This is a genomic window from Sulfuricurvum sp., from assembly GCF_028710345.1.
Classification (GTDB): Bacteria; Campylobacterota; Campylobacteria; order Campylobacterales; family Sulfurimonadaceae; genus Sulfuricurvum.
Genome location: NZ_JAQTUH010000004.1, coordinates 206,197 through 263,867, shown reverse-complemented (window position 1 = coordinate 263,867; position 57,671 = coordinate 206,197). Strand labels below are relative to the sequence as shown.

General features: G+C 40.5%; 51 protein-coding genes (2 of these 51 only partly in view). 27 read left to right on the top strand and 24 right to left on the bottom strand.

Annotated features, from left to right (window positions below):
- Together PHC76_RS07550 and PHC76_RS07545 are read right to left on the bottom strand one after the other, a co-directional pair.
- Positions 1–273: the start of a DUF1796 family putative cysteine peptidase gene (locus tag PHC76_RS07550; RefSeq protein ID WP_299970271.1), read on the bottom strand. Its footprint begins 510 nt before the window's first position; the window shows 273 of its 783 coding nt (coding positions 1–273); its start codon is at positions 271–273; the stop codon falls past the left edge of the window.
- A gap of 185 nt (positions 274–458) precedes the next feature.
- Complete coding sequence (locus tag PHC76_RS07545) at positions 459–1,964, bottom strand: right-handed parallel beta-helix repeat-containing protein (protein WP_299970269.1); 1,506 nt, start codon at positions 1,962–1,964, stop codon at positions 459–461.
- A gap of 154 nt (positions 1,965–2,118) precedes the next feature.
- On the opposite strand from PHC76_RS07545, the gene PHC76_RS07540 reads away from it, so the two are divergent.
- From PHC76_RS07540 to PHC76_RS07530, 3 genes are all read left to right on the top strand, one after another.
- Positions 2,119–2,916, top strand: a complete 798-nt coding sequence (locus PHC76_RS07540) for a DUF1796 family putative cysteine peptidase (RefSeq protein WP_299970266.1) — start codon at positions 2,119–2,121, stop codon at positions 2,914–2,916.
- A gap of 613 nt (positions 2,917–3,529) precedes the next feature.
- Positions 3,530–4,240 (top strand): sugar nucleotide-binding protein, encoded by a 711-nt coding sequence (locus tag PHC76_RS07535; protein WP_299970263.1) that lies wholly within the window; start codon positions 3,530–3,532, stop codon positions 4,238–4,240.
- Positions 4,241–4,250: 10 nt separating this feature from the next.
- Positions 4,251–5,156 carry a hypothetical protein gene (locus PHC76_RS07530; protein WP_299970260.1) on the top strand — a complete coding sequence of 302 codons (906 nt, stop codon included), beginning with the start codon at positions 4,251–4,253 and terminating at the stop codon, positions 5,154–5,156.
- 1 nt (position 5,157) lies between these two features.
- Here the strand turns inward: PHC76_RS07530 and PHC76_RS07525 are convergent, their stop codons facing one another.
- Together PHC76_RS07525 and PHC76_RS07520 are read right to left on the bottom strand one after the other, a co-directional pair.
- Positions 5,158–5,553, bottom strand: a complete 396-nt coding sequence (locus tag PHC76_RS07525; protein WP_299970257.1) for a hypothetical protein — start codon at positions 5,551–5,553, stop codon at positions 5,158–5,160.
- 132 nt (positions 5,554–5,685) lie between these two features.
- A complete protein-coding gene (locus PHC76_RS07520) occupies positions 5,686–7,113 on the bottom strand; it encodes a hypothetical protein (protein WP_299970254.1) in 1,428 nt (475 codons plus the stop codon).
- A gap of 54 nt (positions 7,114–7,167) precedes the next feature.
- On the opposite strand from PHC76_RS07520, the gene PHC76_RS07515 reads away from it, so the two are divergent.
- Positions 7,168–7,368, top strand: a complete 201-nt coding sequence (locus PHC76_RS07515) for a hypothetical protein (RefSeq protein ID WP_299970251.1) — start codon at positions 7,168–7,170, stop codon at positions 7,366–7,368.
- 92 nt (positions 7,369–7,460) lie between these two features.
- On the opposite strand, the gene pstS is transcribed toward PHC76_RS07515, so the two are convergent.
- Positions 7,461–8,453 (bottom strand): phosphate ABC transporter substrate-binding protein PstS, encoded by a 993-nt coding sequence (gene pstS / locus PHC76_RS07510; protein WP_299970249.1) that lies wholly within the window; start codon positions 8,451–8,453, stop codon positions 7,461–7,463.
- A gap of 145 nt (positions 8,454–8,598) precedes the next feature.
- Here pstS and PHC76_RS07505 point away from each other — a divergent pair, with 145 nt between their 5' ends.
- From PHC76_RS07505 to PHC76_RS07445, 13 genes are all read left to right on the top strand, one after another.
- Positions 8,599–9,267, top strand: coding sequence for a PhoU domain-containing protein (locus PHC76_RS07505; protein WP_299970246.1), 669 nt, complete (start codon positions 8,599–8,601; stop codon positions 9,265–9,267).
- 176 nt (positions 9,268–9,443) lie between these two features.
- Positions 9,444–10,118 carry a response regulator transcription factor gene (locus PHC76_RS07500; protein ID WP_299970243.1) on the top strand — a complete coding sequence of 225 codons (675 nt, stop codon included), beginning with the start codon at positions 9,444–9,446 and terminating at the stop codon, positions 10,116–10,118.
- Positions 10,112–11,524: a HAMP domain-containing sensor histidine kinase gene (locus PHC76_RS07495; protein ID WP_299970240.1), complete on the top strand. Its 1,413-nt coding sequence runs from the start codon at positions 10,112–10,114 to the stop codon at positions 11,522–11,524. The genes PHC76_RS07500 and PHC76_RS07495 overlap by 7 nt, the downstream gene beginning before the upstream one ends.
- 136 nt (positions 11,525–11,660) lie before the next feature.
- Positions 11,661–12,512: a phosphate ABC transporter permease subunit PstC gene (gene pstC, locus PHC76_RS07490; RefSeq protein ID WP_299970237.1), complete on the top strand. Its 852-nt coding sequence runs from the start codon at positions 11,661–11,663 to the stop codon at positions 12,510–12,512.
- On the top strand, positions 12,509–13,351 hold the full coding sequence (gene pstA / locus PHC76_RS07485; protein ID WP_299970234.1) for a phosphate ABC transporter permease PstA: 843 nt from the start codon (positions 12,509–12,511) through the stop codon (positions 13,349–13,351). The genes pstC and pstA overlap by 4 nt, the downstream gene beginning before the upstream one ends.
- A 2-nt stretch (positions 13,352–13,353) precedes the next feature.
- Positions 13,354–14,139, top strand: coding sequence for a phosphate ABC transporter ATP-binding protein PstB (gene pstB, locus PHC76_RS07480; protein WP_299970232.1), 786 nt, complete (start codon positions 13,354–13,356; stop codon positions 14,137–14,139).
- 118 nt (positions 14,140–14,257) lie between these two features.
- Positions 14,258–15,958: an EAL domain-containing protein gene (locus PHC76_RS07475; RefSeq protein ID WP_299970229.1), complete on the top strand. Its 1,701-nt coding sequence runs from the start codon at positions 14,258–14,260 to the stop codon at positions 15,956–15,958.
- Positions 15,959–16,047: 89 nt separating this feature from the next.
- Complete coding sequence (locus tag PHC76_RS07470; protein WP_299970226.1) at positions 16,048–16,503, top strand: YfiR family protein; 456 nt, start codon at positions 16,048–16,050, stop codon at positions 16,501–16,503.
- Positions 16,490–18,037: an ATP-binding protein gene (locus tag PHC76_RS07465; RefSeq protein ID WP_299970223.1), complete on the top strand. Its 1,548-nt coding sequence runs from the start codon at positions 16,490–16,492 to the stop codon at positions 18,035–18,037. The genes PHC76_RS07470 and PHC76_RS07465 overlap by 14 nt, the downstream gene beginning before the upstream one ends.
- A gap of 26 nt (positions 18,038–18,063) precedes the next feature.
- Complete coding sequence (locus tag PHC76_RS07460; protein WP_299970220.1) at positions 18,064–20,181, top strand: TonB-dependent receptor; 2,118 nt, start codon at positions 18,064–18,066, stop codon at positions 20,179–20,181.
- Positions 20,182–20,196: 15 nt separating this feature from the next.
- Positions 20,197–20,964 carry an RMD1 family protein gene (locus PHC76_RS07455; RefSeq protein WP_299970218.1) on the top strand — a complete coding sequence of 256 codons (768 nt, stop codon included), beginning with the start codon at positions 20,197–20,199 and terminating at the stop codon, positions 20,962–20,964.
- 79 nt (positions 20,965–21,043) lie between these two features.
- Complete coding sequence (locus tag PHC76_RS07450; protein WP_299970215.1) at positions 21,044–21,523, top strand: PAS domain-containing protein; 480 nt, start codon at positions 21,044–21,046, stop codon at positions 21,521–21,523.
- A gap of 77 nt (positions 21,524–21,600) precedes the next feature.
- Positions 21,601–23,076, top strand: coding sequence for an inorganic phosphate transporter (locus tag PHC76_RS07445; RefSeq protein ID WP_299970212.1), 1,476 nt, complete (start codon positions 21,601–21,603; stop codon positions 23,074–23,076).
- 4 nt (positions 23,077–23,080) lie between these two features.
- Here the strand turns inward: PHC76_RS07445 and PHC76_RS07440 are convergent, their stop codons facing one another.
- Entirely contained in the window at positions 23,081–23,797 is a 717-nt protein-coding gene (locus PHC76_RS07440; RefSeq protein ID WP_299970209.1) for a hypothetical protein, read from the bottom strand.
- Between the two features lie 120 nt (positions 23,798–23,917).
- On the opposite strand from PHC76_RS07440, the gene PHC76_RS07435 reads away from it, so the two are divergent.
- Entirely contained in the window at positions 23,918–25,675 is a 1,758-nt protein-coding gene (locus PHC76_RS07435) for a bifunctional diguanylate cyclase/phosphodiesterase (protein ID WP_299970206.1), read from the top strand.
- Between the two features lie 11 nt (positions 25,676–25,686).
- On the opposite strand, the gene queF is transcribed toward PHC76_RS07435, so the two are convergent.
- The 5 genes from queF to dnaA form a co-directional block, all read right to left on the bottom strand.
- A complete protein-coding gene (gene queF / locus PHC76_RS07430; RefSeq protein WP_299970203.1) occupies positions 25,687–26,070 on the bottom strand; it encodes a preQ(1) synthase in 384 nt (127 codons plus the stop codon).
- Complete coding sequence (locus PHC76_RS07425) at positions 26,067–27,464, bottom strand: EAL domain-containing protein (protein ID WP_299970200.1); 1,398 nt, start codon at positions 27,462–27,464, stop codon at positions 26,067–26,069. Before PHC76_RS07425 ends, queF begins: the two co-directional genes overlap by 4 nt.
- Positions 27,465–29,780 (bottom strand): DNA topoisomerase (ATP-hydrolyzing) subunit B, encoded by a 2,316-nt coding sequence (gene gyrB, locus PHC76_RS07420; RefSeq protein WP_299970196.1) that lies wholly within the window; start codon positions 29,778–29,780, stop codon positions 27,465–27,467.
- A gap of 178 nt (positions 29,781–29,958) precedes the next feature.
- Complete coding sequence (dnaN, locus tag PHC76_RS07415; protein WP_299970193.1) at positions 29,959–31,026, bottom strand: DNA polymerase III subunit beta; 1,068 nt, start codon at positions 31,024–31,026, stop codon at positions 29,959–29,961.
- Between the two features lie 190 nt (positions 31,027–31,216).
- On the bottom strand, positions 31,217–32,551 hold the full coding sequence (gene dnaA / locus PHC76_RS07410) for a chromosomal replication initiator protein DnaA (protein ID WP_299970190.1): 1,335 nt from the start codon (positions 32,549–32,551) through the stop codon (positions 31,217–31,219).
- A 121-nt stretch (positions 32,552–32,672) separates the two neighbouring features.
- On the opposite strand from dnaA, the gene ruvC reads away from it, so the two are divergent.
- Together ruvC and PHC76_RS07400 are read left to right on the top strand one after the other, a co-directional pair.
- The gene (ruvC, locus tag PHC76_RS07405) at positions 32,673–33,170 is read left to right on the top strand and encodes a crossover junction endodeoxyribonuclease RuvC (RefSeq protein ID WP_299970187.1); all 498 of its coding nucleotides are present in this window, start codon (positions 32,673–32,675) and stop codon (positions 33,168–33,170) included.
- A gap of 503 nt (positions 33,171–33,673) precedes the next feature.
- Positions 33,674–35,398 carry a lysophospholipid acyltransferase family protein gene (locus PHC76_RS07400; RefSeq protein WP_299970184.1) on the top strand — a complete coding sequence of 575 codons (1,725 nt, stop codon included), beginning with the start codon at positions 33,674–33,676 and terminating at the stop codon, positions 35,396–35,398.
- A gap of 131 nt (positions 35,399–35,529) precedes the next feature.
- Here the strand turns inward: PHC76_RS07400 and PHC76_RS07395 are convergent, their stop codons facing one another.
- Together PHC76_RS07395 and PHC76_RS07390 are read right to left on the bottom strand one after the other, a co-directional pair.
- Positions 35,530–36,444, bottom strand: coding sequence for an RluA family pseudouridine synthase (locus PHC76_RS07395; RefSeq protein ID WP_299970181.1), 915 nt, complete (start codon positions 36,442–36,444; stop codon positions 35,530–35,532).
- Between the two features lie 2 nt (positions 36,445–36,446).
- Positions 36,447–37,361, bottom strand: coding sequence for an RluA family pseudouridine synthase (locus tag PHC76_RS07390; protein WP_299970178.1), 915 nt, complete (start codon positions 37,359–37,361; stop codon positions 36,447–36,449).
- Between the two features lie 83 nt (positions 37,362–37,444).
- On the opposite strand from PHC76_RS07390, the gene purB reads away from it, so the two are divergent.
- The 3 genes from purB to PHC76_RS07375 all read left to right on the top strand — a co-directional run bounded on the left by purB (position 37,445) and on the right by PHC76_RS07375 (position 41,615).
- On the top strand, positions 37,445–38,773 hold the full coding sequence (purB, locus tag PHC76_RS07385) for an adenylosuccinate lyase (protein WP_299970175.1): 1,329 nt from the start codon (positions 37,445–37,447) through the stop codon (positions 38,771–38,773).
- 113 nt (positions 38,774–38,886) lie between these two features.
- On the top strand, positions 38,887–41,253 hold the full coding sequence (locus PHC76_RS07380) for a ribonucleoside-diphosphate reductase subunit alpha (protein ID WP_299970171.1): 2,367 nt from the start codon (positions 38,887–38,889) through the stop codon (positions 41,251–41,253).
- Positions 41,244–41,615 (top strand): hypothetical protein, encoded by a 372-nt coding sequence (locus PHC76_RS07375; RefSeq protein WP_299970168.1) that lies wholly within the window; start codon positions 41,244–41,246, stop codon positions 41,613–41,615. Before PHC76_RS07380 ends, PHC76_RS07375 begins: the two co-directional genes overlap by 10 nt.
- 47 nt (positions 41,616–41,662) lie before the next feature.
- Here PHC76_RS07375 and PHC76_RS07370 read toward each other — a convergent pair whose 3' ends face one another.
- From PHC76_RS07370 to PHC76_RS07350, 5 genes are read right to left on the bottom strand one after another with little or no spacing between them, the layout of a single operon-like run.
- Positions 41,663–42,124, bottom strand: a complete 462-nt coding sequence (locus PHC76_RS07370) for a low molecular weight protein-tyrosine-phosphatase (RefSeq protein ID WP_299970165.1) — start codon at positions 42,122–42,124, stop codon at positions 41,663–41,665.
- Positions 42,121–43,065 carry an RsmB/NOP family class I SAM-dependent RNA methyltransferase gene (locus PHC76_RS07365; protein WP_299970162.1) on the bottom strand — a complete coding sequence of 315 codons (945 nt, stop codon included), beginning with the start codon at positions 43,063–43,065 and terminating at the stop codon, positions 42,121–42,123. Before PHC76_RS07365 ends, PHC76_RS07370 begins: the two co-directional genes overlap by 4 nt.
- Positions 43,062–43,703, bottom strand: coding sequence for a protein-L-isoaspartate(D-aspartate) O-methyltransferase (locus PHC76_RS07360; protein ID WP_299970159.1), 642 nt, complete (start codon positions 43,701–43,703; stop codon positions 43,062–43,064). Before PHC76_RS07360 ends, PHC76_RS07365 begins: the two co-directional genes overlap by 4 nt.
- Entirely contained in the window at positions 43,700–44,428 is a 729-nt protein-coding gene (locus tag PHC76_RS07355; protein WP_299970157.1) for a carbon-nitrogen hydrolase family protein, read from the bottom strand. Before PHC76_RS07355 ends, PHC76_RS07360 begins: the two co-directional genes overlap by 4 nt.
- Positions 44,418–45,437, bottom strand: coding sequence for a ribonucleotide-diphosphate reductase subunit beta (locus PHC76_RS07350; protein ID WP_299970154.1), 1,020 nt, complete (start codon positions 45,435–45,437; stop codon positions 44,418–44,420). The genes PHC76_RS07355 and PHC76_RS07350 overlap by 11 nt, the downstream gene beginning before the upstream one ends.
- Positions 45,438–45,586: 149 nt before the next feature.
- On the opposite strand from PHC76_RS07350, the gene PHC76_RS07345 reads away from it, so the two are divergent.
- Both PHC76_RS07345 and PHC76_RS07340 read left to right on the top strand, forming a co-directional pair.
- Positions 45,587–48,433 (top strand): DUF748 domain-containing protein, encoded by a 2,847-nt coding sequence (locus PHC76_RS07345; RefSeq protein WP_299970151.1) that lies wholly within the window; start codon positions 45,587–45,589, stop codon positions 48,431–48,433.
- A gap of 56 nt (positions 48,434–48,489) precedes the next feature.
- Entirely contained in the window at positions 48,490–49,590 is a 1,101-nt protein-coding gene (locus PHC76_RS07340; RefSeq protein ID WP_299970148.1) for a YeiH family protein, read from the top strand.
- A gap of 34 nt (positions 49,591–49,624) precedes the next feature.
- Here PHC76_RS07340 and PHC76_RS07335 read toward each other — a convergent pair whose 3' ends face one another.
- From PHC76_RS07335 to tig, 5 genes are all read right to left on the bottom strand, one after another.
- Positions 49,625–51,130 carry a YifB family Mg chelatase-like AAA ATPase gene (locus PHC76_RS07335; RefSeq protein ID WP_299970145.1) on the bottom strand — a complete coding sequence of 502 codons (1,506 nt, stop codon included), beginning with the start codon at positions 51,128–51,130 and terminating at the stop codon, positions 49,625–49,627.
- Between the two features lie 83 nt (positions 51,131–51,213).
- Positions 51,214–51,729, bottom strand: coding sequence for a peptide deformylase (gene def, locus PHC76_RS07330; RefSeq protein ID WP_299970142.1), 516 nt, complete (start codon positions 51,727–51,729; stop codon positions 51,214–51,216).
- A gap of 5 nt (positions 51,730–51,734) precedes the next feature.
- Positions 51,735–52,775 carry a diguanylate cyclase gene (locus PHC76_RS07325; protein WP_299970139.1) on the bottom strand — a complete coding sequence of 347 codons (1,041 nt, stop codon included), beginning with the start codon at positions 52,773–52,775 and terminating at the stop codon, positions 51,735–51,737.
- A gap of 3 nt (positions 52,776–52,778) precedes the next feature.
- Entirely contained in the window at positions 52,779–53,381 is a 603-nt protein-coding gene (gene clpP / locus PHC76_RS07320; RefSeq protein ID WP_299970136.1) for an ATP-dependent Clp endopeptidase proteolytic subunit ClpP, read from the bottom strand.
- 5 nt (positions 53,382–53,386) lie between these two features.
- Positions 53,387–54,682, bottom strand: coding sequence for a trigger factor (tig, locus tag PHC76_RS07315; RefSeq protein ID WP_299970132.1), 1,296 nt, complete (start codon positions 54,680–54,682; stop codon positions 53,387–53,389).
- 138 nt (positions 54,683–54,820) lie between these two features.
- Here tig and folE point away from each other — a divergent pair, with 138 nt between their 5' ends.
- Together folE and fliI are read left to right on the top strand one after the other, a co-directional pair.
- Positions 54,821–55,396, top strand: a complete 576-nt coding sequence (gene folE, locus PHC76_RS07310; RefSeq protein ID WP_299970129.1) for a GTP cyclohydrolase I FolE — start codon at positions 54,821–54,823, stop codon at positions 55,394–55,396.
- Positions 55,397–55,500: 104 nt separating this feature from the next.
- Positions 55,501–56,805 carry a flagellar protein export ATPase FliI gene (gene fliI / locus PHC76_RS07305; protein WP_299970127.1) on the top strand — a complete coding sequence of 435 codons (1,305 nt, stop codon included), beginning with the start codon at positions 55,501–55,503 and terminating at the stop codon, positions 56,803–56,805.
- 7 nt (positions 56,806–56,812) lie between these two features.
- Here fliI and PHC76_RS07300 read toward each other — a convergent pair whose 3' ends face one another.
- Positions 56,813–57,671, bottom strand: the 3' portion of a protein-coding gene (locus tag PHC76_RS07300; protein WP_299970124.1) for a hypothetical protein. The gene runs 23 nt beyond the window's last position; the window shows 859 of its 882 coding nt (coding positions 24–882); its start codon lies off the right edge, out of view; its stop codon occupies positions 56,813–56,815.

The following is a 57,671-nucleotide window of genomic DNA, read 5'->3' as shown; positions in this document are numbered from 1 at the left end:
ACGTCCTTCGTCTCTCATTTTGATTATTCCATATCTTGCCGGAATAGTTCTGCCTTCACAATTTTCACCTAAAGAAACTATATTTATTTTGTCAAAAAGCGGGTTTGTTTTGTTCTCAAGTCGCTCTTTTATAATATCTCTAAGATTATATTTTATGGCAAGATTTTTCTCAGAAGATTCAATGCTTGCTTGCAAAGCTTCCAAATCCATACCTAGCATCATGAGTAAATTCGCTTCTTTCTTAACTGCGTGTGCAGCTGTGTTGCATTCCATTTTCCCATACCTTAGTTTGATAAATAAACAATAATAATACAATTTAAGCTTTTTATAAAACTTCTCTTAAAATGTATATCTAACAATTTTATTTTATTCTATAATTCTCAAGCTGAAGATCTGGTAAATCAACAACAATTCAAGAATGAGAAGTGTATTAAGCAGGAACAAATATAGATTAAATTTTATTGTTCAAGATAAAAATTTGCTACATTTTGTATTGAAAAAAGTTTTTCATTTTCCATCTTGTTATGAATGATTCGGATAGATTTTTGTGTATCGCTGCCTGAAACCCCAGATTTTTTAGAAAATCTAATTTCAATCAATGGAAATGATTTTACAAATCCATACCCACAGTTAGACATATTATTTTCAGCTATCGTGATATTTTCTGAATTTAAACCTTCTTGTGCTTTAAATATATTTTTGATGGATATTGCCGCACCCCCAAGATTAGTGAATAGGTTATTTTTAATCAATCCACCTGAGCTTCTTAGTAAAAAACATCCATAGCGAACCGAATTTTTAAAGATTGAATTTTCGATACTAAAACCTTCACTGTTACAATTTCTATCATAGAGCTTTAAGGCCTTTAAATCTATATCTGGTGGTAAATTAGATGAAAATTGCACATAGAATTGTTGATTTTTTTTCACAATATTACTGACTGTATTGGAATGAAAAATTTCACCACTCACTTCATTAAAAAAATCAATACGATCTCCATTTTGCATAATAAAGTTTTTAGGTTCTACCGCCAAAGTATTGACCGATAAAATACTCTCACTCTTCATTGGGGAACTATACAAGGCTATAATATCATCCCCTACACCCTCAACAGTGGCATGACTGATTTTTATTCCTGCGCGAGAACTTTGAAAATGAAATACATCACCATTGCTAGAAATATTTCGCCCTTTCTTTAATAAAACATTGCATCCGTCAAACATTGGCTCGGTCACTTCTTTACCTACAAATACACCGGAGGGCGAGGCGTATGCTGTAATATTTTTAAAATACAATTTTTTAGAATATTGCATATTAACAAGCGGCTGTTTATAGCGAAATACAATCGTTATGTTATCGGTTACTTCCAATGATGTATTACCCTCTTCATAAGAAAGCACAGCATTACCATTTGGCATAAAATCTATATCTCTGATAAAAGTAACGGGCGTGCCTCCTCTTTTAACAATACCCGGAGATATAAATGCGAAAGCATAAATTTTCTTTTCAATAGTATTATGAAAATTTTTTTCCAAATAGTGCGTATTGTCTATATCCATTTTTAAGATTATATGGTGCTGTTTTCGGTCTATTGCGATTATTTTACCACTAGCATTCGGTAGTGTTGAATAGTCAATACTAAAGTTTGAAAAGTGGATATTTTCACTATCTGTTATGCGAATAAATCCTTTATGCTCTGAGTTAATAATTAACTCGGAGCCGTTCCCGTCAAGTTCAAAATTTTTAACATTGTTAAACTCTAATAAATGATGCATCGCGTTTATATTTGATAGCTGGTATTCTCCTCGTTCTAGTGAAATTTTTATATTACTATTGTTGTTTTCACTTAAAATAGTTTGAATTTTTTCGATAATATCATCATTCTTCTTAAGATGATAATTTGTATAATCTGCTGAAGCTAACGAATAAAATAGAGAGATAAAAATTAATAGATTGTATACCACGCTACTCTATCCTCTGTCTCTATTGGGCTTTAATTATACTAACACATAATCTTAAAAAATAAACCAAAAGAAATAGCAATCAATGTAGATTTCAGTATTTTTAAGTACAATTTTGATGCATCTTGCATAAAGTATCTCTAAGGACCCCCCAATAATGAACATAGGTCATAACAATAAAAAAATCATACAAGAAATTGGAAACGGGAAAAAAGATCATTTTGATGAATTAAATAACTCTGATGAACTTAGTGATCAACAACAAATGCAAATCAATATATTGCAAAAAATCGTAAAAACTCGATTAATTAATAAGAATAATATTTTTTTTACTAACATTAATATTATTTCTTTGGGCGAAAATTGTATAGGTCGTGTAATTCCAACAAGATGGGGAATAATTAAAACGAAAGAATTTGGTCGTCTGTCTATGCCTTTTGATTTAGCGGTTCATTTCGGAGAATCTTTATGCCGAATTCTTGATGACGAATTTGAAGAATACTCAAAATGTGAAAATCTTTTTTATGAAAAGGATTGGCGTTGTTGGAAAAATTTAAAATATCGCGTAACTTATAATCATGATACCGATTTAGGTGTAGATGATATTGATAAATTATCAAAAAGGTATCGCGATAGGGTTGAAAATTTTATAAATGTATTAAAAAACGGAAAAAAAACATTCTTTATATATAGTATGTTTAAATCAGATTTTTCTGACTTTAACCTTTTAATAAAAATGTTGCATAAATACAATAATAACTTTCATATTATTATTTTGAATCACAGAGCTTTAGAAATTACAAATTCAAATCCAATGATTACTGTTATTGATTGCCCATTTCCATCGAATGACTACATCTGGCATGACGCAACTCACTATGCAACACAAGCAGGGTTTGAATTTGAAAATAATATAATCGATAATATGATAAACATAATACAAAATAAAACTTAAATTATAAAAAAATATTGCAAGTATAAAATACAAATGGTATAAAAGGTCAATTATGAAAGAACTAAATTATTTGATATTGAGTTTAATAGAAATTGAAATAAGTAAATATTTCCCAGATTTTAAAATAATTTCATATATAGTTCACCGCAGTTAGCAATAAAACAAAATCTTCTGGTATAAATGATGATAGATCTTGTTATGTCGAAGATTCAGGACGAGTTATTACAATTATATCTGGTAAGATTGATACAATTTTTTATGCTAGTCAGCAAGTTATAAATATATTGTCTAAATTCAAAGAACAGAGATTAGCAAGTATGGCATAACCCACCATTTTGTGTTCTTAAAATTTTTATTCTATTATAAACAGTCATCCCTGAAAAATTTGTACTTTAGGAACTTTGAAAATCATTTTAAGCTATGACTTCACCCATTTTGAACTTCTGTTTCACCAATTTAACTATCAAATTATGTTATAATATGTCATATATGATCTCTAAAATGGATGATTTTTTTGATAATAAAACTTTATTTATTTATTTTTAATGACACTCCGATGATACATAGCGTGTATAATATCAAATTAGTATAACAATAAAATTTAATAGGTTTGATGGATATGATTATAGGCAATGGACAGCTTGCGCAAGCATTTATCAATACACCACATGATGATATTGTTTTTTTTGCAAGTGGAGTCCCAAACTCAAATTGTACGGATGAATCTCAATTTGATCGTGAGCGACAACTGTTGCTTTCAACACTGCAATCTCATAATGATAAAAAATTCATCTATTTCAGCAGTTGTGCACTCTCCAGCAAAGAATATCCAAAAAATCGCTATTATCAGCATAAGGCTGAGATGGAGCAACTAATCAAAAATTATTCCAAAAGCTATTATATTTTTAGAATTCCGCAACTTTTTGGACATCTCAAACATCACAAAACACTTATCAATTTTTTGTATGAGTCAATCATAAACGATCAAGAGTTTCACTTGTACAACGAAGCGTATCGCTATGTTATTGAGATAGAAGATGTAAAAAATTTAGTCGAAGCCTATCTAAAATATTCACATTCATCTATTACAATAGATCTTGCCAATGATTATAGGTATAAGGTTTTAGATATTGTCAAAATTTTTGAAAATTTGCTAAATAAAAAAGCAACATATGATATTATAGATAGAAGCGACGGCTACATGCTAGATCTCACCGATATGAGCCAGTTTATCAAAACAAATGATTTAAATATCATATTCTCGCCCTATTACTTATATGATAAACTCTATGAAAAATTAAAAAATACACCTCATTTATTATAGTAAAAAATATATGAATACTAATCAAAAAATATTCTACAGTTGCGTTATCGATAATACTCCCCTTTTTTATTGGCAAGGATACATTTTTATTACTTCGCTAATTAATATTGCAAAAGTCAATGGTGAACGTATTTTTGCACATTTAACTCATAAAAATGATCTTTATGAATCTTTTTTACTAAAATATAGAGTTAATATCCGATACATACAACCATGGGGAGATAATAAATATTGCAATAAATTACAGCAATTAGAAACTGAAGAATTTTACGATGCAGAGTATGTATTTTTTTGTGATGCAGACATGGCAATCTTAGAAGATTTGGCTGCTTATATCGACACATTAAACATTTCGGGTAAAATTGTCGGCAAAATTGTCGATATGAATAATCCTAAGATTGAGTATTTAGATATAATATTTGATTACTTTTCTCTTAAAAAACCTCCTATCACAACCGATACACTCAATAAAGAACCAACGTACGAGGGTAATTTCAATGGTGGGCTATACGGTATCCCCTCAAATGCAATAAAACAATTTGGGCTAACATGGAAAGAGTATGCTCAGAAAATGCTCGAAGATAGTTTTTTTACAGAGCTTTTGGGTAATAAAATAATTCATATTGATCAAATTTCGTTTGCACTTGCGTTAACCAATACGCAACAAGATTATGCATTACTATCGCTTGACTACAACTGCCCAACGCATCTAAAGCAAACAGAGCCTTTATCAACGAAACTTCTAGCTAACCCAAAAATTTTACATTATCATCGAAAGATTAATCCAAATGGATTACTTCAAACAACAAATATTCAAATAATTGACGAAGCAATTAATAAAGTAAATTTTATGCTTGAAAAAAACCTTGATAGTCAGATTTTTCAGAACTATAAAGATTCTGTAAATCATGAATAATCTATTTCTTATCCCTCTTCCCTAATCCCTCTTTGAGGGCTTTACGAATATCTTCTTTGTATTTCGGATTGGCATCACGAAGACGTTTTTCAAAATTAGATATCAGATTGGAATCAGTGTTAGCATGTGTCGATATCGCCTCAATCAGTTTTTGATAATGAGAAATATCGGTGATAGAGATAAAACGGCTCAAAATTTCATTGGCGGCACTGTTTAAAGCTTTGTTTGAGGAGGTAGAAGAATGGATAATCGCTTCGAGCTGTTTGAAGCTCAGAGGCTCATTTGACTCACTCTCAATACCTTTCTTTGGACGTCCCAACACAATGTAAAGAAACACCAACACCATAGAGGAAAAAAGCAAACCTATCAATGTCAATACGAGGGTCACTTTATCCATAAAATCACTTATTTTATTATTTTAAAAGGAGATTGTAGCAGAAAAGAGAAGGGTTTATCATTCTATGGTTGTTTTTGTCATCCCAGCCTAAGCGGGGATGACGGGAGAAGAAAAGAAATATTAAAGGTCAGATTACCATTTAATTTCTGTAGTAAGCATGTAAACATCTTTAGATTCGCCATCATCGTTTGCTTTTGCTGCCACTTTTGTATCTTTTTCATCAGCAAATTTAGCTGAAGCAATAAAACTCACATTTTTATTCATATTATAAACCACACCGGCTGTAAGCTTATCGCCTTCAATATTTGAATAGAGGGCACCATTCACATCGGCTTCAACTTTATACTTGTCATAACGTCCAATGATTGTCCAATCTGTCATAGGGCGAACTTCAGCATTGATTGAGAACCCGGTATAATCTTTCTTATCAAAACCTGCTGAACCATCAGCCACTGTTACAAGATCTGGTGTACGTGACTCATCTTTTGCTTTAAAATATTGTGCTGCTAACAAGAATGCTGGTTGGTTATATACAGCATGAACACCATAAAATGCACGATTGTATTCTTTTATATCCGCAAGCGCAGCATTGTTATCTTTATGGTTATGAGATATCAAACCGTAAGTAGAAATATTTGCAAAAGTATCTTTTGTGCGGTCGTTTTTACCTACTTTTGTACCATCACCAAGAATGTGACCTGTCAAACGCCATTCAGCAGAAAGGTGTGAATCATTTTGTTGATTTCCAGCAATTTTATCTCCATGATAACCTTCACCGTTGAAGATACCGATTTCAGAACTGAAGATACTTGTTTTCGTTTGGAAATTTACCCCGAAATCTGCTGAGTTAACCAAGTCTACACCCGTTTCTGTTGGTGTATTTTTTTCTTCAAGGATAACTTTTTGAATAGAGCGGTAATTCCATGCATTGTGCTCCTCGTAATCGATCCACGGACGGTGAACGATACCTGCTTCAACCCCTGTATATGGGAGAACATTATCTAAATAGAGATAAGCATATTTGACATACATATCTGCAAATCCACCATTTTGTGAAGTTTTCAAGTTATCTGTACCTGAATCTTCAGTTGTACCAACAAATGATGCTAACTCTTTTGTCGTATCCAAAGTAACACGTGCATAATCTTTATCATTGAAATACGCTTTAACTTGAAGATAGTTACGGCGCATTTCAAAACCAGATGATCGTGCTGGATATTTTGACGTTACACCAGCAGCTGCATCCGTTACTTTGGTACTAGGGTTTGCACTAGTAAATCCAAGATAATGCGTACCGCTAAATTCGATTTTTTTCGCCTTAGAGGTAACGCCCGTATATTTTTTCATCGCGTCTTGGTATTCGCTAAGGGCTGATGATTGTTCACGATTACCCATATCAACGGTTTTCGCGTCCACGAAATCACCCATCTCAACACGCCCTTCACCTGATGTTGTAAACACTTGACCTGTTTTAGCATCTGTATAAAGTGTCAACGTGTCAGCGTATGCCACACCGGATATTGTCGCCGCAGCAAGGGCTGATAATACTACTTTTTTCATTCGTGTTACTCCTGTAAATTAATATTGATATTGTAGAAAAAGAAAATTACGCTGATGTTACATTACGAAACGATTACAATAAAGAAAACCAATGGTAATTATAAATTTTTTGATGTTGTAAAAGGGAGAAATGTAGCCCAAGCGCATACGCAAGAGAGGGCTAGCAAGCTTTATCTAAAAAGGAAGAAAGAAGGAGAGAGAAATGAAACGTGGGTCTGGTTAGAGACACCTTTAAAACCATCAAAATGGGCTTAGAGGTGACTTGGAGCTTTTGTCATCCCCGCGAAGGCGGGGATCCAGCTAGATTCCCGCCTTCGCGGGAATGACAGAAATCAACAATGGAAGATTTATTTCCCTGCCCAGTACTCACGTACCATGTTTGTTGTTTCAACCGGAAGTGCAATGTATCCAAGTTTTTCAGCTGCTCTGTCACCATTACGGAATGAGTGGTCAAAGAATTTAATAACTTCTGCATTTACATCCGCTTTTTCACGTGGCATCAAAATAAAGGTTGCTGCTACAATCGGGTATGAACCGTCTTGCATTACAAGTGAGCTGTAAAAGTGATCTTTCTTAGACCATTTTGCTTGTTTAACGGCTGTTTGGAAGTTTGGCAATGTTGCCGGAACCCATTTGCCCTCGGCTGTTTGCAATGTTGCTGCTGAGAGGTGATTTTTCTCTTTGTAGGCGTTTTCGATGTATCCGATAGAGTATGGAGTTTGTTTGATGATATTGGTTACACCCTCATTCCCTTTTCCGCCGACACCGGTTGCCCAACCGATTGCTTTACCGGTTCCGAATTTGCTTTTCCACATTTTAGATGCTTCACTCAAATAATCGGTAAATACATAGGTTGTACCCGATCCGTCTGAACGGTGAGCAACAACAATTTTTTCTGCCGGAAGATTTACCCCTGCGTTGTCCGCAGCAATTTTAGGATCATTCCACATAGTAATGGTTCCTGCAAAAATTTCTGCAACAACAGAGTTTTTCAATTTCAATTTTTCATCCGCAATACCCGGGATATTGTGTGCAACGACGATAGAACCGATAACCGCAGGAAATTGGTTCAATTTTGCCGCATCCAACTCTTTTGGAGTCATTGGAGCATCGGTTGCACCGAAATCAACGATACGCTCAGAAACTTGCTTAATACCGCCGCCTGAACCGATTGATTGGTAGTTTACACGTGTGTGAGTTGCTTTTTGATAGTTGTACGCCCAGTCATAATAACATGGAGCCGGAAAAGTTGCTCCTGCACCGTTGATTTTTTCCGCAGCGATCATAGAGGTAGCAGCGATAGCAGCGATTACGAGCCCTTGAGTTACTTTTTTAAACATGAGTGGAATCCTTTTGGAATGTTTGATGGCGAAAGTGTAGGACAATCTGGTAACGAAAAGATTACAATTGTTTGGCATCTTTGTAACCGCATTGTTATCAAAGCAACCTATAATCCCACAACCATATTTAGACTAAGGCAGACACATGCTCCCACGCTATCAAAACAAAATGAATGGCATTAGAACTCAACTCAGCGCATTGGTCGGTGAAATTATTTCCGCCTCTCAAGAGACCCTTAACGCGTTCGAGACCAATAATGATGAAGGGTATGAAAAATCCAAAAATCATCTTAAAAATGCCCAAAACGATGCTAATGCTATCGATAATGAAATTATTAAGACGTTTGCTCTGTTCGGTCCTGAAGCCGAAGAGTTGCGGATGCTCGTCGCCTTTTTAAAAATGACCAATGAGCTCGATCGTATCGGTGATGCGGTCAAAAAATACAATCGTAGGTTGCAAGAGCATTGTAACGGCGGATGCGATTTAAGTGCCCTAACCTCCACAATCGTTCAACTCCACAAAACGACACTGAATGCGCTACAATACATCTTTGCGTGTTTAAATGCTATCGATGAGTGCGACACCGATGAACTCTACCGCAAAGTGATGGTCGAAGAGTCGAAAAACGATGATATCTTTTCGATTATGGAGAAAGAGCTTCTGAATGTCATTATCGATTCGGGTGAACTCTCCATAGAGTACGTCAAAGTTTTAGGGACGCTTCGCAAGCTGGAGCGCACCGGTGATCGCACCGTCAACATCGCCGCACTTTTGGTTTATGCCCAAAAAGGCGGCGAAATACATTTATTTTAATACGCCATCGGAATACATCCCGATTGGCTACGTTAACACTTGGTTCACTTCGGCAGAGAGCCCAAACACGCTTGCGTGTTTTTATTGAAACAAATGTTATAAACTCCCCCTAAAGCTACCCGTATCTTTCGGATACGGGAGATTAGCTGACCTTAGCAATACAAAGAGGCAAAATTGTGAATGGATTGATATTAATCGTTGAAGATGAAGAGGATATCTTAGAGCTTATCGAGTTTAATCTCGCGCGTGAGGGATATGAGACTATCGGGTTTCTCAATACCAAACGGGTGAGTGAAGTGCTCGAAGAGGAAAATGTCGATCTTATCCTTATGGATCGTAACCTCCCCGGAGCAGAAGGGTCTGAATTTGTCGCATCACTCCGTCATCGAGGTATTCAAACTCCCGTTATTTTTATCAGTGCTAAAGATAAAGAGAGCGATATCGAACAAGGGTTTGAGCGGGGGGGAGACGATTATCTCACCAAACCGTTCAGTATGAAAGAGCTTACCTTGCGTGTCAAAGCGATGCTTCGACGCACCAAAAAAACCGCTAATGAAGGTTCGCTCACCTATCGTGATATCACCATGAATATCGCCGCAAGGACGGTTTTGATAGAATCTCAACCGATTGAGCTGACCAAACTCGAATTTGATCTCCTCTATACCCTCATCAATAATCAAAATATTGTCTTAAATCGTGATACACTTTTAGAAAATGTTTGGGGAGAGGGTGAGGTGTATCAAGACCGCACCGTCAATGTCGCGATCAACCGTCTCAAAGAGAAAATCGATCCCGACAAAACCAAAGAGTACATTAAAACCGTCCGAGGAGTTGGCTACACACTGTGCTAAGGATCCATCAGCTCTTTTTTCTCAACGTCTTAGGTCTCTTTACAGCTGCACTTATCACCGCTTCGCTGATTAGTTTTTTTACCCTTAAATCGATGATTATTAAACAAAGCGAAGAACAACTCATCCAAGCAATCTATCTTTTAGAGCCCCTCCTCACCACCGCCGATGATCTCACCCGTTTTGCCTCCACCGCTGCGGGAAAAACATTTTTTAGGGTCACCGTTATCAATGAGCAAGGGGAGGTAATCGCCGAAAGCGACGCCGATAAAAACACGATGGAGAATCATCTAGGGCGCATCGAGATAATGGAGGCGATGAGGGCTCCTTATGGTATCTCTATCCGTTATTCCAACACACTTAAAACCGATTTTATCTACGTCGCCCACAAAGTAGTTACCTCTGAGAGAACTTTTTATATCCGTTTGGCGATGGGCTTAGACGGAGTTATGGAACACTTTTATACCCTTTGGCTCAAACTCTTTGCCTCGTTTACTATTTTGATGATTATTGCCCTCGCCATTTCGTACAACATCTCTAAAAAAGCCCGTTACGATATTCTCCAAATCACCCAATTTTTAGATCAAGTATCGGCAAAAAACTACCGAGCACCCCTCAAGCCCCAATATTTTAGAGAGTTTTTACAAATCTCCATTTTGCTCAAAAATTTGGTCAAAAAACTCAATAACCGCGATAAACAAAAGCGCAAACATACCGCCAAACTTCGCCTTATCAACAAACAGCAAAACGATATCCTCTCCGCCATCAGCCATGAGTTTAAAAATCCGATAGCAGCGGTAATGGGGTATGCTGAGACACTCCGCGATGATCCCAATATCGATTTCAAGATTCGGGATAAATTTTTAGACAAAATTCTCTCCAATACCCGAAAAATAACCCTCATGCTCGACCGTCTTGCCCTCTCGGTCAAACTCGAAAATAACGACCTCTCCATCAAACCAACCCATTTTGATTTGGGTGAAGTGTGCAGTGATACCATTTCGGTACTTCAAGGGAAATATTCTAACCGTCGCATCCTCTTTAACGAGTTCCATCGAGATGTTTACGCCGACAAAACCATGATTGATATGGTCATCACCAACCTCATCGACAATGCCCTCAAATACTCTGAGGAAGCAGTAACCCTTACCCTCACCGATGAAGTGCTCACCGTAAGCGACAAAGGGATAGGTATAGCACCTAATGAGCTCGAAAACATCACCAACAAATTTTACCGCGTCCAAAAGAACCGTTGGGACAACTCTATGGGGCTTGGTCTCTCTATCGTCAGCTACATACTCAAACTGCACGAAACCACCCTCACTATCACCTCCACTTTAGGCGAGGGATCAACGTTTGGATTTTCTCTCCAACATCTCTGCGAACCGCCAAAAAAGTCCAAAACTTAAATTCACTTCCAAACTCCTCTTTTTCAATCATGACGAAGTAATATAGGTGTTTAGACGTCATTCAGCATCCCCTTTGGTAACAATGTTGTAATCAAAAATTTGTAGAATACCATCAAAATTTTGCTCAAGGCAAACCATGATTGATACACTCTTTCACAATCTGACCCGATTCAGTGCATTCTTAATCCTCATCATCGTTGCCTGGATTTTTGTCGTATTGTTCAACCAATCAACCGAAGCGATGCACGCTTTTGGTTTTGATTTTATAACCAATGACGAATGGGCACCGAATGTTGATAAATTTGGGGCATACGCTGCGATTTTCGGCTCGGTCGCTTCAACCTTTTTGGCAATGCTATTAGCCATCCCCGTAGCTATCGGGGTTGCGATTTTCCTCAGCGAAATCGCTCACGACAAGATTAAAGGATTCTTCGGGGTGAGTGTCGAACTTCTCGCCGCGATTCCCTCAGTTATTTACGGTATGTGGGGATTATTCTTCTTTGTTCCCATCTTACGTGAACTTTTCGGAGGGATGGGGATTGGTCTTTTAGCGGCAGGGATTGTTTTGGCAATCATGATTTTGCCGTTTATGGCAGCCGTCACCCGTGATGCGATGAACACCACCCCCGATATCCTAAAAGAGTCAGCGTATGCACTCGGTGGGACCCAATGGGACGTTATTAAAGACGTTATCATCCCTTATGCCAAAGCAGGAATCATCGGTTCGGTAATCCTCGCACTTGGACGTGCTATCGGTGAGACGATGGCGGTTACGTTTGTTATGGGGAATGTCCACAAAGTCCCCGGAAGCATCCTCGATCCGACCACCTCGATTCCGGTTACTCTCGCTAACGAATTTACCGAAGCTGACAGTTCGCTCTATTTTTCCAGCCTCTTTGGATTGGCATTAACCTTGTTGGTTATGAGTTTTGTCGTCATCGCGGTTGCGAAGTTTTACTTTTTACGCAAAGTGAGGAAAGCATCATGACAGCCGTACAAAAACGGATTCTCATTAACAAAGTCGCACTAGGGTTCTCAACCCTCAGCGCTGTTATCGCCCTCGCCTTTTTGTTTTGGATTCTCGGAGTCTTGATGATGAAAGGGGTGGATGCCCTCAACTGGAATATCTTTATTTATGAGGGTTCTCCTCCTGGATATCCTGAGAGCGGTCTCAAACATGCTCTTGTTGGTCAACTCATTCTCGTAGGTCTTGCGACCCTCATCGGTGTACCGCTGGGGATTATGGCGGGAACGTATTTGAGTGAATACGGTAAAAATTCCGCTCTCGCCCATACGATTCGTGATATCAGTGATATCATGATGTCGGCACCCTCTATCGTTATCGGAGCATTCGTCTACGCCGTTGTCGTTATGCCGATGGGTCATTTCAGTGCATGGGCAGGGGCAATTGCTCTAGCAATTATTATGATTCCTGTTATTTTGCGTACCACCGACGATATGCTTCAACTCGTACCGGGAACATTGCGCGAAGCGGCATTTGCCCTCGGAGCACCGAAATACAAAGTGATCATGGACGTCGTCTATCGCGGTGCCAAAGCGGGGATTTTAACAGGAGTGTTGCTCGGTATCGCCCGTGTAGGGGGAGAGACGGCACCGTTGCTCTTTACCTCGTTTAACGATAACTTTTTTACCACCGATCTAAACGAAGCGATGCCTTCATTGACGGTGACAATGTTTAACTACGCCATCAGTCCCTACGATGATTGGCAACAACTGGGATGGGCAGCCGCCTTTATCCTCTCGATGTTTATTTTGGGTCTAAATATCATCGGACGACTTATTTTATTAATGGGAAAAAGGAAATAACTATGGCAAGTATTATCGATATCAAAGAAGAGTGCGCTCTTCATGTCCGTAATTTTGAATTTACCTACAAAGGTGCTGCGGCTCCAAGTTTAAAAAAGATTACGATGCCCATCGCCAAACATGCGGTAACGGCTCTTATCGGACCATCAGGATGCGGTAAAACCACCCTGCTCCGTTCATTCAACCGTATGCACGACCTCTATCCAGGGAACACCTACAGCGGTGAAATCGAGTTCGAAGGGCACAATATCCTCTCTCCCAAAGAAGATTTGATTCACCTTCGCACCCGTATCGGGATGATTTTCCAAAAACCGACAGCGTTTCCGATGTCGATTTACGATAACGTCGCCTACGGTTTACGCCTTCAAGGGATAAAAAATAAATCCGAACTCGATGGACGGGTTGAAAAAGCACTCCAAGATGCCGCTATCTGGAAAGAGGTCAGTGATCGTTTAAAACACGATGCAAACGGTCTCTCAGGGGGACAGCAACAACGTCTTTGTATCGCACGTGCCATCGCCGTTGAGCCCGAAGTTCTCTTGTTTGATGAACCTACCTCAGCACTCGACCCCATCTCTACCCAAGGGATTGAGAGACTCGTCATCGAACTTAAAGAAAAAGTGAGCATCATCATCGTTACCCATAATATGCAACAAGCGGCGCGTGTAAGCGATTACACCGGATTTATGTATTTGGGCGATTTGATCGAATTGGGCCATACTGAAGAGATATTCGTCACCCCAAAAGAGAAACTCACCCAAGAGTACATCACCGGAAAATTCGGGTGATATGCTCCCAAAAATCTCCCCCGTCACCATTTCTTCTATCCTCCTCAAAAACTTTATAAGATTTTTATAATTATCATAATATCATTAAGCTATCAAGCGAAATTGAGAAGGATACATAATGGATGCCGATGAACTTTTATTCGCCCCCGAAAAGGAGGAAACACTACCTGAAGCGAGGTGGAAAGTACTCATTGTCGATGATGACAGCGAGGTTCACTCTTTTACCAAACTTGCACTTCATGATTTTATCTATGAGCGTAAGCCTCTTCAGTTTTTATCCGCCTACAGCGCCTCAGAAGCGATAGAAATTTTAAAAAATTACGATGATATAGCCATAATTTTGCTTGATGTGGTTATGGAAACGGATACCGCTGGGCTCGATTTGGTCGAAACCATCCGGTTCCGTTTTAATAACATGATGGTGAGAATCATCATCCGAACGGGACAACCCGGTGTAGCACCGGAGCGATACGTTATCGATCATTACGATATCAACGACTACAAAGAAAAAACAGAATTAACGACCGATCGGCTTTATACTACCATCCGCAGCGCCCTTTCGCAGTACAAACAAATCATCGAGCTCCTCAACAAAAAAAATGAGATTTATAACACCCTTATAACCGACAGCTTGACCGGTTTGGGAAATCGGGTTAAACTCAACTATGATTTAGACAACGATGAACCGATGTCACTGATTTTGCTCAATATCGACTCTTTTAGCATGATTAACGACGTATACGGATTTGAAGTGGGTGATCAAATGCTGTTGCAATTTGCTGATATTTTGCTCCACACCTCCAGTTCTGATTGCGGTGTTTACCGTCTTGAAGCCGATATTTACGCTCTTTTAACCTGTCATAAAACAGCTCAGGATATTCAAAAAGAGGTTGTAGCTATCCGAAACAGCATCACCAAGAACTCTTTCCTCATCAATGGGCTGGAACATCGCATCAACGTCACCATGGGGGTAGTTGAACACGATATCGGCAACATGATTCAAAAAGCCGAAATCGCTCTACGCGAAGCGCGGAAAATGAGTCGAAATCGAATACAAGTCTACTCCGATGATCTAGCGGTTATCACCCAGATCAAAGAAAATACCAAATGGACAAAATGGCTCAAAGATGCCCTCGATAACGATAAATTAATCGCCTATTATCAACCCATCGTCGAGTGCAAAAGCGGCTTAATCGTCAAATATGAGACCCTTGTCCGTCTTGAGCGCGATGGGGTGATATACACTCCCCCTCTTTTTCTCCCGACAGCTCGCTATGCGGGGTTGCTCTATCAGATAACACAAAAAATGTTTGATCAAGCATGTGCCAAATTTGCAAACAACACTCTTGGCTTTACCATCAACATCACCGATCAAGATCTTTTGGAAGAGAAATTTGTAGAATTTATCGAACAAACACGTCTCCAGTACAAAATAGAGAGTGACCGAATATATTTCGAGATTCTCGAAGATAATAGCATCTTGACCAACCCTATCGCCGAAAAACATCTAAACGAACTGACATCACTGGGATATCATCTATGTTTGGATGATTTTGGGGTTCAATGCTCAAACTTCGCACAACTCGGTAATCTGGATCTCGATATTGTCAAAATCGACGGAACCTATATCAAAGATATAGATTGCAACGATAAATCGCGTACAGTGACCGAAACCATCCTCTTTTTTACCCACAAAATAGAAGTAAAAACCGTTGCGGAATTTGTCCACAGTTCCCAAGTATACGACATCATCAAATCAATGGGAATCGATTACGCCCAAGGATATTTTTTGGGTGAGCCATCGCCCGAACTTCTCTGATGTATACCTCCATAAAAACAGTTATTCTTGTTTTTTTACTATCTACTACATCTTTGTACGCATTATCCGAAACCGATATCAAAGGAATCATGCTACAGCGTATCGGCTCTTTTATCAGTTGGCCGCAATTACCCGAAAAAACGATAAAAATCTGCGTTGTCGGTGATAATGATTTTGCTCAAAATCTCCAAAAACTTTACAAAGACAAAGAGTTGCATGACCGCTCTTTGGATGTTATATCGGTAGATAGCACTACCGATAAACGGATACTCTTATCATGTCAAATCATCTATATCGTTAATGCCAATAAAAATACCCTCAATCAAATTGCCCAAATTCTCAAAAACCAAACAACATTAATTGTCGGAAACAATTATGATAATATCTACGATGGTGCCGGTGTTGTCTTTTATCTGGATAACAACAAATACAAAATAGTCATCAATGAAAAAAGGCTCTCCGACACTCACCTAAAGGCAGATTACCGATTACTCAAACTCGCCAAGATTGTAGAACCAAACGGAGAGAATAATGAAGTTAAGTAATTACCCTATTACCCGTCAGTTCATCGTTATTTTTACGTCGCTCAGTGCGTTGATATTAATGATAGCGACCATCTTCGCTTTGGTATTGACGCTACTGAATGAAAAACACCGTTTTATCCATGAAAGTACATTGGAGGCACAATTTATCGCCGATACTGTACTCTCCCCATTAGCTTTTTTTGATTCCAAAGGGGCAGAAGAGATTCTAAAAGCCGTTAAAAATCAGCATTCCGTCATTCAGGTATCCGTCTATGATAGCAATCATCAACTGTTTAGCGAAATCAATCCCCTTAAACGCTCCGAACCTGCTAGCTTTAATGCCGAAAACGGATTTATTAACAATACTTGGTTAACCCGTGATGCTGAATATCGAATCATCCTCCCCATCAAACACGGCAAAGAGGTGCTGGGATATCTTTATTTGATTAAAAGCGCATCGGGAATTATCGAGAGTTTAAATAACCTCATAATACCTCTTGGCATCTTCTCTATCACCTTAATTATTTTTGTTATTCTCGTTTCTCATAAGCTAGGGGACTACATGCTTCACCCCATATTGTCACTGGCGCAAAGTGCCAATCTGGTTGCAGATAAACGTGATTTCTCCCTTCGCGTCACCTATGAGGGTAAAAATGAAATCGCCCGACTCTACGATGCTTTTAACCTGATGCTAAGTGAAACGCAAACACTAACCGAAGATCTTGAAAAACGGGTAGAGGTACGGACACATCAGCTTCAAAATAGTCTGGATTCCCTTAAACAAGCACAAAATCAGCTCATTGAATCCGAAAAAATGGCGGCACTAGGTAATCTCGTCGGGGGTGTTGCCCATGAGGTAAATACACCGCTGGGAAATGCCGTAACGGGAAGCTCTATCATCACCAGAGAGAGTGCTGCGATACAAAAAGGGTTAAACGAGGGGACACTCACCCGCTCAGAGATGGAGAAAAAATTAGACGTTATTCTCCAAAGCTCCCAACTCCTTTTTAAAAGTGTCACCCAAGCCGCCGAACTGATTAAAAGTTTTAAACAAATCTCGATTGATCAAAGCACGAACGATTTGCGCGATTTTGATCTTAAAGAGTATCTCTATGAAATCGTACAGACATTTCACAATAAGCTCAAACATATCCCTATTGACGTAGAGATTATTTCACCTGAACACATCTCTATCTACTCATACCCCGGTGTTTTTGCCCAACTCTTCAATAATCTAATCGCTAATGCAATTTTGCACGCTTTTGAAAAAGATATGGAAAATGCCAAAATAACGATTACCTTAGAGTTACTGGAAAATACTATCCATCTACTATTTCACGATAACGGTAAAGGTGTAAATCCATCCATAAAAGATAAAATATTTGAACCGTTTGTCACGACAAAGCGAAATGCAGGAGGAACAGGGCTAGGTTTGAGTATCGTATACAATCTCGTAACTCAAAAACTGGGCGGAACGATTAGTGTCCATTCAGAGATACCTAACGGTACGACATTTGAGATACATTTACCCTATTTAGAGAGAAAAATCGTGTAAAACCACATCAACACAAAGGATTGTCCATGAAATACAAAATTTCGGTTGTTTTAACAACATTACTCTTATCATCGCTTGCCAATGCTTCAAGTGACCTTGATATTATGGAATCCCTCTCGATGGAAGAGATGCTAAATATTCCCATCTCAACCGCCACCGGTACCCAAAAACCTCTCTCCCTCGCACCCGCCATTGCGACAATTATCACCGATAAACAGATTTCCGAATCGAGTGCCAGAACCTTGGATGAGATTTTGGCGGAAGTTCCGGGACTTAACGTATACAATGGGATAGGGAGTCTATCAGGCAACTATGACATCCGAGGTATTCGGAGCAAATACAATTCGCAAATCATGATTTTAATGAATGGTACAACACTACAAGGAGTAAAAACGGGTGCTCCCATAATGAGACTAAATATCCCCTTGAGTGCGGTAAAACGGATTGAAATAATCAGGGGACCGGGGTCTGTTATTTACGGGGCAAACGCTTTTGCAGGGGTTATTAACATCATTACCAAAGATGCCGAATACCTCACCGATAACAGTGAAGCAGGGATACGATACGGCTCATTTGATACCAAAGAGTTATGGGCAAACTATGGAGCCAAAAATGACAACCTCTCTTATGCGATAAATTTCTCCGCAGCTTCCAGCGACGGGGATAGCAACCGCATTATGAGCGTAGACGCCCAAACACTCAATGACCGTACCTTCAGTTCCAACGCATCCAATGCTCCGGGTCCATTAAACACCCATTATGAGCGGTACAATCTGAATGCCAATTTTGTTAAAGATGACCTAGAACTCAATATTTGGGGGAGTTTACTCACCAATGCCGGCACAGGTGAAGGAATTGCCAATGCCCTTGATCCAAATGGTTATGGTAAAAACAAACGGATACAGAGTGACCTCTATTATCGCCAAAAACTAAGTGATACCATAAGCTTGGAACATAAAGTTTCCCTCTCCTATCAAAAACTGGAAACCTATTTGCATGTCTTTCCCGCAGGAGCGCGTCTCCCTATCGGAACGGACGGAAATTTTGGTGGCAAACCCTTTAGTGGCTTTGTCACCTTTAGTGATGGATATATTGGAGCACCGGGAGATGAGGAAAAAACAGCAGGATATGAAGCCACCCTATTATCTGAAACTTTTGAAAACCATCTAATTCGTCTAAGCGGTGGATATACATTTGCTAGCTATGAACCCTTTACTTCAGGAAATTTTGGTCCGGGAGTCATCGATGGAACCGTTACTCCCATAGACGGCACATTGACAAATTTAACCGGCACTTCATCTAATTATATGCCCAATTACGTAAATCGTAAAAATCTCTTTTTCAGTATTCAGGATGAATGGTTATTTACACCGAATTGGAATCTAACTGCTGGAATACGGTATGACCATTTTTCCGATTTTGGCTCAGCCATCAACCCGCGATTAGCTCTGGTATGGCAGACCTCCGATACCCTTACGACAAAGCTACTCTACGGCCGTGCTTTTAGAGCGCCCTCATTCGCCGAACTTTATGCCCAAAACAATCCGATAGGGAACGGTAATCCAAATCTTCAGCCCGAAACTATCGATACCTACGAACTGGCATGTGATTACTACCCAACCGATAAAGTGCGCACGACGGTAAATATCTATTACTACGATGCCAAAAATCTGATTAACGCCTTAGGGAGTAGCTTTGCTAATATCGGTGAACAAACAGGAAATGGTTTGGAATACGAAATCAACTACAAACCCATCGATACAATAACCCTAAAAGCTGCTTATGCATACCGTAATACCAAACTCAAAAGTACCCTCAAAGAGGCACCCGATACCCCAAAACAGTTGGGACAAATTAACGCAAATTGGAATTTTATCTCCACATGGATAGCCAATACAGAACTATTCTGGGTAGCGGATCGTAAACGAGCCGCAGGCGATACACGCAGTGATATCCCCGATTACACTTTAGTCAATGTCAGCGTAACCGATAAAATCACCAAAGATTTAGCACTCAATATAAGTGTGCGTAATCTTTTCAACCGTACTATCTATGACCCCTCTCCGGCCTCTTCTTTAGGTCAATTGAGTGATTATCAAATGCCGACCAGGTCGATATTTGCTGAGCTGAGATATGCATTTTAATACAAAGGCACAACCATGAATCTCCTCTCCCTCTATCTTGCCCAACCACTTATCACCTCTACCATCGAATACGCCCTCGATTTAACCCTTACCAAAGGGGTTGAAAACGGCTATTACGGTCAAAACCAAAAATACCATATTGTCCTCGCCCCTTTTGGGGTTTTAACCCTCATCGCCGAAGAGAAACACGCCATATTAGATGCCCTTCGACTCCTCAATATCTCTCTTGATGAACAACAGCTTATTACCCAAGACTATCCCATCGAGATAGATTCTACCCTCTCAAAACCGTTTGAAGTGACCAACGAAACGATACTTCTTAAAGAGAATTCCACCCACGATCTCAATGTCATCGCCCTCGCCATCAGTCAAAGCGTCGGTTTGGAACATTATGAAAAGCAACTCGACACCCTCTTTGCCCAAAGCCGCTCGATTATCGAATCGATTCATACTATGTCACTCTCCAAACATACTCATCTCATGCGATTTGCCTCTAGGCTAGCCCTCACCCGACACGATATGGTAAGCAACCTCGTCCTCCTCGATAAACCCAATATTTTATGGGATGATGAAGAGGCGGAAATGCTCTACAATGCCCTCGCATATGCACTGGAACTGCATGACCGACACGAAATCGCTCTAGCAAAACTCTCCCATATCAAAGAAGATGTACTGCTCGTTATGGACATCATCAACCACAAAAAAAGTGAGTACTTGGAGTGGATTATTATCATCCTCATCGGAGTTGAAATCGTGATGGGACTTATTCAGTTTTTCCGATAATAGTAAATGTAACTATTATATATTGATATTTGTTGTAAAATATGTCATAATCCTTGGTACTTTTCTATAAGGAAAAATAATGCAGCGACCTACCCCTACCGATGTTGAGATTAAATTCGAGGGTGGAAATATGATTACCGAAACCGATTTAAACGGCAAGATAGTCTATGTTAATCGCCTTTTCACAGAGATGTCAGGATACAGCAAAGAGGAGCTGATAGGCAAACCCCACTCCCTTATTCGCCATCCTGATATGCCAAAATGTTGTTTTCGTAGTATGTGGGATACCGTAAAAGCAGGTAATCCGTGGGAAGGGTACGTTAAAAACTTACGAAAAGACGGGGCATTTTATTGGGTCGTTGTCACCGTTACTCCAAAATATAATGATGCAAACGAACTATGCGGCTTTATTGCGGTACGAAAACCACCGGGAGAATTGACCCTTCAAGAGATAAAAGAGAAATACACTCAAATGATTGAAAGTGAAGCGTGTATGCGTGAAGAAAATATTTATATACCGGCAACTTTTTATGACGATGATTTTATCGCCGTCTCATAAACTCATTGTAACCTTTTCGTAACCTTTTCGTATCGGTTCTGTAATATAATTACGGTTATATTAGACTTGGAGTACGTATGTCTGTAATTTTAGATGCGCTTGGTAATGTTAGTAATCTTACCCTCGCTTTACTCGTGTTATCTCTATTAATCGCTCTTTTTTATGAGATGATTAACGGTTTTCATGATACCGCTAATGCTGTCTCAATGATTATTTATACCAATTCTTTAAAACCGGGTCATTCAGTTATTATGGCAGGTATTATGAATTTTTTCGGGGTTATGCTTGGTGGTATCGGAGTAGCTTATGCTATTGTCCATCTCCTTCCCCTAGACATTATCGTCGCTTCTAACCAAGATACTACTTTGGTAATGATTTACTCTCTCCTTATTTCTGCTGTTATATGGAATTTCGGAACATGGTATTTCGGTATTCCGGTATCGAGTTCACACTCCTTGATCGGATCATTAATCGGTGTTAGTGTTGCCTTTAGCCTTATGCATGGGTTTGATTTTTCACAAAGTGTCAATTGGTCTGCGGTTTACAAAGTTTTAATAGCTTTAGCACTCTCTCCTTTGGTCGGGTTTGGATTGGCGTATCTCATGATGAAAGGGGCACGTAAATTTTTCGATAATCCTAAATATTATAAATCCCCTGAAGATGAAATCAAACGTAAACGTCCAAATTTTTGGATGCGTATGGGGATTATCGCGACAGGTGCCGGTGTCAGTTTTGCTCACGGATCGAACGATGGGCAAAAAGGGATGGGATTGATCATGATTATTTTGATCGGTATTTTACCAAGCTACTATGCCCTCAATATGGATTCACACGAATACAAAATCAAACAAACCCACGATAGTGCCGCAAATTTGGCCAATTTTTATGCCGAAAACAATACTACTCTCAATCAGCTTGTTAGTGAAAAACATCTCATTAGTGCTCTGAAAGTTAAAAATACCATTGCCGAATGTAATGTTAATCAAGTCTATGAAACAACAGCCCTTGTTGCTACTAAATTAGAGGGGATTAAATCGTATTCAGAACTTTCACCACAAGATCGATGGAGTGTTCATACTGCTGTTTTATGTACCGATAACTTTTTTGGTCAAGTTGAAAAAATTATCGATAAAGATAAATCGGATTACATTGCCACCCAACGTAAAACATTAGTAAGTGCCTCCGAATATGTTCCATACTGGGTTATGATTGCAGTAGCATTAGCGATCGGTGTCGGTACGATGATCGGATACAAAAGAATTGTATTAACCATAGGGGAAAAAATCGGCTCTCGACCTATCAATTATATGCAAGGAACCGTATCTCAAGCAATCTCTATGATTACCATCTTATTGGCAAACTTTGCCCATGCACCGGTTAGTACGACACATATCGTTTCAAGTTCTGTAGCAGGTTCTATGGTAGCGGAACCCGATGGTGGCGTACAAAAAGGGATGATAAAAACTATCTTGCTCTCATGGGTATTCACATTACCGGTTACCGGAATCATGAGTGCTGCCATCTATTACTGTCTTAGCTTTATCGCCAAATAATATTCTACAGCTTCGGAAGGAGCTGTAACTCCCCTTTAATAGCATACTCATTAAGAGTTAATCGCTCTATTTTCTCTACACCCACCTTATTATAAACCGTAGCAATGGTTTGAAAATAACGTTCATGATTATCTATATAAGTATACAAAGGTTTTTCTATCATCGAATCGAGGTAGAGTTCTCGTATAATGTTTTTCATACTTGATGAGAGTTGAGCGTACTCATCTTGGGTCATTTGAGATGGAGATTTGATGTATTTTACCCGTGCTTGTTCTAGCTTTTCAAAAGTTGCTTTTAACTCATACAATCCGATTTGATCCAATGATGCTTTAAATTTTTTCTCATTCTGCTGTTCATACGCATCACTTGTTTGCAACTTTTGAAGATACGCGGGGATTAGTGATGAAACTGCCAAACTGTCTTGTTTGTATTGCGCAATCAACTCATCTGCTTTTGTAACACTAAAACCTTGTTGTTCGTATTGTTTCAACCCTTTCTCTAACTCTTTCAATGTTGAACTCAAAACTGCAATTGAGTTTTCATCGCCGTGACGAATGATTTGTTTGAGTGCGTGATCGCTTTGTGTAAACAGTTCTACTGCACTCTTCTCTTGAGATGCAACGGGTTGTGAAATATTGGTGTGTGAAGATTCGGTATTCAACCAAAAAGCACTACTGGCGGCTACTAAGCTTATCGGTATAAGAAATAAGAACTTTTTCATCTCTGCCCCTTTTCATGTGAATTATTTATCCGAATCATAAGCTATAGAGATTACATTTATATTACTTTCCATAAAAAAGCTGTAACCATTTGGTGATTTCTCTGATCTATACTTATCATTATGGAACCGCTTAACCCACTTTATCAGCGTTATCTCACCATCTTAGATATTGCCTTCCAACCTATTGTCGATATTCACTCCGGAGACACTTTTGGGGTAGAGGCTCTTTTGCGTGGAACAGAGTTATTAGGATTTGGATCCATTAGTGCTTTTTTTGATCATCTGTTTGAGAAAAATATTTTGTATTCATTCGATTTAGCACTGCGTAAAAAAGTGATCGAAAAATTTTGTCTCATCGATTTTCACCAAAAAATTAAACTCTTTTACAACCTCGATAATCGACTTATACAAATGGGAGATTTTTCGGGTGGAAATACTTCACGACTTTTAAAGCACTATAATTTAGACCATAAAAGTATTATCTTTGAACTCTCAGAACACAATGAAATCATCGATATAGAGCAGTTTGCCAATCTCATGAAACACTATCGTCATGAAGGATTTTGTATCGCTATTGATGATTTCGGTATCGGTCAATCAGGGTATAAAATGCTCTACCACACCACCCCGAATCTTATTAAGATAGACCGTTTTTTTATTGATAACATCGACACTGATCCGAAAAAAAAGCTCCTCGCCCGCCAAATGGTACAACTCTCTACCCTCATAGGATGCCGTATTATCGCGGAGGGGGTAGAGAGGGAAGAGGAATTTTTACTCTGCAAAGAGATAGGATGCCATTTAGTGCAAGGATATTTTATCCAGCACCCCAGTTGCACAATAGAAAATCTTTATCCTAAATATACCCATATCTTTACCCTCTCATCAATGGAAAAACGTTTATCGGGTGATCAAAATATTTTGAGAAAACGTCTGGAAGTTTTACAAGCAGTCTCTGTCAATGATACAATGGAAGCCCTTTTAATCGCGTTTAACAAAGATCACGAACTCTCTTTGGTTCCCATCATCGATAATCAGGGAATCCCTCTTGGTATTATCCATGAACACCGATTAAAAGCGATTATTTACTCCCCTTTTGGGCAATCATTGATTAAAAACAACTCCTCTAACTTTTCACTCTTAGAAACCTACATAGAGACTATCCCTATTGTTGATATTACGATGCCTCTTGAAACCATCGTCGAGCTTTTCTCTTTGCACGATCATGCACCGGGAGTTTTGGTCGTTGAGTCCTCTAAATATATTGGGTATATAAGCGCCCGTATTATGATTGAAGCGGTTCATGAGCGTAATCTCATCCGTGCGCGCGATCAAAATCCTCTGAGCCGATTACCGGGCAATTTTATGATTAATGAATACATCGCCAATGCTTTTGATTCTCAACACTCAGGTGCATTTTGTTATTTTGATTTTGACCATTTTAAACCCTATAACGACCATTACGGTTTTCGTAACGGGGATCGCATTATCATCTTATTCGCTGAATTGATGCAAAAGGTTCTCCTAAACAATTATTTCATCGGTCATATCGGGGGGGATGATTTTTTTGCCGCTACCGCTATCCCAAATGAAACAAAGTTTGAGGAGTTCTCCCTACTAGTTCAAAAACTCATTCAACAATTTGCTCAAGAGGTATTAGAATTTTATAGTGTAGAAGATCGTCATCGTGAATCGATTATCGCTGAAGATCGTGATGGAGTTGTCCGTGAATTTAAACTCTTGAGAGTAAGTGCCGTATTGGTTTATAAAACACCAAAATCATCCATCCGTTCCCCCGAGCACCTCCAAAAAGTGTTTGCACTGGAGAAAAAAAATGCTAAAAAAGCTCCCAATAATTTTTGTGTGATTATTGATTAAAAATATTTCTCTTATTTACCCATTTTTTCGCTGTCGATTTCAATCACTGTGTGAACATTACCGCGTGGATAATAGTCTGCAACCACTTTTAAACGTTTAGGAGCGATTTTTTTCTCAAACACGGAGTAAATCTCGTTTGCACTGTTTTCGTGCGAAATATGGCGGTTTCTGAACGAATTAATATAGAGTTTGATTGCTTTTAATTCAGCAACCCATTTGTCCGGCGTATATTCGACATAAATAGTTGCAAAATCGGGATAACCGCTTCGAGGACAAAGACAGGTAAATTCCGGTAATGTCACTTTCACCACATAATCACGTTTATGCTCATTGGGCCAAATCTCAAAATCTTTTTCAATATCAAAATTTTCAACTATCGCTTCGCCGTATTTCATTCTTTTTCCTTCAATCTAATTTTTTCATAAAAATTGCCTTGCTTCACATTGATTTTTAACTGTGAGGCAATTTTATCGCTTTGGTCATCTTCAACCATTAATATCCACGTTGATGCACCACATAAATGGGCAGTAATATTTAATCCGTGGATAATATTTTGGTACTTCTCTTCTTTGATATGACGTGTATAAAGAGAATCAAAACGGACATAATCAACATCAAACTCTTTAAGATACATCATACTTACATGATTCCCACCATAATTATCCAGTGCAAATTTATATCCTACAGCGCGATATTGGGCTATCTGCTCACGAAACCGTTTGATTTGAGGGGAATACTCTTTTTCGTCTAAAATAATGATGATTTTCCCTTTTGCCTCAGGATAACATTGTAATAATTCCAATGCATACTGAAAAAATAACCCGTTACGTAGCCGTGCAGCGGTAAGGGTAAGAGCATAACTGCAATCAGAATTTTTAGCCATTGAGACAACTATTTCTAAGAGATGTTTTTCATATTCAGACATTTTACCGATACGGTTCAAAAGGGGGATAAATCTACTTTGATGAATAAAATTCCCATGTTCACCTATAAGCTTAAAAGTAACCTCTTCAATTGGCATATTATCGCTTACCATAGACTGCAAAGCAACTGAATAGCATTGATGTTCAAGCGCATTTAAAACCGATTTTTCTAACTCTTCTGGGATAATATCATTATCATCAATTAAAGATGCTCGATTATCAGATGCATATTGTATTTCGTAAAGCCGCGTAATAATCTCTTCAATCTTTTTCACATGTTTAGTATCGAGTAAAATTCCATTTAAGGTCACCTCGATATCATTAATAATATTTTCTTGATATTTGGCTAAAAAAAGTTCCATCATAGCGCTGTATTTCTCTTTTTCACCCTTAAACATTAGGATAAAATCACCCCCTTTATAGCGACAAATAGGAAGTACTTTAATATCTTTAGAAATAAAAAAATTATTAATTTTTTGTGTCACTTCAACTAATATCGAATCTCCGTTTCGAACACCGTATTTTTCATTAATACCGGTAAGGTTGGTTATTCTAATCATCGCAATTGTTATTGTTTGATATTTATTCCATTTATTAAATAATTTAAAAAAGTATTCGGGAGTAAAGGTATGGGTTGTTGAATCAGTAATATTTTCATAAGTACTTTGATTAATTAGGAAAAAAATAAAATAAACAGCAATAACAAGTAATATAAAAACAAGAAATATTAGTGATAAAACACCTGCTTTTGGCTGTAAAAAGAGAATTAAAAAGGAAGCAACACTAAGTAAAAAAATGGGCAATCCCATTCGGAGTGCAAGGACAAACCGATGGGAACGCTCTTTTTTATCAGTATAAAATGCCATTTAGATATCGAGGTGTTTAACGTCTTTTGCGTGTGTTTCGATGTAGTTACGGCGCGGTTCAACATCATCCCCCATAAAGAGAGAAAACGATTCGCTAGCTGATTCCGCATCATCAACCGTAATACGGAGCAACACACGATTTTCAGGAGTCATAGTTGTCTCCCATAATTGTTCAGGATTCATCTCCCCAAGACCTTTATAGCGTTGGATATAAGAACCTTTTTTTGCATAATCGGTTACTGATGTCAATAATTCAAGCAAATCACCTTTCAGAGGTAAATTCCAATCTTGAATTTTGCGGAAAATAAAATTTGCTTCGGCAAAATGAGGAGATGCAAATAAATCATCATTGACGTGAAGTTCTTCTAATCCCCCTTTGGTTTGAACAAAAAGGTGCATATCATTATCACTGACACTTTTACTTAAAATGTTATACCCTTGAGCGGTTAAAAATTTCTCTACAGGGGTATACATGTCGTTCAATGATAGACCAATAATATCTGGGTTTTCAATGAAATAACGGATCAAATCAACGAGTGCATAACGACGCTCTAATGCATCAAGGGTACTGCGATAATGATCTACCATTTTAAAGAAAGATACTAAATCATTCACACCGATATTGAGTTCTTCAGTCTCTAATGCTTCAATCCCGTTTTCAATCAAAAAGGCGTTCATAACGCGATCATCTTTAAAGTAGATCTCTTTTTTCCCTTTTTTGTAACGGTACAACGGGGGTTGTGCGAGATAGAGATAGCCGTTCTCAACGATTTTCGGAAGATATCGGAAAAAGAAGGTCAACAAAAGCGTTTGAATATGACTACCGTCGACGTCGGCATCGGTCATAATGATAATTTTGTGGTAACGGAGTTTATCTTCGTTGAACTCTTCGCCGATTCCGCATCCAAGCGCGGTAATCATATTGGTGATCTCTTCAGATTTTAGGATTTTGTCCAAACGTGCTTTTTCAACATTTAAAATTTTACCTTTGAGAGGTAAAATCGCTTGGAAAACACGGTCGCGTCCTTGTTTCGCCGAACCCCCCGCAGAATCCCCTTCCACCAGATAAAGTTCGCTGATTGATGGGTCTTTACTTTGACAGTCGGCAAGTTTACCAGGCAAGGTTCCTACTGTCATCGCATCTTTACGACGTGTAAGTTCACGTGCTTTTTTAGCAGCTTCTCTCCCGCGTGCCGCCATCAATGCTTTTTGGACAATTGCTTTGGCTTGGATTGGGTTTTCTTCGAAATATTTGGTCAGTTTTTCATAGGTTACTTTTTGAACTAATGGACGAACGTAGGTATTTCCAAGTTTTCCTTTGGTTTGTCCTTCAAATTGTGGTTCCGGTACACGAACAGAGACAACACAAATTAACCCCTCCGCAACATCTTCACCACTAAGCGGAACATCTTTCTCTTTGGCGTTACCGTTTTGTTTATTGTAGTTAGAGATAACACGAGTGAGTCCTGCACGAAAACCCGCTTCATGTGTTCCGCCGTTAGGGGTATTGATATTATTAACGAATGTATAGCTTTTTTCATCATACGTTTCATTATACATAATCGCAATATCCATCTCGATATCTTCGATTTTTTCATTGAATTCATATGGTGTTGCTACTACCGCTTTTTTATTCATATCGGTAACAAACTGTGTAATACCACCTTCGAAATGGTAGGTATTATCAGCACCGTTACGCTCATCTTTAAACTTGATAGTAATACGAGGGTTTAGGTAGGCTAGTTCTTTAAATCGTTTTGCAAGATATTCGTATTCAAAGGTAACGGTTTCGGTAAAAATAGAAGGATCTGGAGAAAACTCAATCGTTGTCCCTTTTTTACGTGTTGTGCCGATAACCGCTAAAGGCTCTTGCGGAATACCGCATTTGAAATCTTGCTCAAATATTTGACCTTCACGGTGAATAGTCATTTTCAAATCAGCAGAAAGGGCATTAACAACCGATACCCCTACTCCGTGCAAACCGCCTGAGACTTTATAAGTATCCTTATCGAATTTTCCTCCGGCATGAAGAACGGTTAAAACAACCGTTGCGGCAGATATTCCCTCTGTTGGATGCAAATCGGTCGGAATACCCCGTCCATTATCACTGATAACAGCAGTTCCGTTTTTCGTCAATGTTACATTTATAGTGTCACAATGTCCTGCCATAGCTTCATCGATAGAGTTATCAACTACTTCGTAGATAAGATGGTGAAGCCCACGATGACCGGTATCACCGATATACATCCCCGGACGTTTTCGGACGGCTTCGAGACCTTTTAGGACTTTAATATTGCTGGCACCGTAGTTTTCCATAGTTTCTCCCGCGTTTTGCGTGTTTAATGGCTTTATTTTAGCGTAAATAAGTTAAAAAGGAGATTTTATGAATTAGATAGTGTCATCCCGTGTGACCGAAGGGAATCCTTTAGGGCTACGACACGAGATTTAAAAATATAAATAGATTCCGCATTACGTACGAAATAACAAGGTTTTTTTAGATAACAATCGGCATAACGATAGTTTTAAAATTTTGATCTTTTATCACAAAGGGTTGATTGGATTCATTAGCTTCTAGGGTAAAATCATTACTGTTTACTTGTCCTAAAAAGTCCAAAATATAACGGCTGTTGATTGCCAATATAAAAGGGGTATTAAATCCATTATCGATTTCAATAGAGGTTTTTGCTTCAATATTATCGTCACTCAAACTTTCAAATAAAATAGAATCGCTATTAAAAGTGAGTTTCAAATCATTGGAGATAGTGGTGATTTGCTTGATTGCCGAGATGATAAGAGCTTTTGGCAATACAATTGTTTTACTACACTCTTTTGGGATAATTCGGGTGTAATCGGGAAATTTACCATTGATAAGTTTTGTAAAGAAAAGGGAATTTTCTGATTTGATAATCAAATGGGTATTGTCGTAATAAATCTCAATATTAGAGAGAGAAAGTTTTTGAATCTCAATAATTGCTTTTTTAGGGACAATAATAGAGAGTTCTTCTTCACTTTGGTTATCGATGTGAACAAGAGCAAGTCGTCTAGTATCGGTTGCTACAAAATTGATTTGATTTGTTTTTATATCGATTAATGCACCGTTGAGTTCAAACTTAGGATTGTTAGTATCAGCAGCAGGTGTGATTTTTTTCAATGATTCTATAAGTACTTGTGAATCAATTGTAATATTGGGTTTGTTTTCGGTTGTTGGAAATGTTGGAAATTCACTACTTTTATAGGTTGGTAGTTTGAAGTTAGAACGCTTTTGACGAATGTGGAGATTCTCTTTGATAAGCTCTAGTTCTACCTCTTCATCTTTTAAAATACGGATAATATCGAGAAGCTTTTTACCGTTAGCGGTAATAGATCCAGGTTCTTCAACACTATGAGCATGGGTTTGAAGGGTAAGTCCGATTTCATAATCAGTAGCTTTAGCAACAAAGGTTCGTCCATCGGTACTAAGATAAATATGTGAAGTGATTTGGGAAGTATCTTTTTTCTCTAAAAAAGGTTGAAGATGAAGTAAGATATTTTCTAAAACCGATTTATCAATGGTCATTTTCATAACGTATCTCCTTATATTATTTATAGATTAAAATTGTAATAGTAGTAATAAGGGGGTGTGAATGTGTGAAAAACCCCATTTACCCTCTGATTACAGGGGGGTGTTAAAGTGATGAATGAGGTTTATTTCATTCACATCTATTCACCCCTACGAATTATAGCCTTTTTGAAATCCCAATACAACACCAATTTTATTCATTGGTCATTGAGGAAATTTTATTGGCGAGTTCGTCTACTTTTATTTTGAAATCTTCATCATTTTTCATGATTTCTTGAATCTTTTTCATTGTATGACTGACGGCGGTGTGATCTTTCATTCCAAAATAGTGAGCAAGTTGAGGCATGGAGTTTGGAGTGAGATTTCGGGAGAGATAAATAGCGATGCGGCGTGCATAGACGATGTTGCTATTACGGCTTTTTGAGCGGATTTCGCTTGGTTTTACGTTGAGCTCTTTAGAGACAATATCCATGATGGTATCGATGGTGATATTGAGCCGTTTTTCAGCAAGCTGTTCTTTGAGGACGTTACGTGCGAATTCGATGTTAATATCTACACCCATGAGTTGTGAATAGGCATTGAGTTTGGAAAGTATCCCCTCGATTTCACGGGTATTATTTTCGATAATCGTTGCGACGTAATTGATCACTTCACGATCGAGTTTTACACGGTTAATTTCACATTTTTTCTTGATAATCTCAATTTTGGTTTCTAATTCTGGGGGTTGAATATCGGCAACAAGACCCCATTCAAAACGGCTTTTAAGACGTTCTTCGAGACCACCGATTTTTTTAGGGTGTTTATCGGAGGTAATAATGATTTGCTTATTTTCATTACGGAGTGCTTCAAAGGTGTGAAAAAATTCCTCTTGAATTTGATTTTTACCGCTTAGAAACTGGATATCATCGATAAGGAGGAGGTCGCATTTACGGTATTTATCTTTAAAACGATCCATTGTACGGTTGCTCAAATGGCGGCTAAAATCGTTAAGAAACTGCTCAACAGAGGTGTAAATAACCGTTTTCCCCTGAGAGAGCATCACATTACCGACCGCTTGCATAAGGTGGGTTTTACCCAATCCTACCCCACCGTAGATAAAGAGGGGATTGTAGACGATACCCGGTTTTTCACTCACATTTTTAGCCGCTACAAACGCGAAATTATTAGAGCCTCCCACAACAAAGTTATTAAAGGTGTAAGAGGGGTTGAGAAGGGCAACGGGCGGTTTTTCACCGGAATGTTGTTGTAGGGGTTGGGATGTGGTGGATGATTTATCCGATTTAGTATTTTTAACACAGATAGAGACGATAGGTTTTACCCCAGTTTTTATCTCAAAAAGATGAGAAATTTTATCGGCGTATTTGGTTTGTATCCAATTGGCGATAAGGGGGTTAGGGGCATTGTAAATCGCGAGATTACTTTTAGAGTCTTCACTATTGAAGGTGAGTTGTTTAATATAACGTTGGTAATCAACTTCATTAATCTCATTTTTTAACATTTGTAAAACGGTTGCGCCGATTGAGTTCATACAATTTCCCATGATGTGAATAACATTGAGGAATAATACCAATATTTGCCTATAATTAGGGATTAAATTTAATGTGAATAGTTTGATTCACACATGTGAATAAGTTTTTGTAAGGATACTAATGGTTATTTTGGGAATTGATCCAGGGACACGTAACTGTGGTTACGCACTTCTTAAAATTGAGGGACAAAAAATAGTATTGATTGAAGCAGGACTCATTAAAATAAAGAGTGAGGGATTACAGCACCAAATTCCGCAAGTTGTTGAAGCGATAGAACAACTTTTTAAAGCACATACTATTCATGAAGTAGCAATGGAAGATATCTTTTATGCCCATAATCCAAAAACAGTATTAAAGCTCGCACAATTTCGGGGAGCCATTATGCTCAAACTTTTGCAAGAACACGGTGAATTTGCAGAATACACGGCATTGCAGGTAAAAAAAGCGTTAACGGGAAAAGCCAAAGCGGCAAAAGAGCAGGTGGCGTTTATGGTTAAACAAATTTTAGGGATAACGAAAGAGATAAAACCGCTCGATATAACCGATGCTATGGCGGTAGCTATAACGCATGCTCAACGTGTAAAATTAGAGTTAAATCAACAAAGTAGAAAAAGGTAAAAAAACGGTCAACACACCAGGGAGACCGTTTGATTAGAAGTGTATCGAAAGAGTCTTAGAGACTCTTAATATTTTTGAGTTGCATAATGAATTAATAAAAAATTGACTATTGTAAAAATCTCCCTTAAAATTATTTGAAATTCTCAAAAAATGTTAATTTTTTCACTAAATGTGTAATATTCACACTGTGAGTGAGATGTGAATAAAAGATAAAATTTATCTCATATATTGCAGACTATTTTTTTTAGATTCAGAAATTTTTTATATAAATATATCCTGAATCACAACATTATAAAAAAGGCTTTAAACCCCTATTCTATGGGCTTTCAAGGCAATTGTAAAAATAATTATTCACTTCAGTTTTGATTAAGTAGATGTTATAAAAAGTTATTCACATTTTTCATTTTAAATAGGGCTGTAATCATTCAGTAATCGCTGTGTAATAGAATCGAAATTAACTTATTTTAACATGCCATATCTTATGACTCTAAAGGTTATACCAAATGGTAAATGTTGAAATCTTGCTCAAAAAAGAGCATCCATCACTTTTTAAACTCCCCACTATTATTTCTAAATCTATTGTCGGATTATCACGTGTCGTTTTACATGAAAATTCGATTAACCATTTTATGCAACAACATGAGACAAAAAGTGGACTAAAATTTATTGATGCGGCACTGGAACATTTAAATGTTTCGTACAAAGTAATTCATCGAGAGATAGAAAATATTCCGGCTATCGGAAAAGTTATTATTGTTGCCAATCATCCATTAGGTGCATTAGATGCTTTAACATTGATACAAATGGTGTGCAGTGTACGACAAGATAAAAAAGTAAAAATAGTTGCCAATAAAATGCTCTCGGCTATTCCTCAACTCAAAGAGTTTTTAATTAGTGTTGATAATATGAATGACAAAGTTTCGAAACAAGCATTACGTCAAATTGATAATGCGCTCCAAGCAGAAGAGGTTGTTATCTTTTTTCCAAGCGGTGAAGTATCTCGTGCAGGATTTTTAGGATTGAAAGAGACAGCATGGAAAGGGGGATTTGTAAAATTTGCCAAAAGACACGGAACGCCAGTATTACCGATTTATATCAAAGGGCGGAACAGTTCACTCTTTTATGCTCTTTCGTGGCTCTATAAGCCTCTAGGGACACTTTTACTCTCTCATGAGATGTTTGCAGCGCGTAATCGCGTTTTTGAGTTTAAAGTAGGGGAATTAGTCTCTCCTAGAGCTTTGAACGATTCTGTGATGTCTGATAAACATCATGCGCGGATGTTTCGTAAACATCTGTTCCGTTTATCCAAAGGTAAAAAGGGGATTTATCCGACAGAGTCTTCTATTGTACATCCGGTATCCAGACAAGAAATTCGTCATGAACTCAAAGAAGCAGAACGTTTAGGGACAACGAGTGATAACAAACAAATCTTTTTAGTAGAGCATGATAAAGCGCCAAATCTTATTAATGAGATTGGTCGCTTGCGAGAATACTCATTTCGTAAAGTAGGTGAGGGTAGTGGTAAATCATGTGATGTGGATGGATATGACCGTTATTATCACCATTTAGTATTGTGGGATGATGATGAGCTTGAAGTAGTCGGTGCGTATCGTATCGGTGAGTGTGGATGGATATTATCATGGTTGGGTCGTGAGGGGTTATACCTCAACGAGCTGTGTGATATGAATTCTGATTTTGATAATGTACTCGAAGACGCGATTGAATTAGGGCGTAGTTTTGTTCAACCGAAATATTGGGGGAGTAGGGCGCTCGATTATTTATGGCAAGGGATAGGTGCTTATCTGAGTCATAATCCCCATATCAAATATATGATTGGTCCTGTAAGCATATCGGGCAATTTTCCTAAAAATGCTCAAAATGCATTGGTCTATTTTTATTCTCATTATTTTGGTAGTGAACACACTTTGGTAAAAGCGTACTCTCCATACAGATTATCAGAATTTGTTGAATCAGAATTCTCAACTTTTTTCAAAGGTGATGATTACACTGAAGATTTTAAACGTTTGAAAAACTACCTCAAAAGTTTTGATGTTAGTGTTCCAACTCTTTATAAACAATATACGGAGTTGTGTGAAGAAGGGGGTGTAGAGTTTATGGATTTTGGGATTGATGTTGATTTTAATAACTGTATTGATGGGTATATTGTGGTAGATATCCGAAAGATAAAAGAGGAAAAACGGAAACGTTATATGAATGATGTAGCATAGTTTTATATCTACTTTTCTTTTTAATAAGAAAAGTAGCAAAAGAAAATCGCCCTCACACCAGAACGCTGGCGGTACGCTTGTGCACTACTGCACGCGACCTTGCTCTTGGTGTGGTGTGAGGGCATATTTATTTAACATTTACCCATCGCTTCAAAACACTCTTGTACAAAATCCTTATTTGAAATGATGTTATATCTCTTATTTTCATACTCAAACTCAAGCGAATGTGCGTGAAGTAATAAACGTGTTGACCCTCCGATTCTCAATCGCTCCTCAGGTAATAACTCTTTTTGTATAAACCTTATAACCTCTTTTTCATCCGGTCCATAGACTGGATCACCGATGATTGGATGTTTCACGTGAAACAAATGAACCCGAATTTGATGGGTGCGACCTGTAAGCGGTGAAGCTTCTACAAGGGTCATATCGTGCTCAGGAAAGTATCGAAGCGGTTTGATAATAGTGTGTGAGGGTTTCCCTTTAGGATTCACTTTGACAACCATGCTGATCAAAAGATTGGGATGATCATGTCGAAACAGAGGCTCTTGAATATCAATAATATCTTTTACATGACCTCTTACCATAGCAAGGTAGCGTTTGGAAATGAGACGTTCAGAGAATAACTTTTTTAAAACAGTTTCACTTTTTTTATGTCGAGAAACTAAAACCAATCCACTCGTCTCTTGATCGATACGGTGGGTTGCGTTAGCGTCATCACCAAACTCATGTTTGATTTCATCATTCAGTGTATAGGGGGAGAGGCGGCTATGGGGATGTACACTCAAACCGCTGGGTTTGTCATAGACTACAAAGTCGTTAGTGACAAACATCGGTTTGAATCCACGCGATAACGGCTGAAAACAGATGAACTCACACTCACCTTCAATAAACCCGAATTGATCGTCCATAACGATTCCATTTTGAGATAATCTACCTCGGGCAATAAGACGTTGTCCTTCACTTCGTGATAGACCTAGCTCTTCCATTAAAAAGTTCAGTGCCATTTGACGAGTGGATGAGTAGAGTTTTTTAGTGATGAAGGGCATAGTTATTTTCTCTTCATTGCTTCAAAACAATGAGAAATAAAATCCTCTTTTGAGACAATATGAAAAGGGATTTCATTGTAAATGAACCTAAGTGATTGTGCGTGGAGTAAAAGACGCGAAGCACCAGTATTTGAAAAACGCTCTTCAGAGGATAGTTCTCGATCCAAAAAGCGGACGGCATTGTTTTCATCCTGACCATAAATAGGGTCACCGATAATCGGATGTTTCACGTGAAACAAATGAACCCGTATTTGATGTTGTCGCCCAGTATAAGGTGAAGCTTCGACAAGAGTGACATCCCTATCAGGGAAGTATTGCAACGGAGTAATAAAGGTACGAGAGGGTTTCCCCTCAGGATGAACACGTACCGTCATCCGCACGATAGAACTCTCATCTTCTCGACGTAATAATGGCTCTTGAATATCGAGGGGTTCACTCAAATTTCCCCTTACCATTGCAAGATATGATTTTGTAATATGACGATCTTCAAACATCATTTTCAAAGCTCGTTCGCTAATTTTATTGCGTGCGGCTAAAACCAAACCGCTTGTCTCTTGATCGATACGGTGGGTAATGTTTGCATCATGACCGAAACGGTGTTTAATCTCATCGTTAAGAGAGTAGGGGGTGTGACGATTTTGAGGATGAACCAAAAGACCACTGGGCTTATCATAAGCGACAAAATCTTCTTCTACAAAAGTGGGTTCTAACCCTAATGTCATCGGTTCAAAACAGATGAAATCAAAAGAGCCCTCGATGAAGCCTGCATTGTTTGCCATCACTTCTCCGTTTTGAGACAAACGACCTTTAGCGATTAAACGTTGCGCTTCGCTTTGGGTAATCCCTAACTCTTGCATCAAAAATCGGAATGCTTTTTGACGAGTAGGGGCATGGAGCTTTTTAGTGATAAATGGCAATTTAATTCCTTTTTAGGGAGGGTAGGATAGACTATAAACAACAATAATAGAATGTGCAATTTTAGCATAGTAAGGAAGCAGATATGGTAGATCGTTACGCCAGAGAAGAGATGAAATCCAAATGGAGTATCCAAGCAAAATATCAAGCATGGTTGGATGTTGAAAAAGCGGTTGTCGTTGCGTGGAATAAATTGGGTCTTATCCCCGATGAAGATGCAGAGAAGATTGTTAAGAATGCAGGATTTTCTGTTGAGCGAATCGATGAGATCGAAGCGATCACTCGTCATGATTTGATAGCATTCACTACATCGGTTTCTGAAACCCTCGGAGAAGAGAGTCGCTGGTTTCATTATGGGATGACTAGTTCAGATACGGTTGATACTGCTGTCGCTTTGCAAATGCGTGATTCGTTGGCATTGATTATCGAAGACGTAAAAATGGTGATGGCTTCAATCAAGGCGAGAGCGGAAGAGCATAAGATGACATTGCTCGTCGGACGTAGTCATGGTATTCATGGTGAGCCGATTACGTTTGGTTTGGTGTTGGCAGTTTGGTACGATGAGATGGCTCGTCATTTGACAAACTTGGAACAAACGATGGAAGTGATCTGCGTCGGTCAAGTCTCAGGGGCGATGGGTAACTTTGCTCACGCACCGTTAGAACTCGAAGAGTATGCGTGTGAAGCATTAGGTCTCAAACCTGCCCCTGCGTCTAACCAAGTTATTCAACGTGACCGTTATGCGCGTCTCGCTTCGGCATTAGCATTGTTAGCAAGTTCAATCGAGAAATTTGCGGTACAAGTACGCCATTGGCAACGTACCGAAGTGTATGAGTGTGAAGAGTTTTTCGCAAAAGGGCAAAAAGGCTCATCAGCAATGCCTCACAAACGTAATCCAATCTTGACCGAAAATATCACAGGGTTAGCCCGTATGGTTCGTGCTTATGTTATCCCAGCGATGGAAAACGTGGCGTTATGGCATGAGCGCGATATTTCTCACAGCTCTACTGAGCGTTTTTGGTTGCCGGACAGTTTTGTCACATCTGATTTTATGCTTCACCGTTTTAACAGTGTTATCGCTAACCTCGTCGTTTATCCTGAGAACATGATGCGTAATCTCAACCTCACAGGTGGTTTGGTTTTCTCACAACGTGTTTTACTCGAATTACCTCTCAAAGGGGTGAGCCGTGAAGATGCGTACCGTATCGTTCAACGCAACGCGATGAAAGTATGGGAAGGGTTGCAACAAGGTAACAGTGCGACAAATGAAAAAGGGGAGAGTTTGTATCTCCAATATTTATTGGCGGATGACGAACTTCGTAACTCTTTGAGTGAAGAGGCAATTCGTGAATGTTTCAACTTTGATTACTACACCAAAAATGTTGATAAGATTTTTGCGAGAGTTTTTAAATAAGTAAATATAAAATTGGCTCACTATTTGCTTTGGTAAAGTGAGCGAAAATGAGTTATAAATTTCTAAAATTTTGAGTGTATAATACATCTCTCACTATTCCTAAGGACAACCAAGTGCTAACCATTATCAAACGTAACGGCCGTCGTGAGCCACTCGATATCTCTAAAATCCAAAAGTATACTTTTGCCGCAGTTGATGGACTGATAAACGTTTCTCAAAGCGAATTGGAAGTGGATGCACAAATCCAGTTTCGTGATGGGATTACCAGTAATGAGATTCAACACACGTTGATTAAAACAGCGGTCGATAAGATCGATATCGACTCTCCAAACTGGACGTTTGTTGCTTCACGTCTCTTTTTGTACGATTTGTATCACCGTGTAAACGGATTTACCGGTTATGGTAGCCTCAAAAGTTACTTTGAGCGTGGTGAAGCAGAGGGGAGAATCCTCCTCGGGTTAAAAGAGAAATATGATCTTGGTGTATTGGAAAAACATATTGTCCCTGATCGCGATTTGGAATTCAACTATCTTGGAGTTAAAACACTTTATGATCGCTATTTGATTAAAGATCGCAACGGTGATCCGATAGAGCTTCCACAGCATATGTTTATGGCGATAGCGATGTTCTTGGCACAAAATGAGAAAGATCGTGAAGGGTGGGCTATTAAGTTTTACAACATGATTTCTAAATTTGAAGTGATGCTTGCAACTCCGACGCTCTCAAATGCCCGTACCACACGTCATCAGCTTAGTTCGTGTTATATTGGTTCATCTCCTGATAATATCGAAGGTATTTTCGATGGTTACAAAGAGATGGCATTGCTCTCTAAATTCGGTGGCGGTATCGGATGGGATTGGACCCGCGTTCGTGCGATGGGATCCTTCATCGATGGGCATAAAAATGCGGCGGGGGGAACGGTACCGTTCTTGAAAATCACCAACGACATCGCGATTGCCGTCGATCAGCTAGGTACTCGTAAAGGGGCGATAGCGGTCTATTTAGAGCCGTGGCACATGGACGTTAAAGATTTCCTCGATATTAAGAAAAACTCCGGCGAAGAGCGCCGACGTGCTCACGATTTGTTCCCTGCTTTGTGGATCAACGATATCTTTATGAAGCGTGTAGTGGAAGATGGTATCTGGACGATGTTCGATCCATTTGATGTGAAAGATCTCACGGAGCTTCACGGTGCAGAGTTTGAGAAACGTTATCTTGAGTTAGAACAAGATGCCAGCATTATCAAAGAGCACACCAAAGCGAAAGATTTGTGGAAAAAAATCCTCACCAGTTATTTCGAATCGGGAAGCCCGTTCTTGTGTTTCAAAGACAGCGCTAACCGTGCTAACCCGAATGACCATTTCGGTATTATCCGTAGCTCAAATTTGTGTACCGAGATTTTCCAAAATACCCAACCGAATCATTATCTGATTAAAATCAAATTTGAAGATGGGACGTTTGTCACTTTCGAAGAAGATGAACTTGTTATCGTCGATAGCGGAATCGAAAAACCGGCGAACAAAGTGACCGCACTTGACTCATTGGGGGGGATTCCAGTCTATATAGTGGAAAAAGAGAAAGTAGACGGTGCGACGGCAGTATGTAATCTCGCCTCCGTAAACCTCTCACGTATCAACACCAAAGAAGATATCGATCGTATCGTCCCTGTAGCGATACGCGCCCTCGATAACGTTATCGATTTGAACTTTTATCCACTCGAAAAAGTAAAACGGACGAATATGCGTAGTCGTGCTATCGGTTTGGGTGTTATGGGTGAAGCTCAAATGCTTGCGGAAAACAAAATTTTGTGGGGAAGCCAAGCGCATTTCGACAAAGTGGACGAAGTGATGGAATCGGTGAGTTATAACGCGATTAAAGCATCCAGTGATATCGCCCTCGAAAAAGGCTCTTACGCAGAGTTCGAAGGCTCTAAATGGAGTCGCGGAGTCCTACCGATGGATCATGCAACGGCAGAGGTACAAAACCTCGTGGATCGCGGCGGATTGTTTGCGTCAAGTTACGATTGGAATGAGCTACGTGAAACCATCAAAAAACAAGGGATGCGTAATGGTTATCTGATGGCGATAGCACCGACATCTTCGATCTCTATCCTCACAGGGACGACCCAAACTATCGAACCTGTTTTCAAACGCAAATGGTTTGAAGAGAATCTCTCAGGGCTTATTCCGGTCGTTGCACCAAAACTCAGCCCTGATACGTGGGGATATTACACCCCTGCATATGATCTCGATCAAACGATCTTAATCAAAGCGGCGGCGATTCGTCAAAAATGGATCGATCAAGGGCAAAGTCTCAATATCTTTATCACTCTCGATAAAGCGAGCGGTAAGTACCTCAATGAGATTTATATGCTTGCGTGGAAATTGGGTCTCAAATCGACCTATTATCTCCGATCTCAATCTCCCGAAGCCAAAGAAGATACGGCAGATCGCTCTGTGGAGTGTGAAGGGTGCCAATAAAGCCTCTAACCGCTCAAACGTTAAGCGCGTTGTTATCACGCATCGATAACGCCCGTTATGGTGAAGTGCGCTCTGTATCTGCACTATCCTCTAGCTCTATCGAAGTTCAGCTTAGTGCTCAAGATATTGCACGGGGATACGATTGGATTGATGTGGCGTTTCGTATCGACGGCGTGCGTGATGCGAAGCTAGTGAGTGATAACGTGTTAGAGATGCTCGATATGCGTGAGGGGATCAGTGTTAGTATTGACAACGAAGGGTGTGCCCTTGCCATCGGTGGTTATAGCGGACGAGAAGGTGAAGCCCCATTTTATATTTTGGGTACGTCGCTCGGATACGAAGAATTACCGTTTAGCGGGTAGGTGTCATTGCGGACTCGATCCGCAATCTAAGAGATCCTGAATCAAGTTCAGGATGACGAAATAGTGTCACCACAAACAGAACTCAGTAATCTATCCACACAACTCTCAATCATCGCATAAACGTGCTCAAACCCCTCAAATCCATCAAAAAAGAATGGATCGGGGACATCCGCCCCCTCGAACCCGTAATCGCCTAATTTAACCAAATTCTGACACCCTAACGCTTTAAGATCACGGTAATTACTCTGATCCAATGCGACGATGAGATCAAAGGCGCTAAAATCGGCTTTTTTCACCTGACGGGCACGAAGGTTTGAAATATCGACAGCGTGGTTTTGTGCTACCTTTACGGAGTGTTTACACGGTGCTTCACCGACGTGCCAGCTCCCAGTCCCCGCTGAGTCAACGATAATATCGTGATTTAGCTCTTCTAGGCGTTTGCGTGCTACCCCCTCGGCGATGGGTGAACGACAGATATTACCGAGACAGACGAAGAGGATGGAGTTCACGCAAGTTTCTCCAACAAACAGATAAAAAATCCATCAATCGTATCGGTCGGTAAAATGCGGACACCGTTTTGTATCCGTTCATCGTAAATCTCTTTTCCCCAGCGGCTCAGAGGCTTTTGGATGTTATCGAAGGGTAATGTGAGGGGTATGGTCTTTAAATGCGCTCCATGGCGCTCTAAAAGGTGCTGGAGGGGGCTTTCGTTCTCTTCTGGGGAGAATGAGCAAGTGCTGTAGAGTAATTTGCCTCCCGGTTTGAGGGCATCGAAGGCGGAGAGGAGCAAACGACGTTGGAGTTTGGAGGTATCTTTGACCTTATGGACGCTCCAATAGCTCATCGATTTGGGTTCATGGGTTTTAAAGCGTGCTTCGGAGGAGCATGGGGCATCGAGTAAGATGCGATCAAACATCAGAGGGCATTTTTTCCCCACACTGCGTCCATCGGTCATGTAGGTGTGGGCGTTGGTGACCCCTTGGTGTTTGAGGTTGTCACAGAGGCGAAAAAAACGCTCTCGCTGAAGTTCTACGGCAGAGAGCCATCCGGTGTTCTCCATCATCCCCGCGAGAATAAGGGTTTTCCCTCCCGGTGCGGCGGCGAGGTCGAGAACGGTCTCTTCAGGCTCGGGGGCGAGTAAGAGCGGGGCGACCATCGAGGAGAGGTTTTGGATATAGAGACGCCCTTCGTAGAAGGCGGGTGTTTGGGTGAGGCGGAGTTTGTCCTCAGGGGAGATACGATAGACCCCTGATAAGAGTTCCCACTCTATTTTTTCATAGGTGATATGGGCATCATGCAGTTCGGCTTCGAGTTCTTCAGGGGTTGTTTTGAGGGGATTGGTCCGAAAGGTGACTTGTTTGGGGGCATCAAAGGTGCGGAGAATAGCATCAAAATGTTCACGTGGAACAATCTTTTCTAAACGCTCTACAAATGCTTCGGGGAGGCTCAACGGACAACTCCATCGAGGATGGGGACGAAATCACACACCTCAAGAGCATCTTCGTGAATTTTCCCCCCTTGTTTGGTAAAGCGGGTGATTACTTGCTCCCGTCCTCTCTCCATAGGGGCGATGAGGATTCCCCCTTCGCGTAATTGGTTGAAGAGTTTTTGAGGGATTGTCCGTGCGGATGCAGAGAAAAGGATCCGATCAAACGGCGCGTATTGCTCCCAACCGTTTTGACCATCATCGGTGCGGGTGTGGATGTTGCCGAGACGGAGGTGACGAAACCGCTCTTTTGCCTCGATCAGCAACGATTCGATTCGCTCTATCGTAAAGACACGACGGAAAATTTGAGAGAGGACGGCGGCTTGATACCCGCTCCCGCATCCGATTTCCAATACACTATCACACCCCTCAGGGCTAAGGTATTGGGTCATTTTAGCGACCGTGAGAGGGGAAGAGATGTATTGTTGTGCACCGATAGGGAGGGCATCGAGACGGTAAGCGTTGTGGCGCATGGCGAGGGGGACAAACTCTTCGCGATTGGTATGGATAATCGCCTCTTTGATGGTAGGGCGAAGGGGATATTTTTTGGAAATTTCTTCCGCCATACGGGAGGTTTTGATGATGGTTACTTTGTCGATCATTGACCGATCCCTGTGTTGAGATATCGTCGCATCGATTGGAGAGTGCGCTCTTCGTAGTGGGAGGTGAGAGACTCCATACCATTGTTGCGTACTTCATGCCCGAAGGGGTTGATAATACCGCTCATGGCACTCGTATCTTCGTTGGCGGCATCGCTTGCGATGACATAGCATTGATTTAAGACGGCGAGGGCATTGGTGAGGGTGACAAAGTGTTCACCCCGAATTTTTCCCCATTGGGCAGGGATAGCGATGATATCGCACCCCTCTAATTGTTGCCAAAGCTCTTTAAAGCGAAGTTCAAAGCATAGGAGGATTCCGATACGCAAGCCGTTGTAGAGAAAAGGGGAAATATTTGAGCTCTCACCTGCGCTAAAGTGTTCGTGTTCTGCACCGAGGGTGAAGAGCTTGGCTTTGGATTGGGCGTGTACGACGCGTGAATCGGTGAGGGCATAGGCAATGTTGTAAAAATCGTCTCCGAGTTTGGTAATCGCACTAAAGATGAGGAGTCGATTGCCGAGAAAGCCCAAAAGTTTATCAAGGGCGTAAGGGGTAAACGCCGCCGCCTCTTCAAAACGATCATAACAAAAACCGCTCAAACACACTTCAGGGGCGACAATGATGGCATCCTCGGGGGATTGGACGATGTGGAGGATGAGGCGGGTAAGATTGTTTTCGAAATTTTCCTCAGTAGAGAGGCATAGCGAGACGAGAGGTTTAGAAGTCATCAAAACTCAGACTTCCTTTGGAGTAGTTGGTGACGGTGCCTTCGAAGAAGTTGGTTTTTTGATCGTTGAATTTAGAGAAATCATCGACCCATTTGATCGGATTGGCGACATTATAGATCTTTTTAAGCCCAACGGCATGGAGACGCTCATCAGCGAGGTATTGGATGTATTGGGAGACGATTTCGTTGGTTAACCCAAGAATTTGCCCTTGGGTAATGTATTGACCCCATGCAGTTTCGAGTTCGACTGCTTTACGGAACATATCGTAAACCTCTTCAATCAGCTTTTCACTGAAGAGATCGGGGCGTTCACGACGAAGGGTGTTGATGATGTTTTGGAATAATACGAGGTGGGTAACTTCATCGCGTTGAATAAAACGGATCATTTGTGCAGAGCCTAGCATTTTGCCTGAACGTGCCAAGGTATAGATATAGGTAAATCCGCTGTAAAAATAGATCCCCTCTAAGATTTGGTTGGCGAAACAGGCTTTGACAAACGCGCTTTCGCTCGGATCATCGGCGAGCTCTTCATAGCGGGCGGCGATAGAGTCGTTTTTGGTTTTGAGCATCATGTCACGACGCCATAAATCGTAAATCTCTTCAGAATTTTGGCTGATCGAATCGACCATAACCGCGTAGCTTTGAGAATGGAGTGCCTCTTCAAAACTTTGGCGTACCAAAATGAGGTTAATTTCCGGTGCAGTGACATAGGGATTGACATTATCGATGAGGTTATTGGTTTGCAATGAATCCATGAAAATGAGCTGAGAGAGGGCTTTGTCGTACGCTGTTTTTTCCATCTCAGTGAGGTATTTGTAGTCTACTGCATCGCGGGTCATATCGACCTCTTTGGGGAACCATGTGTTGTTAAGCATCATCTCCCACAGGTTGTATGCCCATTGGTATTTGATATTATTAAGTTCAAAGATACCGGTTGGATTTCCGCCGAAAATACGCCGATCATTCACGTGTTCAGTAGAAGATGGATTATAGATTTTCTTGCGGTTCATGTGGCAATCCAGTGTTCAAGATGTAAGTTGCTTATTATGCCTTTGCATGCCTCAAAGTTCTCTTAGGTTTAGGGTAAGAAGATAATAATTAGTTTTTCTCTTTTTTCATCTGTGCTACAATCCCAGATAACAAAGAGATGGGAGCTATTATGGGTAAATTATTAGGATTGAAAATTGCGGGAGGGCTTTTTTTAGCATATATTGTAGCCGGTTTTTTGGGTGTCCCTTATGTTATAACTCACATTGTTCCCAAAAAAGTTTCTGAGGCAACTCAAGGGGGACGGTTGCATATCGAATCGGCAGCGTTTAATCCTTTTCTTTTTGAGCTCGATCTTCATAATCTCTCTTTTAAAACACCTGCGAATGGAGATTTTGTTGCCTTCAACCAATTTTCTATTAATTTAGATCCACTTGATTATCTTTGGAAGCAGACATTGGTAGTGGAAGATATCCATGTTGAAGGACCCCGAGTATCGGTTGCAAAAGATCATGCGGGACAAATGAATTTCGGTTGGCTTATTAAAGAGGATAACACGACCAAAGAAGAATCAAAACCGCTCTCGCTATTGGTGAAAAATTTTACACTCAAAGGAGGGGTGGTCAAATACAGTGACATTAGTAAGGGGAAAAATTATCATGAAAGTATTGATAATTTTGGGTTTCATCTCGAAAATATCGATTTGCGAGACATGTCGGTATCGCATGGTGCAACACGTCTGTATGCGACGATTAATGATGGCGGATTTATCGATTTAAAAGGGAAAATGGATTCACTAAAACCTTTTGCAATGCACGGGAATGTAGTGTTTGCTTCGGGAAAACTATCTACTCCATGGCGTTATGTTAAAGATAAAATGCCTATTGAGGTGGTGGATGGGACAATGAATCTTTCTTTTGATTATTCACTGAACACTAACGATCTTAACGGGACAAAGCTCTCCAATGTAAGTGCCGGAGTAAAAAAACTTCGAATTCTCTCAAAAGAGAAAGAAGAGAAACTTTTTTCACTGGATTCATTAGCCGTTTCGGGGGCAAATGTATGGCCGCTTAGAAAGTATTTAGAGGCGCAGGATGTTCGCTTAGAGGGGATTGATTTAAGTGCTTTACGAGCAAAAGATGGATCAATCAATTGGGTGCGCTATGCGGATGAGATCAAAAAAGCATTTCCAGATGATGAAAACGATACCGATAAAACTCCGTGGAGTTATCTCCTGAGTTCTCTCTCTTTGGAGAGAGGAGCGGTTCGTTTTGTGGATGAAGTTCCCTCGCATAGTGTGACGGTAAATCTCGATGCTCTTAATCTCTCGATTTTAAATTTTACCTCCAATCCTCACGATAAAAATAATTTTTCCCTCTCAACCCGTATCAACGAGAAGAGTTCGCTTACCCTGCAAGGGGATATCATCAGAGAAGCGCTAATCTCCACAGGCCACTTTACTCTTAGCGGACTCGATGTAAGTGCATTTGATTCTTATATAGAGCCAAGTACGTATGCAACAATTAAACGCGGAGTGTTTGGGATATCCGGTGAGTATAGCTATAACAAAGATAAAACCACCGTTAGAGGAAAGCTTGATCTAACTGATTGGGTCATCAACGATTCGAGAGATCAAAGTGTTTTGGCGGGGTGGCAAAATATCGGAGTAACACCGTTTGTTTATGCATACCCTGATAATCGTCTCAAAATAAATCAGCTCGATGTCAATGGATTGTATGCAAATGCTCTGATTGATGCAAATAAAACACTCAATTTCTCAACCCTCTCTAAAATATCAAAAGAGTCAAACACACCAAAGCAACAAACCAAAAACCCATTTGGGGTTGATATTATCAAATTTGTTGTCAATAATGGGAGTGCAACCTTTAGTGACCTCTCCTTGCCGTTGTTATTTAAAACCTATATTCATTATCTTAATGGGGAGATTTTAGGGATTTCAACCACCAAAGATGTTGTCACCTATGTGAAACTAAGCGGTGGGGTAGATCAATATGGGATGGCCCATGTGAGTGGAAAGCTTAACACAAAAGCCCCTAAAGATTTTACCGATATCATCGTGAATTTTGATAATTTGGATATCAAGCAATACACTCCGTATTCGCTCGAATTTTTAGGCTATAAGATTGTAGGCGGGAAGCTTTACCTCAACCTAGGGTATGTTATTAACAAAGGGAAGCTAAACGGTAAAAATAAAGTGTTGATTAAGCAGATTGAACTGGGTGAAGAGAAGGCTGGTGGTTCACCGTGGCCATTAGGTCTCGTGGTTGCATTGCTTGAAGATTCCGAGGGGGTGATTGATATTGATTTGCCGATTGAGGGGGATGTGAATAGCCCTGATTTTAAATACGGCAAAGTGGTATGGCAAGTGATCGGGAATCTTTTTACCAAAGCAGTTACTTCACCGTTTAAGCTTATGGGATCATTGATGGGGCTTGATAGCGAAGATGATAGCCTCTCAAGTGTCAATTTTGAGGCCGGTGAAGCGATATTGTTACCTCCTGAGCGCGAAAAATTAGATAAATTGACAGCACTTATGCAAAAACGTCCGAAATTACTCCTCAAAATTCATGGAGGCTGGGAGAGTATGGAAGATGATAGAGCATTGCGTATCCAAAAGCTGATTGCATCGGTTATGGGTAATAAAGGGGCAAGAACCTCACGTGAAGCTATGAGTATGGAGTATCTTGAAGCAACGGCAGAAAAAACTCTTGATCCTTCTGAGCTTAAGGCGTTGCGTATGGCAATGAAAACGCAATACACTGAAGAGGGGGCTTATGTGAAACACTATAGTGCGGCGTTGCTCGAAAAATTGATCGTACATCAGGTTATTGCTCCTCCGGAACTTGATGCCCTCGCAACCGCACGTGCACAAACGGTTGTCAATTATTTGATGCAAAATCCTGCATTAAGCGGACGTGCTAGTGTGGTTAGCAATGAAAAATCCGCAGCCGATGCAAATAAACTGATCGCTTCGAGATTGGAGTTAACGGTACAATAAAAGAGGGCTGTTAACTTACTTCTCTTATAATTAGCCCTTTATTTAAGGAGTGCATTATGCCTTTTTCACCTGCAAAGCGCAAAGATACCCTCAGCGGTATTGTTTTTGTTGCTATTTTTGCTGCCGCAGCAACCATGATTGCTGATTTGAGTTTTGTTAAAAATATGGGGATATCGCCGTTGGTTGTCGGGATTGTGTTGGGGATATTTTATGCCAATACCCTTCACTCCAAAACTCCGACGGGATGGGAAGGTGGTATCACTTTCTCGGGTAAAAAAATCCTCCGCTTTGCGATTGTATTTTATGGATTTCGTATCACGTTTCAACAAATTGCCGAAGTAGGAATCCAAGGATTTATGGTCTCATTGCTCGTCCTCTCGTCGACTATGATGTTAGGGATTTGGTTGGGGACGAAACTTTTCAAAATGGATAGAGATACCGCGATTTTGACCGCTTCAGGGGCATCAGTTTGTGGTGCAGCGGCAGTTTTGGCGACGGAACCGGTCCTTAAAAGTGAAGATTATAAAACTGCGGTTGCAGTTTCAATGGTTGTCCTTTTTGGGACGATTTCGATGTTTTTGTATCCTGTGTTGTATGCGACGATTATTCAGCCAGCCACGGGCTTTTTGCACATGGAGCCCTCTACGTTTGGGATGTATGTCGGCGGAACGATTCATGAAGTAGCCCAAGTGGTTGCAGTTCCCGCATCGGTTCCGGGCGCGGGTGAGAGCATGGCAAATACCGCTGTTATTGTCAAAATGACACGGGTTATTATGATTGCACCAATGTTGATTGTTTTGGGATTGGTGATGAGTATGATGGCAAAACGCTCCGGTAGCGAGGGGGGAAAATTACAGCTCGTTATCCCATGGTTTGCCGTCTATTTTATCGGTATGGCGGGATTAAACTCTTTGATTCATAACTATACCCTCACTGCCCCTGTTGAAATGGCGGATATGATAAAAGGGATTATCGGCAACATCAATCTCATCGATACGTTCTTGCTCACCATGGCGATGAGTGCACTGGGGATGGGGACACGATTTGCGAAGTTTAAAGGGTTGGGTCTTGCACCGCTCTATACTGCTGGATCGATGTTTTTGTGGCTTGTTGTGGGTGGATTTGTTATTACCCAATGGGTTGTCGTGACGTTTTGATATTCTTTGAGGTCGTAATTTGCGACCTCAAATGCTATCGCTTTCGATAGCTCAACGCTTCAAGAATATGCCCTTTTTCTATACGATTACTCTGTGCTAAATCTGCAATAGTTCGTGCCACTTTTAATATTCTTCCGACGGCTCGAAATGAAAGTCCAAAACGTCCTATCGCCTGATCTATAATGGTTTGAGCATCCTCGTCTAACACACAATACTCACTTATTTCACGATCACTCAGTGATCCGTTCAGCCGTTTCTGTCCCCGTTCTTTTTGACGAATAAAAGCATTGCGTACTTGCTCGTGGAGCTGTTGTGAGGTGTAGGAGGGTTTGTCTTCTGAACTGCTTGGGTGCATTTGGATAAAAAGATCGATTCGATCTAAAAAGGGGTCGGAGAGGCGTGAGCGATAACGGCTGATTTCCAAATCGGAGCATCGGCACGGGGTCGTTTTGCTGAGTAAATTTCCGCACGGACAGGGATTCATCGCCGCAACAAAGAGAAAATCGGCGGCATAGGTCACTTTTGAATTGACACGGGATATGCGGATATGTTGATCTTCGAGGGGTTCACGTAGTGCTTCGAGGATATTTTTAGGAAAATGGGGAAGTTCATCAAAAAAGAGCATCCCTCCGTGTGCTAATCCCACTTCACCGATTTGTGCTTTGTGCGATCCTCCACCGAAGATACTGGAGGGTGTCGAGGTATGGTGAGGGGCTCTAAAGGGGCGTAGAGGGGTAAAGGATGGCTCTTTACCATCAAGAATTTCAAGTTTAGCACATTCTAACATCTCATCATTGTGCAGTGGGGGGAGGATATGTTGAAGACGTTTGGCAATCATCGATTTTCCGCTCCCAGGAGAGCCTTCTAAAACCAGATTATGCATTCCAGCAGCGCAGATGAGTGCGGCGCGTTTGGCGTGCTCTTGCCCTTTTATCTCTGCAAAATCGAGGGGATAGTGTTGGTGATAGAAATAATTGTTTTCGTTATAGGTTAATGTGGGAAATGTAAAAGCAGAAATTTGAGTATGGGGTGTCGGTGCGTCGTGCTGGAGAATTTCCAATGTTTGATTGAGGGTAGCTACTCCGTAAAAAGCAATATTGGGGATGCGGGAGAGTTTCTCCAGTGATTCGGTAGGGACGATGGCTTTGGTGATGAGTCCTTGATTGGCAAGTGAGAGGATGATGGGGTAGAGGAGGGTATTTTCGCTCACTTTTCCATCCAATCCCAGTTCGCCAAATACATACCAATCATCGAGAGCTGCAGAACTCTCTCCCAAGGCGATAAGGGTGGCAATGGCAAGGTCAAAATGTGACCCCTCTTTACGGATATCGCTGGGGGCGAGATTAATGGTAAGTCGCTTGGGAGGAAAGGTGAATGCATTGCTCAAAAGTGCTGATTTAACCCGCTCTTTGGATTCAGCTATAGCGGTATTTGCCATCCCTACGATGGTGAATGCTGGTAGCCCTTTGGTAGCACTAAATTGTACTTCGACGGTTTGTGCATCAATCCCCTCGAAGGTAGCACAGAGTAGTTGTTTCATCCTTTTCTCCTCTAATGAAGTAGGAAAACAATAACAGAAATAATTTTATTTGGGTAAAAATATGACAATTTGCAATAAAATCATTATTTTTTTTCTTTGAGGGCTTTTTTATACTCTTTTTCAAACTTTTTTCGACGATTATAGGTGAGTTTCTCGATGAAAAGTTTCCCCTCTAGGTGATCCATTTCGTGCTGAATAGCGATAGCTAACAGCTCATTTGCCTCTAACGTACACTCTTTTCCATGTCGGTCTTGGTAATGAAGTGTAAGAGACTCAAAACGTTCGATATCTTCATAAAATCCCGGAACGCTTAAACACCCTTCTTGGTAAGTGGTAACCCCTTGTGGAGTTTTAATGAGGGGATTAAGAATCTCTAAGAGGTTCTCTTTTTTTTGTTCACCCTCTTCATCGGGGATACATAGGATCAGGGCGCGGATAGGACGTGCAACTTGAATAGCGGCAAGACCAATACCGTTATTTCCCATCATGGTTTCAAACATATCATCCAAAAAAGTATGGAGCTCTGTGTCGAAGTTTGTAACCTCTTTGGAGACACTTTTGAGTTGTTTATCGGGATAGGTAATGATTGGTAGCTTCATAGGTCTTATTGTGCGCTAGAGATAACGTATCGGTTCTTTGTTTCGTTGTTGGCAGCTTCCATTGCATCCAAAGTTGTTACCACAGTGTGTTCAACAGAGTGTGCGGGGTTAAGCTCGATAACCCCAATGGCGATGCGAAGCGATATCTCTTGTTCTCCGAGAAAAAAGTTGGTTGAAGAGACGAGATCGAAAAGTCGTTCAGAAGCCTTTTTTGCACTCTCTATATCGGTATGTTTGAGCATCATCGCAAATACACCCTCCCCGTAGTGTGCAACGGTATCACTGCGACGAGATGTTTTAAGTAACAGACGTGCTACGGTTCGAACCATCAACCCTTTGGCTTTATCGCTGCTAATCTGAGCGAGTGTAGTGTGAGAAAGGCTTACTAAAACAAGGGAACTTTTGTGACGGAACTCTTCGATCAGATGCATCTCTTGGGTCAATTTGTTAATGAGATAGCGTTTGTTATAGACGCCGTATTGATCATCAAAGATGGTCTCATTTTCTACTTGTTTGACAATATTGGCGGTTTCGTTATAAAGCTCTTTCATATGAGAAACTTGCTTTTTGAGTATCCCGCCAAGTTTGCTCACATCATTGCCCAAAGAGGAGATAAGATCGTTTGCAACGGCAAGAGATGGGGTGTTTTTCATCTCTTCGCGTCGTTTATCGAGAATCTTCTCCATCAGCATCATATTTTTGTACAAAGTAGTGCTGAGCTGTAAGACACTTTTAACCGAGGAAAAACCTTGCTTGAGCGTTTTCTCAAGTTCAATGTTTTTTTCATCATCATTACTCTCTTCGAGCTCTAAGACAGCACCGATTTGACGACGCAAGCTATCACTTTTGTCTTCGAGTATTCGATCAAAATAGAGGGTAAAATTGTTGGGAGTAGGGGGGAGATTGTCCATGATAAGAGCACCGAGAACTTCTTTGGCAAAAATTTCCATATCACTGGTTGGGTCATTCAGTGAACCGATATGAATCTGATTTCCCATCTCTAAACGGGAAGCAGCATGATGTGGATATTTTTGTTCGTCAGCCATGGCTTACTCTTTGCTCTCAACTTTCTCTTTTTGGATAAGTACTTCGTCTATAATACCATACTCTACACCCTCTGCGGCTGACATGAAGTTATCACGGTCGGTATCTTTTTCAAGTTTTTTAACCGTTTGTCCACAGTTTTTCGCCAAAATCTCGTTGAGTTCGGCTTTCATGCGTAAAATCTCTTTAGCTTGGATCTCAATATCGGTTGCTTGACCCTGAGCACCGCCGAGTGGTTGGTGAATCATGATACGTGCATGCGGGAGGGCATAACGCTTCCCTTTGGTTCCTGATGAGAGCAAGAATGCACCCATAGAGGCGGCTTGACCGATACAGATGGTACAAACATCAGGACGGATGTAATTCATTGTATCGTAAATCGCCATCCCTGAGGTGATAACACCTCCCGGAGAGTTGATGTAAAAATAGATATCTTTGGTCGGATCTTCAGCTTCTAAGAATAAAAGCTGTGCCACGATAGAAGAAGCTACACCGTCATGAACCTCACCGCTAAGCATAATGATACGATCTTTGAGAAGACGTGAGTAGATATCATACGATCGCTCACCACGCCCTGTTTTCTCGATAACGTAAGGGATATAGCTCATGCTGATTACTTGATTTTGTCGTTAAGCAATTTGCTCAACACGCGATCTTCGATCATCGCCATTTGGATAGCCGGCAAGTAACCTGATTCTTGGTAGTTTTTATAAACTGCCGCAGGATCTTGACCCATTTGCATTGCTTCGAAATAGATGGTTTGCATCAACTCTTGTTCGTTCACTGCGATGTTCTCAGCACGAGCGAGAGCGTCAACGATAAAGGTTGCTTTAACGGCACGACACGCATCGTCACGGAACGCTTCACGAAGTTCTTTTACTTTATCAGCATTGTCACGAAGCTCTTGAATTTCTGCTTCGCTCATTTCGCGCGCTTTTTTGTTCAATGCCATATCCATCTCTTGTTCTACGATGAACTCAGGAAGATCGATGGTGAATGCACTGACGAATGTTTCCATAAGATTTGGTTTGAGTTCCGCGTTATAAAGCTCACTCATAGCCTCAGATTCGAGTTGCTCTTTTACTTTCTCTTTGAGCATCTCTACGCTTGCATCTTCAAACCCCGGAAGCATTTTTTTCGCCAATTCTTCATCAACCACTACCGCTTCTTTTGCTTGGATAGCGTGAATTTTTACTTTGAACTCAGCTGGTTTACCTGCTAGCGCAGCTCCGCCGTAGTTTTCTGGGAAGGTTACTGCGATAGTGTTTTCATCCCCTTTTTTCATCCCGATCACTTGGTCTTCAAATCCTGGGATAAATTGACCGCTTCCAAGACGAAGAGAGAACCCTTCTGCTTTTCCACCTTCGAATGCTTCGCCATCAACGAACCCTTCGAAATCGAGAAGTGCAGTATCACCGCTAACAAGTGCGCGGTCTTCTTCGATATTTACGAGAGGTGCTTGAGCGCTTGCAAGCTCTTCGATACGTGCCATGATAGCAGCATCATCGATTGAGGGTTTAGCAACTTCTGGAACCAATGCTACATAATCGCCAAGCTCGATAGCAGGACGTGTAGCGATGGTTACTTCAACATCGATACCGTTATCATTTTTTTCAAATTTTGTGATGTTCGGCTCACCGATAAGAAGATCGTTAGCGATTCCCATCTCTACGAGACCTGCATTGAGCAAATCGCGAAGCGCTTGAGCTTCTGCATCTTGAACAAGACGTTCACCGTATTGTTTTTTGACGGCACTGATAGGTGTTTTTCCTTTACGGAAGCCGGCAACTTTAGCCTCTTTCGCTATTTGTTTAGCGATTTTTTCGATGTTAGAATCGATAGTGTTGCGTGTAATCGCCGCATTGATTTTTGCGTTTGCGGAGTCGATTTTGTTGGTAGTGATTTGCATTAATATCCTTGTTGGGTTATCTCATGATGAGTAAATGGTGGCAATAATATCCTAAAAGGGTTAATAAATGGCTGAATAAAAGCAAAGACGTGTTAAAGTAGCATACTATAAAAAAGAGACTATATTAAGCGAGAAACTATGGCGAACGAACACTTTATAGATGCCGTAAAAACAATGATAACCCATGTCGGAGAGGATGTCAATCGTGAGGGGCTTCTCAAGACCCCTGAGCGCGTTTTAAAGGCGTATGAATTTATGTTCGGAGGGTATCAAGAAGATGCCCAAACTATTCTCAATTCGGCGATGTTTGAAAGCTCTAATGATGAGATGGTATTAATCAAAGATATCGAGTTTTATTCGACGTGCGAGCACCATCTCCTCCCGATTATCGGTCGTGCCCATGTTGCCTATATCCCCAATGGAAAAGTAGTAGGGCTCTCTAAAATCCCACGTGTTGTCGATGTCTTCTCCCGACGTATGCAGATTCAAGAACAACTCACCGAACAAATCGCCGATGCGTTGATGGAGGCGATTAAACCTAAAGGGGTCGCCGTGGTAATCCAAGCGCGTCATATGTGTATGGAGATGCGGGGAGTGGAGAAAATCAGCTCCACAACTACATCGAGTGCATTGCGCGGATTGTTCAAAAAAGATGAAAAGACCCGTATGGAGTTTTTTAGTCTTATAAACTCTTCGAGTGGAAATCGTTACTAATGTTATGCACTAAAATAAGCAAAGCTCATTTTAGTGGCAAGGACGAAATCGTCCTTTGCAATCCCCTAAAGCTACCCACATTTTATGTGGGAGAATTTTAAACCATGCCTCTAAAAGCCCTTCGTGAACGTCTAGGTCAGCAAAAACTCACCACTATTTTTGGCACTGTAACGAAAATCTCTCCGACGGTGATTGTGGCTGAGGGGTTGCATGTGAGTATCGGCGATACGGTCACTATTGTTTCGGATATTGATGGAAGCGAAACCATGGGGATGGTGAGCGAGGTGGAGCGAAATCGCTTTTTTGTTACCCCTTTTCGTTTTGTCGAAGGGTTTCGTGCCGGAGATAAGGTATTTACCAATCAAAACGGGATGTCTATCGAGGTGGGTGATGGATTACTGGGGCGTGTCGTCGATCCGTTTATGAAACCTATCGATGGGAAAGGTCCCATTTTTGGCTCTCACACTGAACCGATTATCAAAGCCCCTATCGCTGCAATGAAGCGGGGGATGATCGATGAGGTGTTTAGTGTCGGGGTCAAAACCATCGATGGATTGCTCACCTGTGGAAAAGGGCAAAAACTGGGTATCTTCGCCGGAAGTGGAGTGGGTAAATCGACACTGATGGGGATGATAGTCCGTGGAGCGGATGCCCCTATTAAAGTGGTTGCCCTTATCGGAGAGCGGGGGCGGGAGGTTCCCGAATTTATCGAAAAAAGCCTCGGTGGCAATTTAGAGAACACCGTTTTGGTGGTTGCGACGAGTGATGATTCCCCGCTGATGCGTAAATATGGGGCGTTTAGTGCGATGAGCGTCGCGGAGTATTTTAAAGCCCAAGGGAAAGATGTCCTTTTTATGATGGACTCCGTGACCCGTTTTGCGATGGCACAGCGGGAAATCGGTCTAGCTTTAGGTGAGCCTCCAACGTCCAAAGGGTATCCTCCATCGTCGTTGACACTTCTACCACAGCTAATGGAGCGAGCAGGCAAAGAGGAGGGGAACGGTTCCATCACTGCCTTTTTCACGGTTTTGGTGGAGGGAGACGATATGTCCGATCCCATCGCCGATCAGTCCCGCTCAATCCTCGATGGGCACATCGTCCTCTCTCGCGAACTCACCGATTTTGGTATTTATCCCCCTATCCATATCCTCAACTCCGCTTCACGGGTGATGAACGACATCATCACTCCCGAACATCTCGCCGCCGTGCGACGATTTCGCCGTCTGTATACACTATTAAAAGAGAATGAGATGCTGATCCGTATTGGTGCGTATGTGCGTGGTACGGATAGAGAACTCGATGAAGCGATCAGTAAAAAAGAGAGGATGGATGAATTTTTATCCCAAGAAGCGATGAGTTCGAGTGAGTTTCAATCAACGGTGGATGCGTTGATTGAGTTGATGCAGTAGAGGGTAGTTAGTTCGAAAAATTCCATACCAAGCTAACTCCTGCCTGCCATGAACTGAGAACATTTTCAGGCCATTTAGTATGGCCATCTGCTGCAACATCCGTACCGCTTTTCTTTTGGTAATTGTATCCCGTAAACAGACCAAGCTCTAGTCCTTTTAAAAGAGGGTAGCCCGCATAAAGATTAGCTTCTGCTTTGTATCCGCTTGTGGAGTTAAAAGTAATTTTTTCAAAAGATGTATTGTTGGCTTGATTCCAGATAGGTAATCCGATCAAGGCATTGGCTTTAAAACGGACGTTACCCATTGTAGCATGAGGGATACTCTCATACCAATACCCTGTTGTAGCATAAAGTGTTGCCACACGCTCTTCTGTTAAGCCTAATTTAACACCACTATCTGTAGGTAGACCAGTTGCGGGATCAGTAACCGTTTGTGTTATGTAGGCACCTGTTTCGTCTTTCCATGTGTAGCGTTTATAGCTGTCTAGAGTATATGTTGCCCCTAAAACAAATCGATGATTGTTGGTGACTTTGTAATGTCCTAAAAACTCCATCGAATTGATCATCGCATCAAACGAGTTGGTTTGATAGAGTGCCCCATCGGTATACCATTTTTCATCCCCTTGGGTTGGGAGTAGAGTTGAGGCAATATCCATCGAAAAATCGTATTTATCATTGACTCGCATTAACCCTCCGCTGATATAGACAGGGCTGGTTGTTTTAACATCGCTGTGAACATTTTGACCTAACGTAGTAGAAAAAAAGTCCTCTTGATAGGCAGTATTTTGTACCCCTACGCTAAAGTAGGTGTACCCATTGTAGATTTTTCCCCCCTCATCGTTTCCAAAAAGGGCAAGGGGGATGAGA

Excerpts from the sequence above, each read along its gene's own strand:
- PHC76_RS07540 (WP_299970266.1), top strand. The coding sequence starts at position 2,119 with ATGAACATAGGTCATAACAATAAAAAAATCATACAAGAAATTGGAAAC.
- PHC76_RS07535 (WP_299970263.1), top strand. The coding sequence starts at position 3,530 with ATGGATATGATTATAGGCAATGGACAGCTTGCGCAAGCATTTATCAAT.
- PHC76_RS07530 (WP_299970260.1), top strand. The coding sequence starts at position 4,251 with ATGAATACTAATCAAAAAATATTCTACAGTTGCGTTATCGATAATACT.
- PHC76_RS07525 (WP_299970257.1), bottom strand. The coding sequence starts at position 5,553 with ATGGATAAAGTGACCCTCGTATTGACATTGATAGGTTTGCTTTTTTCC.
- PHC76_RS07520 (WP_299970254.1), bottom strand. The coding sequence starts at position 7,113 with ATGAAAAAAGTAGTATTATCAGCCCTTGCTGCGGCGACAATATCCGGT.
- PHC76_RS07515 (WP_299970251.1), top strand. The coding sequence starts at position 7,168 with ATGTTACATTACGAAACGATTACAATAAAGAAAACCAATGGTAATTAT.
- pstS (WP_299970249.1), bottom strand. The coding sequence starts at position 8,453 with ATGTTTAAAAAAGTAACTCAAGGGCTCGTAATCGCTGCTATCGCTGCT.
- PHC76_RS07505 (WP_299970246.1), top strand. The coding sequence starts at position 8,599 with ATGCTCCCACGCTATCAAAACAAAATGAATGGCATTAGAACTCAACTC.
- pstC (WP_299970237.1), top strand. The coding sequence starts at position 11,661 with ATGATTGATACACTCTTTCACAATCTGACCCGATTCAGTGCATTCTTA.
- pstA (WP_299970234.1), top strand. The coding sequence starts at position 12,509 with ATGACAGCCGTACAAAAACGGATTCTCATTAACAAAGTCGCACTAGGG.
- pstB (WP_299970232.1), top strand. The coding sequence starts at position 13,354 with ATGGCAAGTATTATCGATATCAAAGAAGAGTGCGCTCTTCATGTCCGT.
- PHC76_RS07475 (WP_299970229.1), top strand. The coding sequence starts at position 14,258 with ATGGATGCCGATGAACTTTTATTCGCCCCCGAAAAGGAGGAAACACTA.
- PHC76_RS07470 (WP_299970226.1), top strand. The coding sequence starts at position 16,048 with ATGCTACAGCGTATCGGCTCTTTTATCAGTTGGCCGCAATTACCCGAA.
- PHC76_RS07465 (WP_299970223.1), top strand. The coding sequence starts at position 16,490 with ATGAAGTTAAGTAATTACCCTATTACCCGTCAGTTCATCGTTATTTTT.
- PHC76_RS07460 (WP_299970220.1), top strand. The coding sequence starts at position 18,064 with ATGAAATACAAAATTTCGGTTGTTTTAACAACATTACTCTTATCATCG.
- PHC76_RS07455 (WP_299970218.1), top strand. The coding sequence starts at position 20,197 with ATGAATCTCCTCTCCCTCTATCTTGCCCAACCACTTATCACCTCTACC.
- PHC76_RS07450 (WP_299970215.1), top strand. The coding sequence starts at position 21,044 with ATGCAGCGACCTACCCCTACCGATGTTGAGATTAAATTCGAGGGTGGA.
- PHC76_RS07445 (WP_299970212.1), top strand. The coding sequence starts at position 21,601 with ATGTCTGTAATTTTAGATGCGCTTGGTAATGTTAGTAATCTTACCCTC.
- PHC76_RS07440 (WP_299970209.1), bottom strand. The coding sequence starts at position 23,797 with ATGAAAAAGTTCTTATTTCTTATACCGATAAGCTTAGTAGCCGCCAGT.
- PHC76_RS07435 (WP_299970206.1), top strand. The coding sequence starts at position 23,918 with ATGGAACCGCTTAACCCACTTTATCAGCGTTATCTCACCATCTTAGAT.
- queF (WP_299970203.1), bottom strand. The coding sequence starts at position 26,070 with ATGAAATACGGCGAAGCGATAGTTGAAAATTTTGATATTGAAAAAGAT.
- PHC76_RS07425 (WP_299970200.1), bottom strand. The coding sequence starts at position 27,464 with ATGGCATTTTATACTGATAAAAAAGAGCGTTCCCATCGGTTTGTCCTT.
- gyrB (WP_299970196.1), bottom strand. The coding sequence starts at position 29,780 with ATGGAAAACTACGGTGCCAGCAATATTAAAGTCCTAAAAGGTCTCGAA.
- dnaN (WP_299970193.1), bottom strand. The coding sequence starts at position 31,026 with ATGAAAATGACCATTGATAAATCGGTTTTAGAAAATATCTTACTTCAT.
- dnaA (WP_299970190.1), bottom strand. The coding sequence starts at position 32,551 with ATGAACTCAATCGGCGCAACCGTTTTACAAATGTTAAAAAATGAGATT.
- ruvC (WP_299970187.1), top strand. The coding sequence starts at position 32,673 with ATGGTTATTTTGGGAATTGATCCAGGGACACGTAACTGTGGTTACGCA.
- PHC76_RS07400 (WP_299970184.1), top strand. The coding sequence starts at position 33,674 with ATGGTAAATGTTGAAATCTTGCTCAAAAAAGAGCATCCATCACTTTTT.
- PHC76_RS07395 (WP_299970181.1), bottom strand. The coding sequence starts at position 36,444 with ATGCCCTTCATCACTAAAAAACTCTACTCATCCACTCGTCAAATGGCA.
- purB (WP_299970175.1), top strand. The coding sequence starts at position 37,445 with ATGGTAGATCGTTACGCCAGAGAAGAGATGAAATCCAAATGGAGTATC.
- PHC76_RS07360 (WP_299970159.1), bottom strand. The coding sequence starts at position 43,703 with ATGATCGACAAAGTAACCATCATCAAAACCTCCCGTATGGCGGAAGAA.
- PHC76_RS07355 (WP_299970157.1), bottom strand. The coding sequence starts at position 44,428 with ATGACTTCTAAACCTCTCGTCTCGCTATGCCTCTCTACTGAGGAAAAT.
- PHC76_RS07350 (WP_299970154.1), bottom strand. The coding sequence starts at position 45,437 with ATGAACCGCAAGAAAATCTATAATCCATCTTCTACTGAACACGTGAAT.
- PHC76_RS07345 (WP_299970151.1), top strand. The coding sequence starts at position 45,587 with ATGGGTAAATTATTAGGATTGAAAATTGCGGGAGGGCTTTTTTTAGCA.
- PHC76_RS07340 (WP_299970148.1), top strand. The coding sequence starts at position 48,490 with ATGCCTTTTTCACCTGCAAAGCGCAAAGATACCCTCAGCGGTATTGTT.
- PHC76_RS07335 (WP_299970145.1), bottom strand. The coding sequence starts at position 51,130 with ATGAAACAACTACTCTGTGCTACCTTCGAGGGGATTGATGCACAAACC.
- def (WP_299970142.1), bottom strand. The coding sequence starts at position 51,729 with ATGAAGCTACCAATCATTACCTATCCCGATAAACAACTCAAAAGTGTC.
- PHC76_RS07325 (WP_299970139.1), bottom strand. The coding sequence starts at position 52,775 with ATGGCTGACGAACAAAAATATCCACATCATGCTGCTTCCCGTTTAGAG.
- clpP (WP_299970136.1), bottom strand. The coding sequence starts at position 53,381 with ATGAGCTATATCCCTTACGTTATCGAGAAAACAGGGCGTGGTGAGCGA.
- tig (WP_299970132.1), bottom strand. The coding sequence starts at position 54,682 with ATGCAAATCACTACCAACAAAATCGACTCCGCAAACGCAAAAATCAAT.
- folE (WP_299970129.1), top strand. The coding sequence starts at position 54,821 with ATGGCGAACGAACACTTTATAGATGCCGTAAAAACAATGATAACCCAT.
- fliI (WP_299970127.1), top strand. The coding sequence starts at position 55,501 with ATGCCTCTAAAAGCCCTTCGTGAACGTCTAGGTCAGCAAAAACTCACC.